The organism is Bradyrhizobium viridifuturi, assembly GCF_001238275.1.
Taxonomy (GTDB): Bacteria; Pseudomonadota; Alphaproteobacteria; order Rhizobiales; family Xanthobacteraceae; genus Bradyrhizobium; species Bradyrhizobium viridifuturi.
Window position 1 is genome coordinate 56,289 of the sequence record NZ_LGTB01000003.1, and the last position, 57,671, is coordinate 113,959.

45 protein-coding genes and 7 pseudogenes (2 of these 52 cut by a window edge) are annotated in these 57,671 nt (G+C 65.2%); 31 read left to right on the plus strand and 21 right to left on the minus strand.

Translation table 11 applies throughout. The features are described 5' to 3' along the window. The 5 genes and pseudogenes from ALC15_RS03925 to ALC15_RS03945 form a co-directional block, all read left to right on the plus strand. A protein-coding gene (locus tag ALC15_RS03925) for an ABC transporter substrate-binding protein (RefSeq protein ID WP_050626155.1) crosses the window boundary here: on the plus strand, positions 1-879 show its 3' portion. 369 nt of this gene lie to the left of the window's left edge; only the last 879 of its 1,248 coding nucleotides appear in the window; its start codon lies off the left edge, out of view; it ends in the stop codon at positions 877-879. Between the two features lie 220 nt (positions 880-1,099). After that, positions 1,100-1,932 (plus strand): annotated as a pseudogene (locus ALC15_RS03930) (branched-chain amino acid ABC transporter permease). After that, on the plus strand, positions 1,932-2,918 hold the full coding sequence (locus tag ALC15_RS03935) for a branched-chain amino acid ABC transporter permease (RefSeq protein WP_050626156.1): 987 nt from the start codon (positions 1,932-1,934) through the stop codon (positions 2,916-2,918). Before ALC15_RS03930 ends, ALC15_RS03935 begins: the two are co-directional and overlap by 1 nt. Continuing rightward, positions 2,915-3,646 carry an ABC transporter ATP-binding protein gene (locus tag ALC15_RS03940; protein WP_050626157.1) on the plus strand — a complete coding sequence of 244 codons (732 nt, stop codon included), beginning with the start codon at positions 2,915-2,917 and terminating at the stop codon, positions 3,644-3,646. Before ALC15_RS03935 ends, ALC15_RS03940 begins: the two co-directional genes overlap by 4 nt. Further along, positions 3,630-4,334, plus strand: coding sequence for an ABC transporter ATP-binding protein (locus ALC15_RS03945; protein ID WP_050626158.1), 705 nt, complete (start codon positions 3,630-3,632; stop codon positions 4,332-4,334). The genes ALC15_RS03940 and ALC15_RS03945 overlap by 17 nt, the downstream gene beginning before the upstream one ends. A gap of 165 nt (positions 4,335-4,499) precedes the next feature. On the opposite strand, the gene ALC15_RS41445 is transcribed toward ALC15_RS03945, so the two are convergent. The 3 genes from ALC15_RS41445 to otnC all read right to left on the minus strand — a co-directional run bounded on the left by ALC15_RS41445 (position 4,500) and on the right by otnC (position 5,764). Beyond that, on the minus strand, positions 4,500-4,718 hold the full coding sequence (locus ALC15_RS41445; RefSeq protein WP_094193662.1) for a hypothetical protein: 219 nt from the start codon (positions 4,716-4,718) through the stop codon (positions 4,500-4,502). A 68-nt stretch (positions 4,719-4,786) separates the two neighbouring features. Further along, positions 4,787-5,074, minus strand: a complete 288-nt coding sequence (locus ALC15_RS03950; RefSeq protein WP_050626159.1) for a hypothetical protein — start codon at positions 5,072-5,074, stop codon at positions 4,787-4,789. A gap of 33 nt (positions 5,075-5,107) precedes the next feature. After that, positions 5,108-5,764 carry a 3-oxo-tetronate 4-phosphate decarboxylase gene (otnC, locus tag ALC15_RS03955; protein WP_050626160.1) on the minus strand — a complete coding sequence of 219 codons (657 nt, stop codon included), beginning with the start codon at positions 5,762-5,764 and terminating at the stop codon, positions 5,108-5,110. Positions 5,765-5,949: 185 nt separating this feature from the next. Between otnC and ltnD the strand changes: the two are divergent. The 7 genes and pseudogenes from ltnD (at position 5,950) to ALC15_RS03990 (ending at position 17,454) form a co-directional block, all read left to right on the plus strand. Then, positions 5,950-6,860: pseudogene (gene ltnD, locus ALC15_RS03960) on the plus strand (L-threonate dehydrogenase). A gap of 12 nt (positions 6,861-6,872) precedes the next feature. Then, positions 6,873-7,655 (plus strand): 2-oxo-tetronate isomerase, encoded by a 783-nt coding sequence (gene otnI / locus ALC15_RS03965; protein ID WP_050626161.1) that lies wholly within the window; start codon positions 6,873-6,875, stop codon positions 7,653-7,655. Then, positions 7,652-8,929 carry a 3-oxo-tetronate kinase gene (gene otnK, locus ALC15_RS03970; protein WP_050626162.1) on the plus strand — a complete coding sequence of 426 codons (1,278 nt, stop codon included), beginning with the start codon at positions 7,652-7,654 and terminating at the stop codon, positions 8,927-8,929. Before otnI ends, otnK begins: the two co-directional genes overlap by 4 nt. A gap of 191 nt (positions 8,930-9,120) precedes the next feature. Continuing rightward, positions 9,121-10,812 carry a methyl-accepting chemotaxis protein gene (locus ALC15_RS03975; RefSeq protein WP_050626163.1) on the plus strand — a complete coding sequence of 564 codons (1,692 nt, stop codon included), beginning with the start codon at positions 9,121-9,123 and terminating at the stop codon, positions 10,810-10,812. Between the two features lie 185 nt (positions 10,813-10,997). Further along, positions 10,998-12,704, plus strand: a complete 1,707-nt coding sequence (locus tag ALC15_RS03980; RefSeq protein WP_050626164.1) for a methyl-accepting chemotaxis protein — start codon at positions 10,998-11,000, stop codon at positions 12,702-12,704. 376 nt (positions 12,705-13,080) lie between these two features. After that, positions 13,081-16,259, plus strand: a pseudogene (locus tag ALC15_RS03985) (efflux RND transporter permease subunit). Then, a complete protein-coding gene (locus tag ALC15_RS03990; protein WP_050626165.1) occupies positions 16,246-17,454 on the plus strand; it encodes an efflux RND transporter periplasmic adaptor subunit in 1,209 nt (402 codons plus the stop codon). Before ALC15_RS03985 ends, ALC15_RS03990 begins: the two are co-directional and overlap by 14 nt. A gap of 56 nt (positions 17,455-17,510) precedes the next feature. On the opposite strand, the pseudogene ALC15_RS03995 reads toward ALC15_RS03990, so the two are convergent. Beyond that, a pseudogene (locus ALC15_RS03995) lies at positions 17,511-19,020 on the minus strand (acetyl-CoA acetyltransferase). Positions 19,021-19,160: 140 nt separating this feature from the next. Further along, positions 19,161-20,294, minus strand: coding sequence for a nitronate monooxygenase (locus tag ALC15_RS04000; RefSeq protein WP_050626166.1), 1,134 nt, complete (start codon positions 20,292-20,294; stop codon positions 19,161-19,163). Between the two features lie 273 nt (positions 20,295-20,567). On the opposite strand from ALC15_RS04000, the gene yghU reads away from it, so the two are divergent. Then, positions 20,568-21,449 (plus strand): glutathione-dependent disulfide-bond oxidoreductase, encoded by an 882-nt coding sequence (gene yghU, locus ALC15_RS04005; protein ID WP_244485919.1) that lies wholly within the window; start codon positions 20,568-20,570, stop codon positions 21,447-21,449. A 181-nt stretch (positions 21,450-21,630) separates the two neighbouring features. On the opposite strand, the gene ALC15_RS04010 is transcribed toward yghU, so the two are convergent. The 5 genes and pseudogenes from ALC15_RS04010 to ALC15_RS04030 form a co-directional block, all read right to left on the minus strand. After that, the gene (locus tag ALC15_RS04010) at positions 21,631-21,906 is read right to left on the minus strand and encodes a GNAT family N-acetyltransferase (protein ID WP_050626168.1); all 276 of its coding nucleotides are present in this window, start codon (positions 21,904-21,906) and stop codon (positions 21,631-21,633) included. 11 nt (positions 21,907-21,917) lie between these two features. Next, positions 21,918-22,534, minus strand: a pseudogene (locus ALC15_RS04015) (flavin reductase family protein). 150 nt (positions 22,535-22,684) lie between these two features. Then, entirely contained in the window at positions 22,685-23,959 is a 1,275-nt protein-coding gene (locus ALC15_RS04020) for an acyl-CoA dehydrogenase family protein (RefSeq protein ID WP_050420072.1), read from the minus strand. Between the two features lie 176 nt (positions 23,960-24,135). Then, complete coding sequence (locus ALC15_RS04025; protein ID WP_050626169.1) at positions 24,136-24,513, minus strand: VOC family protein; 378 nt, start codon at positions 24,511-24,513, stop codon at positions 24,136-24,138. Positions 24,514-24,895: 382 nt separating this feature from the next. After that, positions 24,896-25,678 carry an SDR family NAD(P)-dependent oxidoreductase gene (locus ALC15_RS04030; RefSeq protein WP_050626170.1) on the minus strand — a complete coding sequence of 261 codons (783 nt, stop codon included), beginning with the start codon at positions 25,676-25,678 and terminating at the stop codon, positions 24,896-24,898. Positions 25,679-25,855: 177 nt separating this feature from the next. Between ALC15_RS04030 and ALC15_RS04035 the strand changes: the two genes are divergently transcribed. From ALC15_RS04035 to ALC15_RS04045, 3 genes and pseudogenes are all read left to right on the plus strand, one after another. Continuing rightward, entirely contained in the window at positions 25,856-26,650 is a 795-nt protein-coding gene (locus tag ALC15_RS04035; protein WP_050626171.1) for an enoyl-CoA hydratase/isomerase, read from the plus strand. Positions 26,651-26,763: 113 nt separating this feature from the next. Further along, positions 26,764-27,629: pseudogene (locus ALC15_RS04040) on the plus strand (phosphotransferase family protein). Positions 27,630-27,689: 60 nt separating this feature from the next. Next, positions 27,690-28,061, plus strand: coding sequence for a DUF6285 domain-containing protein (locus ALC15_RS04045; RefSeq protein WP_050626172.1), 372 nt, complete (start codon positions 27,690-27,692; stop codon positions 28,059-28,061). Between the two features lie 146 nt (positions 28,062-28,207). Here ALC15_RS04045 and ALC15_RS04050 read toward each other — a convergent pair whose 3' ends face one another. After that, positions 28,208-28,987, minus strand: coding sequence for an enoyl-CoA hydratase-related protein (locus ALC15_RS04050; protein WP_050420077.1), 780 nt, complete (start codon positions 28,985-28,987; stop codon positions 28,208-28,210). Between the two features lie 220 nt (positions 28,988-29,207). Here ALC15_RS04050 and ALC15_RS04055 point away from each other — a divergent pair, with 220 nt between their 5' ends. Both ALC15_RS04055 and ALC15_RS04060 read left to right on the plus strand, forming a co-directional pair. Continuing rightward, entirely contained in the window at positions 29,208-30,482 is a 1,275-nt protein-coding gene (locus tag ALC15_RS04055; protein ID WP_050626173.1) for an acyl-CoA dehydrogenase family protein, read from the plus strand. 24 nt (positions 30,483-30,506) lie between these two features. Then, positions 30,507-30,980: a GFA family protein gene (locus ALC15_RS04060; protein WP_050626174.1), complete on the plus strand. Its 474-nt coding sequence runs from the start codon at positions 30,507-30,509 to the stop codon at positions 30,978-30,980. Between the two features lie 159 nt (positions 30,981-31,139). Here the strand turns inward: ALC15_RS04060 and ALC15_RS04065 are convergent, their stop codons facing one another. Next, positions 31,140-32,720 (minus strand): fatty acid--CoA ligase, encoded by a 1,581-nt coding sequence (locus ALC15_RS04065; RefSeq protein WP_050626175.1) that lies wholly within the window; start codon positions 32,718-32,720, stop codon positions 31,140-31,142. Positions 32,721-32,973: 253 nt separating this feature from the next. Continuing rightward, complete coding sequence (locus ALC15_RS04070; RefSeq protein WP_050626176.1) at positions 32,974-33,849, minus strand: SDR family oxidoreductase; 876 nt, start codon at positions 33,847-33,849, stop codon at positions 32,974-32,976. 101 nt (positions 33,850-33,950) lie between these two features. On the opposite strand from ALC15_RS04070, the gene ALC15_RS04075 reads away from it, so the two are divergent. The 3 genes from ALC15_RS04075 to ppc all read left to right on the plus strand — a co-directional run bounded on the left by ALC15_RS04075 (position 33,951) and on the right by ppc (position 39,519). Continuing rightward, complete coding sequence (locus ALC15_RS04075) at positions 33,951-34,763, plus strand: crotonase/enoyl-CoA hydratase family protein (protein WP_050626326.1); 813 nt, start codon at positions 33,951-33,953, stop codon at positions 34,761-34,763. Between the two features lie 150 nt (positions 34,764-34,913). Further along, the gene (locus ALC15_RS04080; protein WP_050626177.1) at positions 34,914-36,458 is read left to right on the plus strand and encodes an acyl-CoA synthetase; all 1,545 of its coding nucleotides are present in this window, start codon (positions 34,914-34,916) and stop codon (positions 36,456-36,458) included. A 253-nt stretch (positions 36,459-36,711) separates the two neighbouring features. Next, positions 36,712-39,519, plus strand: a complete 2,808-nt coding sequence (ppc, locus tag ALC15_RS04085) for a phosphoenolpyruvate carboxylase (protein ID WP_094193663.1) — start codon at positions 36,712-36,714, stop codon at positions 39,517-39,519. 79 nt (positions 39,520-39,598) lie between these two features. Here ppc and ALC15_RS04090 read toward each other — a convergent pair whose 3' ends face one another. From ALC15_RS04090 to ALC15_RS04105, 4 genes are all read right to left on the minus strand, one after another. Beyond that, complete coding sequence (locus ALC15_RS04090; RefSeq protein WP_050626179.1) at positions 39,599-40,711, minus strand: SMP-30/gluconolactonase/LRE family protein; 1,113 nt, start codon at positions 40,709-40,711, stop codon at positions 39,599-39,601. Between the two features lie 163 nt (positions 40,712-40,874). Then, positions 40,875-41,789: an SDR family oxidoreductase gene (locus ALC15_RS04095; protein ID WP_028338734.1), complete on the minus strand. Its 915-nt coding sequence runs from the start codon at positions 41,787-41,789 to the stop codon at positions 40,875-40,877. 128 nt (positions 41,790-41,917) lie between these two features. Beyond that, on the minus strand, positions 41,918-43,057 hold the full coding sequence (locus ALC15_RS04100; protein WP_050626180.1) for a thiolase C-terminal domain-containing protein: 1,140 nt from the start codon (positions 43,055-43,057) through the stop codon (positions 41,918-41,920). Positions 43,058-43,061: 4 nt separating this feature from the next. Then, on the minus strand, positions 43,062-43,475 hold the full coding sequence (locus ALC15_RS04105) for a Zn-ribbon domain-containing OB-fold protein (RefSeq protein WP_021079894.1): 414 nt from the start codon (positions 43,473-43,475) through the stop codon (positions 43,062-43,064). 242 nt (positions 43,476-43,717) lie between these two features. On the opposite strand from ALC15_RS04105, the gene ALC15_RS04110 reads away from it, so the two are divergent. From ALC15_RS04110 to ALC15_RS04155, 10 genes are all read left to right on the plus strand, one after another. Beyond that, on the plus strand, positions 43,718-44,965 hold the full coding sequence (locus ALC15_RS04110) for an amino acid ABC transporter substrate-binding protein (RefSeq protein ID WP_050626181.1): 1,248 nt from the start codon (positions 43,718-43,720) through the stop codon (positions 44,963-44,965). Between the two features lie 45 nt (positions 44,966-45,010). Beyond that, positions 45,011-45,934, plus strand: a complete 924-nt coding sequence (locus ALC15_RS04115) for a branched-chain amino acid ABC transporter permease (RefSeq protein WP_050626182.1) — start codon at positions 45,011-45,013, stop codon at positions 45,932-45,934. After that, a complete protein-coding gene (locus tag ALC15_RS04120) occupies positions 45,927-46,847 on the plus strand; it encodes a branched-chain amino acid ABC transporter permease (RefSeq protein WP_050626183.1) in 921 nt (306 codons plus the stop codon). The genes ALC15_RS04115 and ALC15_RS04120 overlap by 8 nt, the downstream gene beginning before the upstream one ends. Further along, positions 46,837-47,565: an ABC transporter ATP-binding protein gene (locus ALC15_RS04125; RefSeq protein ID WP_050626184.1), complete on the plus strand. Its 729-nt coding sequence runs from the start codon at positions 46,837-46,839 to the stop codon at positions 47,563-47,565. Before ALC15_RS04120 ends, ALC15_RS04125 begins: the two co-directional genes overlap by 11 nt. Then, on the plus strand, positions 47,555-48,274 hold the full coding sequence (locus tag ALC15_RS04130; RefSeq protein WP_050626185.1) for an ABC transporter ATP-binding protein: 720 nt from the start codon (positions 47,555-47,557) through the stop codon (positions 48,272-48,274). The genes ALC15_RS04125 and ALC15_RS04130 overlap by 11 nt, the downstream gene beginning before the upstream one ends. Positions 48,275-48,371: 97 nt before the next feature. Next, entirely contained in the window at positions 48,372-49,721 is a 1,350-nt protein-coding gene (locus tag ALC15_RS04135) for an amidase (protein ID WP_050626186.1), read from the plus strand. Further along, positions 49,714-50,400 (plus strand): DUF2848 domain-containing protein, encoded by a 687-nt coding sequence (locus tag ALC15_RS04140; protein ID WP_050626187.1) that lies wholly within the window; start codon positions 49,714-49,716, stop codon positions 50,398-50,400. Before ALC15_RS04135 ends, ALC15_RS04140 begins: the two co-directional genes overlap by 8 nt. Before the next feature lie 252 nt (positions 50,401-50,652). Further along, a complete protein-coding gene (locus tag ALC15_RS04145; protein ID WP_050626188.1) occupies positions 50,653-51,396 on the plus strand; it encodes a 2OG-Fe(II) oxygenase in 744 nt (247 codons plus the stop codon). Positions 51,397-51,408: 12 nt separating this feature from the next. After that, positions 51,409-52,062 carry a DNA oxidative demethylase AlkB gene (alkB, locus tag ALC15_RS04150; RefSeq protein WP_050626189.1) on the plus strand — a complete coding sequence of 218 codons (654 nt, stop codon included), beginning with the start codon at positions 51,409-51,411 and terminating at the stop codon, positions 52,060-52,062. Between the two features lie 214 nt (positions 52,063-52,276). Next, positions 52,277-53,491, plus strand: coding sequence for an MFS transporter (locus tag ALC15_RS04155; RefSeq protein WP_050626190.1), 1,215 nt, complete (start codon positions 52,277-52,279; stop codon positions 53,489-53,491). 61 nt (positions 53,492-53,552) lie between these two features. On the opposite strand, the gene ALC15_RS04160 is transcribed toward ALC15_RS04155, so the two are convergent. From ALC15_RS04160 to hpaE, 4 genes and pseudogenes are all read right to left on the minus strand, one after another. Next, positions 53,553-55,181, minus strand: coding sequence for a thiamine pyrophosphate-dependent enzyme (locus ALC15_RS04160; protein WP_050626327.1), 1,629 nt, complete (start codon positions 55,179-55,181; stop codon positions 53,553-53,555). A 25-nt stretch (positions 55,182-55,206) separates the two neighbouring features. Next, the gene (locus tag ALC15_RS04165) at positions 55,207-56,079 is read right to left on the minus strand and encodes a fumarylacetoacetate hydrolase family protein (RefSeq protein ID WP_050626191.1); all 873 of its coding nucleotides are present in this window, start codon (positions 56,077-56,079) and stop codon (positions 55,207-55,209) included. Between the two features lie 164 nt (positions 56,080-56,243). Beyond that, on the minus strand, positions 56,244-57,227 hold the full coding sequence (hpaD, locus tag ALC15_RS04170; RefSeq protein ID WP_050626192.1) for a 3,4-dihydroxyphenylacetate 2,3-dioxygenase: 984 nt from the start codon (positions 57,225-57,227) through the stop codon (positions 56,244-56,246). A gap of 74 nt (positions 57,228-57,301) precedes the next feature. Continuing rightward, positions 57,302-57,671: pseudogene (gene hpaE, locus ALC15_RS04175) on the minus strand (5-carboxymethyl-2-hydroxymuconate semialdehyde dehydrogenase) (it continues 1,174 nt past the right edge of the window).

The window sequence follows — 57,671 nt, forward strand, 5'->3', positions numbered from 1 at the left end:
GTCACCGTCAGCCAGACCTGCGAGCGCTACGGCGTTCCGTTCATCTCGGCCGACAATTCCTCGCCGAGCCTGCACCGCCGCGGCCTGAAATACTATTTCCGGGCCTCGCCGCATGACGAGATGTTCTCGGCCGCGATGTTCGACTTCTTCGATGCGATGAAGAAGAAGGGCCAGAAGATCGAGACGCTCGCGCTGTTCCACGAGGACACCATCTTCGGCACCGATTCGGCGAACGCCCAGACCAAGCTCGCGGCCGAGCGCGGATACAAGATCGTGGCCGACATCAAGTATCGCGCCAACTCGCCGTCGCTGACCGCCGAGGTGCAACAGCTCAAGGCGGCCAATGCCGACGTGCTGATGCCGTCGAGCTACACCACCGACTCGATCCTGCTGGTCAAGACCATGGCCGAGCTCGGCTACAAGCCGAAGAACATCATGGCGCAGGATGCCGGCTTCTCGGAGAAGGCGACTTATGACGCGGTGGGCGACAAGCTAGAGGGCGTGATCTCGCGCGGCAGCTTCTCGCTCGACCTGGCGCAGAAGCGGCCGATGGTCGGTTTGATCAACGAGATGTACCGCGCCAAGTCGGGCAAGGACTTCAACGACTACACGTCGCGTCAGTTCATGGGCCTCATCATCATGGCCGATGCCGTCAACCGCGCCAAGTCGACCGACGGCGAAAAGATCCGCGAGGCGCTGGTCGCGACCGACATGCCCGGCGACGTCACCATCATGCCGTGGCGGCGGGTCAAGTTCGACGAGATGGGGCAGAACAACTTCGCCGATCCGGTGCTGTTGCAATATTCCGCGAAGAACTTCGTGACGATCTTCCCGGAACAGGCCGCCGTCTCCGAGGCGATCTGGCCGATGAACAGCTGATCGGTCGGACGCGTTCTCGTCGTCCCGGGCAAGCGAAGCGCGACCCGGGACCATTACCCCAGGCAGGCGTTTTTGCGATGATTGGTTGTTATCTCTCCTACCGATGCATTTGTGGTAATGGGTCCTGGCTTTCGCCAGGACGACGTTGGGGCCATACGTTGATCGGGGCGCAGCGGTGACAGCCGAGACCATTATCCAGAGTTTGGCGAGCGGCCTCCTGATGGGGCTGCTCTACGGACTGATCGCCGCCGGCCTCGCATTGATCTTCGGATTGATGGACGTCGTGAATTTCGCGCACGGCGAGTTCCTGATGATCGCGATGTACGCGACCTTCTTCCTGTTCGCGTTCTTCGCGATCGATCCCTTGCTGGCGGCGCCGCTGGTCGCCGCGGCATTGTTCGTGTTCGGCGCGGTGGTCTATCTGTTGGTGGTCCGCTTCGCGATGCGCGCCAAGGCCAATGCCGGCATGGTGCAGATCTTCTCCACCTTCGGCCTCGCGATCGTGATGCGGGGCCTCGCGCAGTTCTTCTTCACGCCGGACTACCGCAGCGTCACCAACTCCTGGCTCGGCGGCAAGACGGTGTCGATCGCCGGTATCTATCTGCCGGAGCCGCAGCTGATCGGCGCGATGCTGTCGATCGCGGCCTTCGTCGCGCTCTACTTCTTCATCAATCGCACCGATTTCGGCCGCGCGCTCGAAGCGACGCGTGAAGACGCCGGTGCGGTGGCCCTCGTCGGCATCGACAAGAACCGGGTGTTCGCGCTCGGCTGGGGGCTCGGCGCGGCCTTGGTCGGCCTCGCCGGTGCCATCATGGCGATCTTCTTCTACATCTACCCCGACGTCGCGCCTCTTTTGCCCTGATCGCCTACGTCACCGTCGCGCTCGGCGGCTTCGGCAGCGTGTTCGGCGCCTTTGCCGGCGGCATCATCGTCGGCCTGGTCGAGGCGACCACCGCGCTGATCCTGCCGCCGTCGCTGAAATCGGTCGGCATCTACGCCGTCTATCTGCTGGTCGTCTTCATTCGCCCGCGTGGCCTGTTCGGATCGATGTGATGGACACCCAGTTCGCCCAACGCCGCAGGCGTGACCTGATCATGGCGGCTTGCCTCGCGGTGGTCGCCGCGCTGGTGCCGCTGTTCGTCAAGGACGTCTACGTCCAGAACATCATGGTCTTGACCCTGATGTATGCCGCGCTGTCGCAGAGCTGGAACATCCTGTCCGGCTATTGCGGACAGATCTCGCTCGGCCATGCGCTGTATTTCGGGCTCGGGGCCTACACCACGGCGCTGCTGTTCACCAAATTCGGCGTGCTGCCGTGGTTCGGCATGGTGGCGGGCGGGGCGATCTCGGCCGTGATCGCGATGGCGCTGGGCTATCCCTGCTTCCGCCTGCGCGGGCACTACTTCGTGATCGCGACCATCGTGATCGCCGAGATTGCGCTGCTGCTGATCCAGAACTGGGATTGGGCGGGCGCGGCGCTCGGCATCGACATCCCGGTGCGCGGCGACAGCTGGCTTAAATTCCAGTTCACACGCTCGAAGCTGCCGTACTTCTATTTCGCGCTGGCGCTGGCCTGCATCGCCTGGCTCGTCACCTGGTGGCTGGAAGATTCCAAATGGGGCTATTGGTGGCGCGCGGTGAAGGACAATCCGGACGCGGCCGAAAGCCTCGGCGTGGTCGTGTTCAATTCCAAGATGGGCGCGGCCGCGGTCTCGGCCTTCCTGGTTGCGGTCGGCGGCAGCTTCTACGCCCAATTCGTCTCCTACATCGATCCTGAAAGCGTGATGGGCTTCCAGTTCTCGCTGCTGATGGCGCTGCCCGCGGTGCTCGGGGGCATCGGCACGCTGTGGGGCCCGGTGCTCGGCGCCGTCATCCTGATCCCGCTTACCGAGCTGACACGCTCTTTCGTCGGCGGCTCCGGTCGCGGCGTCGACCTGATCGTCTATGGCGCGCTGATCGTTGCGATCTCGCTGGCATTACCGAAGGGACTGGTCAGCGTGTTCAGCATGCTCACCGGGTGCAAGGAGGCGGCGCGATGACCGCACTCCTCGAAACCCGCGGCGTCTGGCAGCGCTTCGGCGGCCTCGTTGCCAACAGCGACGTCTCGATCTCGGTCGGGCGCGGCGAGATCGTCGGCCTGATCGGCCCCAACGGTGCCGGCAAGTCGACGCTGTTCAACCTGATCGCAGGCGTTCTGCCGCCGACCCAGGGCTCGATCATCTTCGACGGCGAGGACGTCACAAGGCTGCCGGCGGCGGAACGCTGCCAGCGCGGCGTCGGGCGCACCTTCCAGGTGGTCAAGAGTTTCGAGACCATGACCGTGATCGACAACGTCATCGTCGGCGCGCTGATCCGCAACACCAAGATGCGCATCGCGCGGCAGAAAGCCTATGAGGTGCTGGAGTTCTGCGGCCTTGCGGCGCGCGCCGACAAGCTTGCCGCCGATCTCGTGCCGTCGGAGAAGCGCCGACTCGAGGTCGCCCGGGCGCTGGCCACCGAGCCGAAGCTGCTGCTGCTCGACGAAGTCCTCACTGGCCTCATGCCGGTCGAGGCCCAGACCGGCGTCGAACTGGTGCGCAAGGTGCGCGCCACCGGCGTCACCGTGCTGATGGTCGAGCACGTGATGGAGATCGTGATGCCGCTGGTCGACCGCGCCATCGTGCTCAATCTCGGCAAGGTGCTGGTCGAGGGCAAGCCCGCGGAAGTCGTCCGCAATCCGGAAGTCATTTCCGCCTATCTCGGGGATCGTCATGCTGTCGGTGCGTGAAGTCACCACCGCCTATCAGGGCCTGGTCGCGATCTCCTCGGTGTCGATCGACGTCACCAAGGGCGAGATCGTCTGCGTCGCCGGCGCCAACGGCGCGGGCAAGTCGACGCTGTTGAAATCGATCGCCGGGGCCGAGCGTCCGCGCGCCGGCACCGTCACCTTCGACGGCAAGCGCATCGACGGCCAGCCGCAGCATGTCATCACGGCCGGCGGCATCGCCTTCGTGCCGGAGAACCGCCGGCTGTTTCCGCGGCTTTCGGTAAGCGACAATCTGCGGCTCGGCAGCTATCTCTATCGCAGCCAGTCCGACCGCGATGCGCCGCTCGACCTGGTCTTCAATCTGTTCCCGCGGCTTGGCGAACGGCTCGAGCAGCGTGCCGAGACCTTGTCCGGCGGCGAGCAGCAGATGCTCGCGATCGGCCGCGCGCTGATGACGCGGCCGCGCCTCCTGATGCTCGACGAGCCGTCGCAGGGCATCATGCCGAAGCTGGTGGACGAGATCTTCCAGGCCGTGAAGCGCATCCGCGACGCCGGCATGACGGTCCTGATCGTCGAGCAGCGCATGGCCGAATGTTTGGAGATCGCCGACCGCGCCTACATCCTGCAGACCGGCCGCGTGCTGATGCAAGGCACCGCAGCCGAGATCAGCGGCAATCCCGACGTGCGCAAGGCCTATCTGGGACTGTAACGTCTGCAACGCGTCCGCGCGTTCCGCCGTCATCCTGAGGTGCGCGCCCACTTTGGCGCCTCGAAGGATGGCCGCACACACCGCCGTAGACTCATCTTCGAGGCCCGCTCCGCTCGCACCTCCAGCGACAAAGGCTCCGCCTTTGCGCGGGCATGACGCCGGAGTTTATGGCGGACTGCGGTCTTGAGATCCTGCGTCGGCTGCGGCGATCAGCATCTGTTCGACGATCCCGTCGAACTCGCTCTTTCCGATGGGATCGTTTGCGGCAAGCTCATCGTGTGACTTTGTCGTAGTCGGCCACCAGCGGTAGTGCCGTCCAAACTTGTCAAGCACGCGTGCAGCCGCCTCGATTTCAACCAGTGTCGGTCGGGTCTGTCGGACCATCCCAAATTCCCATGCTTAGGCATGCGCATCGCTGCGCTCATGCAGGCTACGAAGTCAGCCCACGCAGCCTACTTGCCCTGTTCCTTGCTCTCTTCGACCTTCTCGACCTTGGCGGCGAGGTCGGGCACGCGGCTGACGCGGTAGGTCGCGTTGCTGCAGGTCAGCGTCCAGGCTTCATTGTCGGGCTTCGAGAGCTTGTCGTCCCGTTCGGCCTTGAGCGGCTTGTCGCAGGCATAACCCTGCGCGCGCAGCTGCACCGCCAGCAGGTCCTGCAAGCTCTGCTCGGCCCGTGCGGTTGAGCCCGCAAAGTGGCCGGCGAACAGGACGGCGAGTGCCAAGTTCGTGAACCTCATCATGACTGTCCTCCGCATGTCTCACCTTTGCTTGATCTAGTGAGGGTGATCCGGCAGCACGAGCCCGAACGTCCTGGTTAAATCCGCTACCTGTTCGGGCGAGAGATAGCGCGGGTTCAGCCCACGCAGCAGCAGATAGAGTTTTGCGGTCTCTTCCAGCTCCTCGGTCGCGAACACGGCCGCCTCCAGCGTGTCGCCGGAGACGACGGGGCCGTGATTGGCGAGCAGCACCGATGAATATTGCCCGGCGAGCCCCCTGATCGCGTCGGCTACGGCGGGATCGCCGGGGCGATAATAGGGCACCAGCGCGGTCTGGCCGCACTTCATGACGTAATAGGCCGTCATCACCGGCAGCACCGCGCGCGGATCGATCTCGGGCAGCATCGACAGTGCGACCGAATGTGTCGAGTGCAGGTGCACCACGGCGCCGGCGCTCGTGCGCGTCTGGTAGAGCGCGGTGTGCAACGGCACTTCCTTGGTCGGGGCATCGCCAGAGACGAGGCGGCCGTCACTGTCGAGCCGCGACATTTTCGCCGGATCGAGGAAGCCGAGTGAGGCATTGGTCGGCGTCACCAGCCAGCCGCCGTCGTCGAGCCGGACGCTGATATTGCCCGATGAGCCCGGCGTCAGCCCGCGCTCGAACAGCGAGCGGCCGAAGCGGCAGATGTCTTCACGAAGCTTTGTTTCGCACATCCGGGTTTCGCTCTTCCGGTCTCGCTCTTGGCGCCATCCTTGCCGCCATCCGTTTTCAGCTTTGTCTCATGCTTTGGCAGCGCGGCCAAGCCGTGATAGGCAAGCAGCAACGCGCATGATCGGGGAAGGTGAAAGCCGGTTTTCCGAAAATGCTCAAACAACCAAAAATGTTCAGGGATCGCCTTATGTCCAGTTCCGCAACACCGCACGTCGCCGTCATCGGGCTGGGCTCGATGGGATACGGCATGGCGACCTCGCTGAGGCGCGCCGGCTTCGTCGTGACCGGCTGCGACGTCTCGGCCGATGCCGTCGCGCGCTTCGTGGCCGATGGCGGCAAGGGTGCGAAAACGCCGGCCGAGGCGGCCAGGGATGCCGACATCGTCGTCAGCGTCGTCGTCAACGCGGCACAGACCGAGGCTATCCTGTTCGGCAAGGACGGCGCTTCCGAGACGCTGGCCAAGGACGCGGTCTTCATCTCCTCGGCGACGATGGATCCCGATATCGCGCGGCGCCTCGCAAAACAGCTTGAGGCGACCGGCCGGCACTATCTCGACGCACCGATCTCGGGCGGCGCGCAGCGCGCGGCGCAGGGCGAGCTGACCATTCTCGCCTCCGGCAGCGCGGCAGCGTTCGCGAAGGCGCGGCCGGCGCTGGATGCGATGGCGGCAAAGCTCTACGAGCTCGGCGATGCGGCCGGGCAGGGCGCCGCATTCAAGATGATCAACCAGCTGCTGGCCGGCGTGCACATCGCGGCCGCTTCCGAGGCGATTGCCTTTGCCGCCAAGCAGGGCCTGGATATCCGGAAGGTCTACGAGGTGATCACGGCCTCCGCCGGCAATTCCTGGATGTTCGAGAACCGCATGCCGCATGTGCTCGACGGCGACTATGCGCCGCGCAGCGCGGTCGAGATTTTCGTGAAAGACCTCGGCATCATCCAGGATATGGCGCGCAATGCGCGCTTCCCGGTGCCGGTCTCGGCCGCAGCGTTGCAGATGTTCCTGATGACGCGGCCGCCGGTATGGGCCGCGACGACGATGCGTCGGTGGCGCGGATGTATGCGCAGGTCACCGGCACCAAGCTTCCCGGCGCGAAATAAGAGGATCCTGCGATGCCCCGCTTTGCCGCCAATCTCACCATGATGTTCAACGAGGTCCCGTTCCTCGACCGCTTCGACGCCGCGGCAAAAGCGGGCTTCACCGCGGTCGAGTTCCTGTTTCCATACGACCATCCGGCCGAGGAGGTCGGCAAGCGGCTGAAAGGCGCAGGGCTGACGCAGGCGCTGTTCAATTTGCCGCCGGGCGACTGGAATGCCGGCGAGAAGGGATTTGCCGCGCTGCCGGATCGCTTCGCCGATTTGCAGGCGAGCCTGAAGACCGCACTGCCTTATGCAGAAGCGACCGGCGTCAAGCGGCTGCATCTGATGGCCGGGATCGCCGATCGCAATGATCGGCACGCCGTCGAAGCCTTCTACAAATCGGTCGCTTACGCTGCGGAATTCTTCGCGCCGCACGGCCTAGACGTCGTGATCGAGCCGATCAATCCGCGCAACGTGCCGGGCTATTTCCTCAACGACTTCAACTTTGCTTACGAGTTGATCCGTGAACTCAAGATCCCGAACCTGAAGCTGCAGTTCGACATCTATCACTGCCAGATCATCCATGGCGACGTCACGATGCGGCTGCGCGAGATGATGCCGATCATCGGCCACATCCAGATCGCCTCGATCCCCTCGCGCAACGAGCCCGATGGCGAGGAGCTGAATTATCCGTTCCTGTTCGGCGAGCTGGATCGGCTCGGCTATGGCGGCTTCGTCGGCTGCGAGTACAATCCGCGCGGCAAGACCACGGACGGCCTTGACTGGTTCAAGCCCTATGCCGGAGCAAAATCGTGACGCTGGCTCTTGGCTGCATCGCCGACGACTATACCGGCGCCTCCGACCTCGCCAACACGCTGACCCGCGCCGGCCTGCGCACGGTGCAGACCATCGGCGTGCCGGCGGACGATCTCGCGCTGCCCGAGGTCGACGCTGTCGTGGTGTCGCTGAAGAGCCGCTCGATCGAGGCCGGCCTGGCTGTGACGCGCTCTCGTGCGGCGGAGGCCTGGCTGCGCGGCCGCGGTGCCGGGCATGTCCTGTTCAAGATCTGCTCGACCTTCGATTCCACCGACGCGGGCAATATCGGCCCGGTGATGGATGCGCTGCGCGCCGACGCGAAGGACAGCATCGTGCTGGTGACGCCGGCGTTTCCGGAAACCGGCCGCACCGTCTACCAGGGCAATCTGTTCGTAGGCTCCGTGCCGCTGAACGAGAGCCCGCTCAAGGACCATCCGCTCAACCCGATGCATGATTCCAACCTGGTCCGTGTGCTGGCGCGCCAGAGCAAGACCAGGGTCGGCCTGGTCGATCTCGCGACGCTCGCCCGCGGCGCGGAGGCGATGCGCGCCAGGCTGGGCGAACTCGCGCAGGGCGGCATCGGCGCTGCGATCGTCGACGCGGTGTTCGACCGCGACCTCGAGACGATCGGGCAGGTGGCGCTGGATCACCGTCTGTCGGTCGGCGCCTCCGGCATCGGGCTTGGACTGGCGCGAGCGCTGGTCGCCGTCGGCAAGTCCGGATCGGCTGCCGGAAATGCGATCTCCACGGCCGCGATCGGCGGGCCGGCGGCCTGCCTCGCCGGCAGCTGCTCGCAGGCGACCCTGCGCCAGATCGCCAGCGCCGAGAAGGCGATGCCGGTGCTGCACCTCGACCCCGAGCGGGTGATCGCGGGCAAGGACGAGGCGCAGCGCGCGCTCGCCTGGGCCAAGGAGCGGCTTGCGGCGGGGCCGGTCCTGATCGCAAGCAGCTCGACTCCGGATCAGGTCGCAGCCCTGCAATCACGTCATGGCCGCGATGCAGCCGGACATGCCATCGAGCAGGCCATGGCCGACCTCGCGGAGGGGTTGGTGCAGTCCGGCGTTCACAGGCTGGTGGTCGCCGGTGGTGAAACGTCGGGCGCCGTGGTCGATCGCCTGCGCATTCCGGGATTCCTGGTCGGGGCGGAAATCGCGGCGGGCGTGCCGGTTCTGCGCGCGGTCGGTGCCGACGCAGGCGAGATGGTGCTTGCCCTGAAATCGGGCAATTTCGGCGGGCCGGAGTTCTTCTCGGATGCGCTGGCGTTAATGCCGTGACGCGCCGCTTGCGCATCCTGATGGGGTTCTCGCGCATCATGTCGCGGGAATGGCGGGTATCTCCGTAGTTCAACGGGTATGCAAATTAACCCTACTTAAGGAGGGGGGCTGGCTTTGATGCCTTTGGCGCACCGCAGCGCCCCCAGCCATTCGATTGGGCTTCGCGAGCCCGATATCCAAGAGACCCCAAGATGTTCGCCAAATTCTCGATCCGCGCCAAGATCATTGCCGCGGTTGCGTTCCTGCTTGTCGCCCTGACGGGTATGGGTCTGCTTGCGGTTTGGAATATGCGGGCGATCAATGCCAACACGGTCGACATCACGACCAACTGGTTGCCGAGCGTGCGCGTGCTCGGCGAGCTGCGCGCCGGGGTCATCACCTATCGCAACGTGATCCGCGAGCACATGCTGTCCGAGACGGCCGAAACCAAGCTGGCCCAGGAAAAGACGCTGGCCACCGTGATCGAGATGATCGCCAAGGCGCGCACGACCTACGAGCCGATGATTACCTCTCCGGGGGAGCGGGCGCTTTACAATCAATGGGTCGAGACCTGGGACAAGTACCGCAAGGGGACTGAACAGGTGATGGAGCTGTCGCGCAAGGACGTCGGCAAGATTCCCCACGACGCGCATGAGCTCAACGCCCAGGTCGTGAACAAGATCGGCCTTGAGGCGGACGAAATCCTCAACAAGGACATCGCCTACAACAACACCGGTGCCGACAAGGCCGCGGCGGATGCCACCGACAGCTACAATTCGGCCCTCATGCTGCTCGCGGTGATCCTCGGCGGCGCCGTCCTGATCGGCGTTGCTGTCAGCTTCTACCTGGTTCGCGACGTCACCACCGGCATTGCCTCGATCGTCAGCCCGATGCAGGCGCTGGGCCGCGGCGATCTCACCGCCGTCGTGCCGCACCAGGGCGAGAAGACCGAGATCGGCGCCATGGCCGATACGTTGCAGGTGTTCAAGGAAGCCCTGGTCGCCAAGAAGGCGGCCGACGAAGCCGCGGCTGCCGATGCCGAAGCCAAGATCGAGCGCGGCCGCCGGGTCGACACCATCACCCGCAATTTCGAACAGATGATCGGCGAGATCGTGCAGACCGTGTCGTCGGCCTCGACTCAGCTCGAAGCTTCCGCCTCGACGCTGTCGTCGACCGCGCGGCGTTCGCAGGAACTGACCACCTCGGTTGCCGCGGCGTCCGAGGAGGCTTCGACCAACGTGCAGTCGGTGGCGTCGGCGACCGAAGAGCTATCGTCGTCGGTCACCGAGATCAGCCGCCAGGTGCAGGAATCGGCGCGGATGGCGGGCGACGCCGTCGGCCAGGCGCGCACCACCAACGATCGCGTCAGCGAGCTGTCGAAGGCCGCCGCGCGGATCGGCGACGTCGTCGAGCTGATCAACACCATCGCCGGGCAGACCAACCTGCTGGCGCTGAACGCCACCATCGAGGCGGCGCGCGCCGGCGAGGCCGGCCGCGGCTTCGCGGTCGTGGCGTCCGAGGTGAAGGCGCTGGCCGAGCAGACCGCCAAGGCGACCGGCGAGATCGGCCAGCAGATCGCCGGCATCCAGACCGCGACCCAGGAGTCGGTCGGCGCGATCAAGGAGATCTCCTCGACCATCGAGAAGCTGTCGGAGATCTCGTCCACCATCGCTGCTGCTGTCGAAGAGCAGGGCGCGGCGACGCAGGAAATATCCCGCAACGTGCAGCAGGCGGCGCAGGGCACCCAGCAGGTCTCGGCCAACATCACCGACGTCCAGCACGGCGCCAACGAGACCGGCTCGGCCTCGAGCCAGGTGCTGTCGGCGGCACAGTCGCTTTCGGGTGACAGCAACCGCCTCAAGCTCGAGGTCGGCAAGTTCCTCGACGCCGTCCGCGCGGCCTGACGCCAGTCAACATCTGACATCGAACAATGCCCGGTCGACAGACCGGGCATTTTTCTTTGTGTGGCGCTCAGTAGTTCAACGGAAGCCATGATTAACGAACCGTAGTTTCACGCGAGGTAACTTGTCGCAGAGCGATGCGGCTCCCCGCACAGAATCGCGAAATCCAATCCAAACGAGGCACCCGGATGATGTTCCTGGCGAGATTCCGCATTCTCACGAAGATACTGGCGATTGTGGGCGGTCTCTCGATCATCGCCGGTGCGCTCGCCTATCTCGGGATTTCCTCGCTAAAGTCGCTCAGCGAGCGCGGCGTCGTCACGGCGCGGGCCGCGGAACGTGCCTTGCTGTCGGCGCGCGCCAACCAGAACGTGCTCGCGATCAATCGCGCCGAGTTTCGCAGCGCGCTCGACCCTCGCGACGAGAACCGGCTCGCGGCGCGCAGTGTGATCGACGAACAGCTCAAATTGCTCGACGAGCGCCTCGTCGAGATCGGCAAGACGCAGGATCCGCAGACCATCGCGCTGCTGGCCGGCGTACGCTCCGCGCAGTCCGCCTACCAGGCGCAGCTGAAGCAGACGCTCGATGCGGTCGATGGCGCCCGGACCGCCGATCTCACTCACTCGGCCGCGACGTTGCGGGATGCCGCGATGAAGAGCCGCGCGGCAGCGGAAGAGCTGCAGGCCAAGGTTCGGGCCGTCGCGGATCGCCAGGATCAGCGGGTCAGGGACAACGTGAAGGCCAACGAGCAGGAGTACGTGTCGACCTCGGAGCTGCTGATCCTGCTCGCCGCTTCCGGCGTCCTGCTCGGGCTGCTGTTTGGCTTCGTGGTCGGACAATACGGCGTCGCGAAGCCGATCCGTGCCGTCGTCGAGCTGTTGCAGCAGCTTGCCAACGGCAATTACGACATCGCGGTGCACGGCACCGATCGCCGCGACGAGGTTGGCGACGTCGCCAGGACCGCGCTCGTCTTCAAGGACAATGGCCTTGCCAAGGTCAGGATGGAGCGCGAGCAGAAGGAAATGGAGGCGCGCGCCGCAGCCCAGCGCCGCACCGACATGCTTCAGCTTGCCGATGGTTTCGAGCGCGCGGTCGGCGAGATCGTCGAAACCGTCGCCTCGGCCTCGCACGAGCTCGAAGCGTCCGCGACCACGCTGACCTCGACCGCCGAGCGCTCGCAGAATCTTGCGACGACAGTCGCTGCCGCGTCGGAGGAAGCCACCACCAACGTCCAGTCGGTGGCGTCCGCAACCGAGGAACTGTCATCTTCGGTCAACGAGATCAGCCGCCAGGTCCAGGAGTCGGCGCGGATGGCGGGCGATGCCGTCAGCCAGGCCCGTGCCACCAATGACCGGGTCGGGGAGCTGTCGAAGGCCGCCGCCCGGATCGGCGACGTGGTCGAGCTGATCAACACCATCGCCGGCCAGACCAATCTGCTGGCGCTGAATGCGACCATCGAGGCGGCGCGTGCCGGTGACGCCGGCCGCGGCTTCGCGGTCGTCGCATCCGAGGTGAAGGCGCTCGCGGAGCAGACCGCAAAGGCGACCGGCGAGATCGGCCAGCAGATTTCCGGCATCCAGGCCGCGACCGAGGACTCCGTGAGCGCGATCCGCGCCATCGGCTCGACCATCGAGCGGCTGTCGGAGATCTCGTCGGCGATCGCTGCCGCGATCGAGGAGCAGGGCGCGGCGACGCAGGAAATATCCCGCAACGTGCAGCAGGCCGCGCAGGGCACCCAGCAGGTCTCGGCCAACATCACCGACGTGCAGCACGGCGCCAACGAAACCGGCTCGGCATCGACCCAGGTGCTGTCGGCGGCACAGTCGCTCTCCGGCGACAGCAGCCGCCTCAAGCTCGAGGTCGGCAAGTTCCTCAACGCCGTCCGAGCGGCCTGACCGGCCGCCGGGGACCTCCGGTCCGCACGGGCTGACCGATCCAAGCGTGGTGGGCCGACCGGCTCGCCACGTTTTGCATTTTTGCAGGGCAGCGATGCGTTAGCCGTGCGGCGGCCGAAACCGCATCCTCAGCCCGCTCGCTTTTGAAGCAGGGCTGTCTCTTTTTGATGACGATGCGATCGCGATTGGCCGCACAGCATCCCGGCGCGCCCGGACCGGGCACAGAGCCTCACAAAGGATGCCAAGGAAGTGAAGGCCGCCGCGGCTCCGCAGGTTGGCGTTTTGCCCGGCATCGGGTAAATCGGCCGCTGCGGAATGGCTTTTGCAATGTCGATTCCTCTGCCTGGGCGGGCTTCATTTCGGGAATGCTGCTTTTATGATCGCACTGGTCCGTATCGCGCTGAGCCGGCCGTATACTTTCGTCGTGCTCGCGATCCTGCTGTTGATTATCGGACCGCTGGCGGCGCTGCGCACGCCGACCGACATCTTTCCCGAGATCCGTATTCCCGTGATCGGGGTGGCCTGGCAGTACACCGGCCTGCCGCCGGACCAGATGTCGGGACGTATCACAAGTCCGTTCGAGCGTGTGTTGACCACGACGGTCAACGACATCGAGCACATCGTTGCGAACTCCTATAACGGCATCGGCATCGTCAAGATCTTCTTCCAGCCGACCGTCGACATCCGCACCGCCAACGCGCAGGTCACGGCGATCGCCCAGACCCTGCTCAAGCAGCTGCCGCCGGGCGCGACGCCGCCGCTGATCCTCAACTACAGCGCCTCGACGGTTCCGATCATCCAGGTCGCGCTGTCGGGCGACGGCCTGACCGAGCAGAACCTCGCCGACATCGGCATCAACCAATTGCGCACGCCGCTGGTCACGGTGCCCGGCGCCGCGATCCCCTATCCGTATGGCGGCAAGCAGCGCCAGATCCAGATCGACCTCAATTCGACCGCGCTGCAGGCGCGCGGCCTGTCGGGCCAGGACGTCGCCAATGCGCTCGCTGCGCAGAACCTGATCACGCCGGTCGGCACCCAGAAGATCGGCAATTTCGAATACACCATCAACCTGAACAACTCGCCGCTCAAGATCGAGGAGCTCGGCGACCTGCCGATCAAGACCGTCAACGGCGCCATGGTCTATATACGCGACGTCGCCACGGTCCGCGACGGCAACCCGCCGCAGACCAACATCGTCCACGTCGACGGCAATCGCTCGGTGCTGATGATGGTGCTGAAGGCCGGCGCGGTTTCGACGCTCGATATCATCGCCGGCATCAAGCAGAAGGTGATCGACGTCAAGGACCAGATGCCGGACGCGCTCAAGATCGGCTTCGTCGGCGACCAGTCGGTGTTCGTCCGTGGCGCCATCACCGGCGTCGCCTTCGAGGGCGTGATTGCGGCGCTCCTGACCAGCGTGATGATCCTCCTGTTCCTCGGCAGCTGGCGCTCGACCGTGATCATCGCGGTGTCGATCCCGCTGTCGGTGCTGGGCGCCATCATCATGCTGTCGCTGATCGGCGAGACGCTCAACATCATGACGCTCGGCGGCCTTGCGCTCGCGGTCGGCATCCTGGTCGACGACGCCACGGTGACGATCGAGAACATCAACTACCATCTCGAGCAGGGCAAGCCGGTCGAGCAGTCGATCCTCGACGGCGCCAACCAGATCGTGACGCCGGCCTTCGTCTCGCTGCTCTGTATCTGCATCGTGTTCGTGCCGATGTTCTTCCTCACCGGCGTCGCGCGCTTCCTGTTCGTGCCGATGGCCGAAGCGGTCATGTTCGCGATGATCTGGTCGTTCATCCTGTCGCGCACTTTGGTGCCGACGATGGCGAACTATCTGTTGCAGCCGCATGTGCATCACGAAGGTGCGCCGCCAAAGTCGCGCAATCCCTTCGTCTGGTTCCAGCGCGGCTTCGAAGCGCGGTTCGAGCGCATCCGCGGCGGCTACCATGGCCTGCTCGCGATGGCGCTCGGCCACCGCAAGGTGTTCGTCGGCGGATTTCTCGCCGTGGTCGCCGTGTCGTTCCTGCTGGTGCCGTTCCTCGGCCGCAACTTCTTCCCGGCTGTCGACGCCGGCAACATCCTGATGCATGTCCGCACCCAGGTCGCACCCGCGTCGAGGAGACCGCCAACCAGATGGCGGATGTGCAGAAGGCGATCCGCAAGCTGATCCCGGGCGAGATCGAGACCATGACCGACAATATCGGCATGCCGATCTCCAGCATCAACCTGACCTACAACAACACCGGCGTGATCGGGCCGCAGGATGCCGACATCCAGATCAAGCTCAGGGAAGGTCACAAGCCGACCGAGCAGCACGTCCGCACGCTGCGTGAGCAGTTGCCGCGGCTGTTCCCGGGCACCAGCTTCTCCTTCCTGCCGGCCGACATCGTCAGCCAGATCCTGAACTTCGGCGCGCCGGCGCCGATCGATCTGCAGATCCGCGGCGCCAATCTCGAGGCCAACTACGCCTATGCCAACAAGCTGCTGGCGAAGATCAAGCGCATTCCCGGCATCGCCGACGCGCGGATCCAGCAGTCGCCGAACAACCCGACCTTCAACATCGATGTCGACCGCACCCGTGCGCAATATGTCGGCCTGACCGAGCGCGACGTCACCAATTCGCTGGTGGTCAACCTCGCCGGCTCGTCGCAGGTGGCGCCGACCTATTTTCTCAACCCCGACAACGGCGTGTCGTACTCGATCGTGATGCAGACGCCGCAATACCAGATCGACTCGCTGAGCGCGCTGCAGACGCTGCCGATCACCGCGACCGGCAACACCCAGGCGCCGATCCTCGGCGGCATCGCCGACATCAAGCGCGCGACCTCGAGCGCGGTGGTCTCGCAGTATGACATCCAGTCGCTGGTGCAGATCTACGCCACGACGCAGGGCCGCGATCTCGGCGGCGTCGCCACCAACGTGCGCCAGCTGATCGCGGATACCGCCAAGGAGGTGCCGAAGGGCTCGTCCGTGGTGCTGCTCGGCCAGGTCCAGACCATGAACTCGGCCTTCACCGGCCTGTTGTTCGGCCTGCTCGGCGCCGTCGTCTTGATCTACTTCCTGATCGTGGTGAACTTCCAGTCCTGGTCGGACCCGTTCGTGATCATCACGGCGCTGCCCGCCGCGCTCGCCGGCATCGTCTGGATGCTGTTCACGACGGAGACCACGCTGTCGGTTCCGGCGCTCACCGGCGCGATCATGTGCATGGGCGTCGCGACGGCCAACAGCGTGCTGGTGATCAGCTTCGCCCGCGAGCGCTACGAGGAGCTCGGCGACCCCATCGCGGCGGCGCTGGAAGCCGGTTTCGTCCGGTTCCGCCCGGTGCTGATGACCGCGCTCGCCATGATCATCGGCATGGCGCCGATGGCGCTGGGGCTCGGCGAGGGCGGCGAGCAGAACGCCCCGCTGGGCCGCGCCGTGATCGGCGGCCTGATCTTCGCCACCTTCGCGACCCTGATGTTTGTTCCCGTGGTATTCAGTATGGTACACAAGAAGCAAGGCGCCAAAGCCGCCGCCTCATCGGAGATTCCGCATGCAGCCCACTGAACAGCGCCCACCGGTGTCCGGCCGGAGATTGGGCATATTCGGCGTGGTTGCATTGGTCGGCGCGGGGCTGATCGTCGGCACCGGGATTCGCGCCCGCGAGGAGCAGGACAATCGGCTGAAGGAATGGACCGACGACCAGGCCATTCCGACCGTCGCGGTGGCGCTGCCCAACGCCAAGGCGCTGAGCCCCACGATCGACCTGCCGGGCCGGCTCGAGGCCTATTCCCGCGCGCCGATCTATGCCCGGGTGTCCGGCTATCTGAAGAACTGGGACGCCGACATCGGCGCCCGGGTCAAGGCCGGCCAGGTGATCGCCGAGATCGAGGCGCCCGACCTCGACCAGCAATTGCTGCAGGCGCGCGCCGATCTGGCCAGCGCCCAGGCCTCGGCAAAGCTCTCCGAGGCGACGCTCGCCCGGCGCAAGACGCTGGTGGCCTCGAACTTCGTCTCGGCGCAGGAGATCGACGAGCGTACCGCCGACCTCTCCAACAAGAACGGCGCGGTCAAGGCCGGCCAGGCCAATGTCGAACGGCTGGAAGCGCTCGCCGGCTACAAGAAGATCACGGCGCCGTTCGACGGCGTGGTGACCTCGCGCGACACCGATGTCGGCGCGCTGATCAATGCCGGCGGCAACTCCGGTCCGGCGATGTTCACGGTCTCCGACATCACCAAGCTGCGCGTCTATGTCAACGTGCCGCAGAACTACGTTCCGGCGATCAAGATCGGCGCCAAGGCCACGCTGAGCTTGCCGGATTACCCGAACCGCGCCTTCCAGGCGACGGTGGAAGCCTCCTCGCAGGCGGTCGATGTCGCCTCCGGAACGACGCGGATGCAGCTCGGGCTCGACAATTCCTCCGGCGAGCTGATGCCGGGGAGCTATGCCAGCGTGAAGCTGAACCTGCAGCGGGAGTCCACGCCGCTCAGCATTCCCGCCAGCGCGCTGATCTTCAACAGCAGCGGCCTGCGGGTCGCGACCGTCAGCCCTGACGACAAGGTGCTGTTCAAGACCGTGAAGATCGGCCGCGACCTCGGCAAGGAGATCGAGATCGCCTCGGGCCTCGCGCCCGACGACCGCATCATCACCGCCCCGCCGGACGGTCTTGCCGACGGCGATCATGTCCGCGTCACCGGCGCCGGCGCCGGCGCCAAGGGCAAGCCGACGACGGCATCCGAAAAGCAGGACGTGAAGGGGTAAGGCGCGCAGCTTCCTCTTACCTCGCCCCGCAAGAGCGGGCGAGTGAGCTCAGAGCCTCAGCCCACCCGCCATTCCAGCATGCCGTCAGCGGCGGTGACGATGTTGCCGGTGCTGCCGACCGGCGTGCGATCCAGATTCTGCAAATACGCCAGCGTCGCCGTGTCGCTTGCCGGGATGCGGCCGAGCGTGCGGCGGCCGTCTTCGGTGCGCAGCATGGTGACGCCGTGCTCGACCTCGCCATTGGCGCGATAGATCACGGTGAAGGCCTCGACCTTGCCCTTGCCACCGGCCTTGTCGGTGAACTCGGGCACATCGCGCCTGTTGCGATCGGCCTCCGCCTGCACGGAGTCTCCTGCTTCAGTGCCGCCGTCGACGCCGCGCGCGACAGCACGAGGCCATGGTGCTTGGTGACGAAGCCGCCCTGGCCGTAGAGCAGGCCGAGCGTGCCGCCATTGCGCAGTTTGCGCACCATCGCGCAGGCCGAATGCGTCATGTAGGTGTTGAGCGGTGCACCGAAGAACGTCAGGCCACCGGTCACCGTGGGCTGCACGTCGCACCGAGGCCGAGCGTCCGGCGCGCCATCTTCGGCACGCAAGGGAAGCAGCTATAGAGCTCGATGGCGTCGAACTTTTTGCCGTCGCCGCCGACGAGATCCATCACCGCCCTCAGCACCGCATTCTGCGCGTGGCTTTCGACGAACTGGTCGCGGGTCAGGTAGTCGCGCGGCTCTTCCGCCGAGGCGCCGCCGAGCGGATAGATCAGTTTCTCCTCCGGCACGCCCGCCGCGCGCGCTTTCGCCAGGCTGGTCAGGATCAGCGCGCCGCCCATGTTCACCGTCGGGTTCGCCACCATCAGTTTCGTATAGGGCCAGGCGATCATCCGGTTGTCCGGCGTCGCGGTCGTGATCTCGTCGCCGGTGAACTTCTTCTTCAGCCAGGAGCTCGGATTGTCGGCGGCAACCCGCGCGTAGGTCGACCACAGCTCGCCGGATTCCTTCAGCGCCTCGCGCGGCGTCTGGCCCCAATGCGCCGAGGTCGCGCTCTCATAGAGCGGATAGACGGTGATCGGCCGGAACACGCCGAGCGTCACGGCCATCGGTTTCTGGAATGCGGCGCCGCGCTTTGGCTCCTCGACGTCATGCGCGAACGGCGTCCATGGCAACTCGACGCCGGCGCGCTGCGCCTTGGTCGCGGTCGACTGGGCCTCCGCGCCGCACACCGCGGCAACGCTGCATTCGCCGCGCGCGATGCGCTGCGCCGCCTCGTGCAGATAGCGGATCGGGCTCTCGCCGCCGACCGGGCCGTAATAGAGGTGCGCAGGTGCAATGCCGAGCCGTGCGGCGAGCTGCTTCTCGGGATCGCGGTAGCGCCAGCTCAGGAAGTTGACGACGTCGAGCGACTGCACGTCGGCGAGCAGTTTTGCGCCGCTGTCTGTCTCGGCGCGCTTCAGCGCCTCTTCCAGCAAGGTAAGCGGTTCAAGGCCGGCGGCGATGTCCTTCGGACGATCGACGATCTCGCCGACGCCGACGATGACGGGAATGCGATCTTCGGGGATGCTGTTCGACATTCTTGTTGGTTCACTCTGCGATATTGGACTCGATGGTTGTTCTGGGCGTCATTGCGAGCGAAGCGAAGCAATCCATATCTCGACCCGGCGATGGATGGATTGCTTCGTCGCTTCGCTCCTCGCAATGACGGAAGAGCACGTCACTCCGCCACCAGCGCGTTCATGTGCTCGACGGCCTCGACGAAATCTTCCTTGAACTCCTGCACCACGGCGCCGGCGGACTTCACGCTGTCGACCAGGCCGACGCCCTGGCCGACGAAATAGCTGACGAGGTCGCGCGCCTTCTCGTTGCCGGCCGCAGCGGCGCGGTCGATGGCGTTGAAGGCGTCGCGGCTGATGATGCTCTGCAGCGGCATCGGCAGCGCGCCGGGGCTGTCCGGCGAGCGGTCCCAGGCATCGGTCCAGACCGAACGGAGTTGCCGCGCCGGCTTGCCGGTCCGGCCCTTGGAGCGGATCGCGTCGCGCGAGGAGGCCGCGATCATCTTCTCGCGAAAGATCTCCGAGGTCTCCGACTCCACCGTCGCAAGCCACACCGAGCCGGTCCAGGCACCGGCCGCGCCCATCGCCATGCACGCCGCCATCTGGCTGCCGGTCATGATGCCGCCGGCGGCGAGCACCGGCACGTCGCGGATCTTTCTGACCGCCTTGATCACCTCCGGCACCAGCACCATGGTCGAGACCTCGCCGCAATGGCCGCCGGCCTCGGTGCCCTGCGCGACCAGGATGTCGACGCCGGCCGCGACCTGGCGCAGTGCGTGCTCCTTGGAGCCGACCAGCGCTGCCACCGGCACGCCGTGCTGACGGCCCATCTCGATCATCGCCTTCGGCGGCACGCCGAGCGCGTTTGCGATCAGGCGGATCGGGTGGCGAAACGAGACCTCGAGCAATTGCAGCGCGGTCTCGGCATCGAACGGCTGGGGCTGGTTGTCGGCGACATTCCGGCCGGTCAGCTCGATGTCGTATTTCTTCAAGAGATTGCGGGTGAAGTCGCGATGCTCCTGCGAAACGCGCGCCTCGAGGCTCTTCCAGGTGACGTTCTTCTCGCCGGCAGTCGAGATGTTTTCCGGGATGAGCACGTCGATGCCGTAGGGCTTGCCATCAACATGCGCGTCGATCCATTTCAGCTCCTGCTCCAGCGTCTCCGGCGAATGCGCGGTCGCGCCGAGCACGCCGAAGCCGCCGGCGCGGCTGACTGCCGCCACCACGTCGCGGCAATGGCTGAAAGCGAGCAGGGGAAATTCGATCCCCAGCATGTCGCAGATCGGTGATTTCATGGGTTGGTTTTCTCCCGGCGGCCGCTTCTTGTGCTTGTTGGCATCAGCCCTGCAACGCTAGCGCATCACGGTCAGCGAAGCCAAGCGGGTTTCGGCCGCGGCGACTTGCGTGCAGGCGCCGCTTGGCTGCATCGCTCGCAGCGCATTCCGCTGGATAGAAAATGCGATCTGCCGGGGTGGGCAAAGCGAAGTTTGCCCACCATCTAGTGCGGATATGCGGATGGGCACGGCGGTCGCCGTGCCATGGAAAAACGTAAACCGGGAGCCAACGACGTGACTGACGACACCTCTGCCTACGAGCCGCCGAAAGTCTGGACCTGGAACAAGGAGAGCGGCGGGCGCTTCGCCGGCATCAACCGGCCGATCGCGGGTCCCACCCATGACAAGGAATTACCGGTCGGCCGTCATCCACTGCAGCTCTATTCATTGGCGACGCCGAACGGCGTCAAGGTCACCGTGATGCTGGAAGAGCTGCTCGCCGCGGGTCACAAGGGCGCCGAATACGACGCCTGGCTGATCAAAATCGACGGCAACCAGTTCGGCAGCGGCTTCGTCGCGGTCAACCCGAACTCCAAGATCCCGGCGCTGATGGACCGTAGCGGGCCTGAGCCGATCAGGGTGTTCGAGTCGGGCTCGATCCTGGTCTACCTGGCGGAAAAATTCGGCGCGTTCCTGCCGACCGACGTCAAGACCCGCGCCGAAACCTTCTCGTGGCTGTTCTGGCAGATGGGCTCGGCGCCCTATCTCGGCGGCGGCTTCGGGCATTTCTACGCCTATGCGCCGACCAAGATCGAATACGCCATCGACCGCTTTGCGATGGAGGTGAAGCGCCAGCTCGACGTGCTCGACCGCCGGCTTGCCGACAACGAATATCTCGCGGGCGACGTCTACACTATCGCCGACATGGCGGTGTGGCCCTGGTACGGCAGCCTGGCCAAGGGCCTGCTCTACGGCGGCGGCGAATTCCTCTCGGTGCAGGACTACAAGAACGTGCAGCGCTGGACCGACGCGATCGCGGCCCGGCCCGCCGTGAAGCGCGGCCGTATGGTCAACCGCACCTGGGGCGAGCCGTCGAGCCAGCTCCACGAGCGCCATGATGCCAGCGATTTCGAGACCAGGACGCAGGACAAGATCGGCGAGCCGGCGGCGTCGTAGTCTGCGCGATCAATTTGACCCGCGTCATCCCGAGAGGTTTCTGAACCGTCGTCATTGCGAGAAGCGAAGCGACCAAGCAATCCATGCTTCCGCCTATGCGGCGCGATGGATTGCTTCGCTTCGCTCGCAATGCCGATGATAGATCCGTCATGAGGAACGCGTTCCGCGCTCCTCGCCAGCATCATGCCAGCAGATCGTCATACTCCGGGTTCTTCTTCATGAAGCCCTGGATGAACTCGCATTTCACGACGAGCTTGATCTTCTGTGCGCGCACCGCGTCGAGCGTGGCGCGGGCGAGCTTGGAGCCGATGCCGCGGCCGCCGAGCTCCGGCGGCACTTCGGTGTGAACCAGCGTGATCGTATCCGGCGTCTTGCGGTAGACCACGAAGGCGGTGTGGCCGTCGACGGTGAGCTCGAACCGGCTCTGTGCCGCGTTGTCGCGGAATGCTTCAGTCATCGTGAGCTCTCCTATTTCGTCTTTGCGCCCTCTGCCGCGGGAAACACCACGCGGTCGTCGGTGCGGCAGTAGCGGTCGGCGAACATGCGGCCGATCGGGTGGTAGCGATCCATGTGGACACGCATCGCCTCGCGGTCCCACAATTCGTCGCGGATGTGGAAGTGAATGCCTTCGCCCATGATGAGCTGGCGGTCGCCGTTGACGTCGATCAGCTTCCAGGTCTTGCACTCCATCGCGAACGGCGCGTCCGCGAGCCTGGGCACTGCGATCTTGCGGGATGGCGCGAGTTTTAAGCGAGATAGTCAGGCTCGCCTATCTCGGGCGGGAAGTCGCCCGAACTCTCGTGCATGGCGCGCGCCAGCGGCTCGTCGGTCAGGTGGACCACGAACTCGCCCGTACGCTGGATGTTGGCCAGCGTGTCTTTTTCGCGGCCGTCTGGCCTTCGGTTCACCGCGAACATGCAGAGCGGCGGGTCCTCGCAGAACGCGTTGAAGAACGAGAACGGCGCGGCATTGACCACGCCCTCGGGCCCGATGCTGGTCACCCAGGCGATCGGCCGCGGCAACACGAACGAGGTCAGCACCTTGTAGCGTTCGCGCTGTGTGAGGTCGCTTGGTGTATATTCCATGGGATGATCCGAAATCGCGGGGCGGGTTGGCGGAGCGTAACCCGCCGTCGCCCGGCCGCAAAGCAAAAGGCGGGCTAGCTTGCGCTAACCCGCCTTGCGGTTCTGCTGTTCGCCCCTCTGCGTGATGAGCGGGAGAGGGAGGAGCGATGCCTACGGCATGCTCAGTTCATGCCGGCCGACCACCATCCAGTGCACCTCGTCCGGACCGTCGGCGAAGCGGAGGTGGCGGACGTCCTGGTACATCTCGCCGAGCGGCGACCACTGCGAGATGCCGGTGGCGCCGTGCATCTGGATCGCCTGGTCGATCACCTTGCAGGCGCGCTCGGGCACCATGGCCTTGACCATCGAGACCCAGACGCGGGCTTCCTTGTTGCCGAGCACGTCCATCGCCTTGGCCGCCTTCAGCACCATCAGCCGCATCGCCTCGATCTCGCAGCGCGCCTGGGCGATGATCTGCATGTTGCCGCCGAGATGGGCGATCTTCTTGCCGAACGCCTCGCGGGTCAGGCCACGCTGCACCATCATGTCGAGCGCCTTCTCGGCCTTGCCGATGGTGCGCATGCAGTGATGGATGCGGCCCGGTCCGAGGCGGACCTGCGAGATCTCGAAGCCGCGGCCTTCGCCGAGCAGCATGTTCTCCTTCGGCACCTTGCAATTGTTGAAGCGCAGATGCATGTGGCCGCGCGGCGCATGGTCATGGCCGAACACGTGCATGGGCCCGAGGATCTCGACGCCGGGGGTGTCGATCGGCACCAGGATCTGCGACTGCTGCTTGCTCGGCGCCGCGTCCGGATTGGTCTTCACCATCACGATCATGATCTTGCAGCGCGGATCGCCGGCGCCGGAGATGTAGTACTTCTCGCCGTTGATCACCCATTCGTCGCCGACCAGCTTGGCAGTGGTCGAGATGTTCTTTGCGTCGGAGGAGGCGACGTTCGGCTCGGTCATCGCATAGGCCGAACGGATCTCGCCGTTGAGCAGCGGCTTCAGCCACTTCTCCTTCTGCGCCTTGGTGCCGACGCGTTCCAGCACTTCCATGTTGCCGGTGTCGGGCGCCGAGCAGTTCATGGTCTCCGAGGCCAGCGGGCTCTTGCCGAGCTCGGCGGCGATATAGGCGTAGTCGAGGTTGTTGAGGCCGTCGCCGGTTTCGGCGTCGGGCAGGAAGAAGTTCCAGAGACCGACTTCCTTGGCCTTGTCCTTGGCCTTCTGCAGGATCGCGAGCTGCTCGTCGGTGAAGCTCCAGCGGTTGGTCTTCTTCTCGCCGGCGCGATAGAACTCGACCGACATCGGGTCGACGGTGTCGCGGATGAACTGCTTCACATGGTCGTAGAGCGGGCGGACCTTGTCCGACATCCTGAGGTCGTTGAGCTCGTCGCCCGGATTGAGCGTGTAGTTCGTGGTGCGCGGCACATAGGCATGTTTCATTGTCTTTTCTCCCTCGCGAAGGCGCGTTTCGCGGCGGACAATAGACGCGTGCGGCGCGAAGCGCGAGCACCGATTTTTGCTACGTTGCTACCGCATCGCGGAATATCGCGACGGCGTTTCAAACGTTGTTTGAACGCCGCCGCGCGCGACGCTTCGTGGATTGCTTGGCCGGATCGTCAGGGCAACCGGTGCATCGCGCAGATCTTGTTGCCGTCGAGATCGCGCAGATAGGCAAGATAGAGCTTGATGCCGTTGCCTTCGCGCACGCCCGGTGGGTCCTCGCAGGGCTTGCCGCCATTGGCGACGCCTGCCGCGTGCCAGGCCTCGACCTGCTCCGGCGAAGAGCAGGCAAAGCCGATCGTGCCGCCATTGGCGTGCGTCGCCGGCTCGCCGTTGATCGGCTTGGAAACCATGAAGATGCCGGCCTTGGTGAGGTACATGATGCGGTGACCGTCGACCCGGGCCGGCCGGACGTCGAGCGTGCCAAGCAGCGCATCATAGAATGCCTTGGCCTTGTCCAGATCGTTGGTGCCAACCATCACGTGTGAAAACATCTGAAATATCCTCCCTCTTGGTTATGAAAGCCGCCGTGCGCGTCCTTACAGCCCGACGCTTAGCAGCAGTTTCGGCGCGACGGAAGCGACGCTGCGTCGCGCGGCTACTCTCCCTTCGTCATTCCGGGGCTCGCGAAGCGAGAGCCCGGAATCCATTCCAACGCTGGTGTTGCGGCCCAATGGATTCCGGGCTCAGCCCTTCGGGCTGCCCCGGAATGACAAGAGGACTGACCTGCGCCTTCTTTTCAATCAGAGGAGCAGGTCAACGCAAGACTCGGGCGCAGCGTCGCGAGAATGCGGATGTATGACTCAATCTCGCGCAGCAAGCTCGGTGTCGTCCCGGCCTTCGCCGGGACGACAGTTGAAGATGCAGCCGCGACAATCAGAACGCGGTGTAGCCGCCGTCGATCACAAAGCAGTCCGCCGTATGATAGGACGACGCCTTGCTCATCAGATACACGGCGATGCCGCCGAAATCGCTCGGTTCGCCGAAGCGGCGCACCGGGATGCGCGGCATCACGTTGGCGACGAACTTGTCGTTGGCCATGATGCCGGCGGTCATGTCGCTCTTGATCCAGCCGGGCAGGATCGCGTTCGCGGTGACGCCGTGGCGGGCGAGCTCGACGGCGAGCGCGCGGCACAGCGCGTTCAGCGCGGCCTTGGTGCCGGCATAGTGCTCGTTGCGCGCGGTGCCGAACAGCGAGGCGAGGCTTGAGGTCGCGACCAGCCGGCCGAACTTGTCACCGGCTTCGGAGCGCTCGGTCATGTGGCGTGCCGCAGCCTGGAATACGTGGAACACACCGTCGAGATTGGTCGCGAACATCCGTCGCCATTCCTCCTCGGTGCGGTCGATGAAGGAGCGGCGTCCGCCGCCGCCGATGCCGGCATTGGCGAAGCAGCCGTCGACGCGGCCGAAGGTGTCGAGCGTCGCCTTCATCGCGGTCTTGACCGAGCCGGGATCGCTGACGTCGCAGAATTGGGTGGCGACCTTGCCGGGGCCGGCCTTCATCGAGGCGGCGGCGTTGGCGTTTTTTTCCGCGTTGCGGCCCCAGATCGCGACGTTGCAGCCGGCAGCGTTGAGCGCCTGCGCGATGCCGAGGCCGATGCCGCCATTGCCGCCGGTGATGACAGCGACGCGGCCGGTGAGATCGAAGATGCCACTCATTGGGGTTTCCATTTGGTTTGGTGCGCGCTAATCACGCGTTCACGGATGGGCTTGCCGTCGACCATGGACAAGCCCGGCACAAAAATCAAATATGGGTCCAAATACAGGTCGACCCATCGGCCTACCGCGGTACCAACCGCCAAGACAACGTAAGCAAGACAACGTAAAGGGGAAACCATGCAGTTCAAGCACGTCACGCTCGACTTCGACGGATCGGTCGCGATCCTTAAACTCGACCATCAGGAAGTCATGAACGCGGTCTCGATCGACATGCTCGGCGGCCTTGCCGAGGCGCTCGATGCGATCGACGACAAGCTCGACGAGGTGCGCTGCCTGGTGATCACGGGCGCGGGCCGCGCCTTCTGCACCGGCGCCAATCTGCAGGGCCGCAACCAGCAGGCTAAGCCCGGCAGGAGCAACGCCGGCGCGGCGCTGGAGACCGCGTTCCATCCGTTCCTGCGCCGATTGCGTAAGCTGCACTGTCCGATCGTCACGGCGGTGAACGGTCCGGCCGCCGGCGCCGGGATGAGTTTTGCATTGATGGGCGACCTGATCCTGTGCGCGCGTTCGTCCTATTTCCTGCAGGCGTTCCGCCGCATCGGCCTGGTGCCGGATTGCGGTTCGACCTGGCTGTTGCCGCGGCTGATCGGCAAGGCGCGCTCGGTCGAGCTGTCGCTGCTCGGCGAGCGGCTGCCGGCCGAGAAGGCGCTGGAATGGGGCCTCGTCAACCGCGTCTATGACGACGCCGCGCTGATGGAGGAAACCATGAAGCTTGCGCACGACCTCGCCAACGGACCGACGATCGCGCTGTCGCTGATCCGCAAGCTCTATTGGGACAGCCCGGAAAACACCCTCGAAGATCAGCTCAACCTGGAATGCGAGTCGCAGCGGATCGCGGGCCGCGCCGAGGATTTCAAGGAAGGCGTCACCGCATTCCTCGAGAAGCGGCCGGCGAAGTTCAAGGGCAAATGATCGAGACCGAACTCAGGCGCTGCGTCGCCGCGTTTCATCCGGGCGCGACCGGCGTCACCGGTGCGGCAAAGCTCTCCGGCGGCGCCAGCCAGGAGACCTGGACGTTCGACATCATGCATCCGGACGGCAATGTCGGCGCGATCCTGCGCCGCGCGCCGCCCGGCTACGGTGCCGCGCCCGGCCGCGCCGCCGGCCTCGATGCCGAGGCCACGCTGATGCAGCTCGCGCATGACGCGGGTCTACCGTCGCCGAAGGTGATGCGTGTGCTGGTGCCGGAAGACGGCCTTGGCCGCGGCTTCATCATGGCGCGGGTCGAAGGCGAGACCATCGCGCGGAAAATTTTGCGCGACGAGGAATATGCGACCGCGCGTCCGATGCTGGCCCGCCAGCTCGGCCGCGTCATCGCCGGCATCCATGGCCTGCCGCAGGCCAAGCTGCCGAGCTGCGCAGCCTGACGGCGACCAAGGAGATCGAGGATCTCTCCCGCGAGTATCACAGCTTCAACTGGCCGCGGCCGGTGTTCGAGCTGGCGCTGCGCTGGCTGCGCGATCACGATCCCGGGCCGTCGTCCGAGGTGACGCTGGTGCATGGCGATTTCCGCCACGGCAACCTGATCATCGGTCCCGACGGTGTGCGCGCGGTGCTCGACTGGGAGCTCGCGCATTTCGGCGATCCCATGGAGGACCTCGGCTGGATCTGCGTCAACTCCTGGCGCTTCGGCGAGATCGACAAGCCGGTCGGCGGTTTCGGTACCCGCGAAGATCTGTTCGCGGGTTATGAGGAAGCCGGCCGCAAGGCCGACCCCGACCGCGTGATGTTCTGGGAAGTGATGGGCACGCTGCGCTGGGGCGTGATGTGCTGCGGCATGATGCAGCGCTTCCGCGCCGGCCCCGATCATTCGATGGAGCGGGCGATGATCGGCCGCCGCGCATCGGAGACCGAGATCGATCTGTTGCGGTTGCTGGCTCCGCGCGCATGATCCCGAAAAGCGGCATCCGGTTTTCGGAATCGATCATGCGCAAAAAAGAGAGCAAATGACATGCAGGACGAACCGACACCCACCGAACTGATCAAGGCCGTCGCCGATTTCCTGCGCAACGAGATCGCGCCTGTGATCAAGGGTCACAACGGCTTCAAGCTGCGCGTCGGCATCAACGCGCTCGACCTGGTGACCCGGCAGCTCGCGCTCGCGGAAGCAGGCGATGCCACGGAGGCCGCGCGGCTGAAGGCGCTGCTCGGCGCCGACGGCTCGCTGATGGAGCTGAACCGCGCGCTGTCGGAGAAGATCGCAAGCGGCGAGGTCGATCTGAACACTCCGGGCCTGCCGGAGCATCTCTGGCAGACCACGATGGACAAGCTCGCTGTCGATCAGCCGAACTACGCGTCCTACAAGAGGGAGTCGGGAAAGTAGGATAGGCATAGCGCAAGCATACCCATCACGACGCACGGATGACGCTGATGGGTATCGCTGCGCTCAATTGGCCGCAATGCATCCAACGCCGTCCCGGCCGAGTGTGCAATTGCGCACTCGGCCGGGACGAGGAGTGGAGAGAGCAGCTACCGCCCCAGCCACTTCGGCGGGCGCTTCTCTGAAAACGCCTTCGGGCCCTCGATGTAATCCTGCGAGGCAGCCATCGCCTTCACCGCGGGATATTCGCGCTGCTCGGTCATCGCCTGCTCGAGCGAGACTTCGAGGCCCTTCTGGATCGCCTGCTTGGAGGCGCGGATCGACATCGGCGAGTTCTTGGTGATGGTCTCGGCCCAGCGCTCGGCGGCAGCCAGCGCCTCGCCCTGCGGCACCACCTCGTTGACGAAGCCGAGCTCGAGGCCTTCCTTGGCGCTGACGTGGCGCGCGGTCAGGATCATGCCCATGGCGCGCTTCAGCCCGATCTGGCGCGGCAGCCGCTGCAGGCCGCCGGCGAGCGCGGCGAGGCCGACGCGCGGCTCGGGCAAGGCAAAGGTCGCATTCTCCGCGGCGATGATCAGGTCGCAGGCCAGCGCGACCTCGAACCCGCCGCCCATCGCGACGCCGTTGACGGCGGCGATGATCGGCTTGTCGCAGTCGAAGCGGGTGGTGAGGCCGGCAAAGCCGCCCTTGTCCCAGCCGCGCTTGCCGCCGGCGGCCTGCCATTTCAGGTCGTTGCCGGCGCAGAACGCCTTGTCGCCGGCGCCGGTGACGATCGCGACCCACTGCTCGGGATCGGCGGAGAAGTCGTCGAACACCTTGTTGAGCTCGAAATGCGCGTCGATGTGCAGCGCGTTGTAGACCTCGGGCCGCGACAGCGTCACGATGGTGATGGGACCCTTGCGCGTCACCTTGGAGAATTTCAGATCCATGTTTGCTCCCGTCGATTTTCTGCGGCGAAGAATATTGTCGATATCCTAGCGCCTGCGCGCCGTTCCGTGCCATCCAATTACGCAACGCGACCGCGCGTGCAAGCCTCACCGGCCTGCTTGACTTGGCCGCGTGCTTCTCACCTTAATCGGTCCGAATGCGGATGCGCGATAGCGTCTAGACGCAAATCCAGAATCAACAAGATCATCGGGAGAGACCGCCTTGGATTTCAACCTGCCGGCTGACCTGACAGCCTATCTCGCCGAGCTCGACCAATTCATCGAACGCGAGATCAAGCCGCTGGAAGCGGCTGACGACAACATCCGCTTCTTCGATCATCGCCGCGAATGGGCGCGCACCGATTTCGACAAGGGCGGCCTGCCGCGCCATGAATGGGAGCTCCTGCTGCGCAAGGCCAAGAACCTGGCTGATGCTGCCGGCCATCTGCGCTTTGCGATCCCGAAGCGCTATGGCGGCAAGGACGGCTCCAATCTCTGGATGGCCGTGATCCGCGAGCATTTCGCCTCGAAGGGGCTCGGCCTGCACAACGATCTGCAGAACGAGCATTCGATTGTCGGCAATCTGCCGATCGTGACGATGCTCGACCGCTACGGAACCGACGAGCAGAAGGCGATGATCGACGGCTCGATCACCGGCAAGTACCGCATCACGTTCGGCCTGACCGAGCCGGAGCACGGCTCCGACGCCACGCATATGGAGACCAAAGCGGTGCAGGCGACCCGCGACAACGTCAAGGGCTGGATCATCAACGGCGAGAAGATGTGGACGACAGGCATGCACGTCGCGACGCACTGCGCGCTGTTTGCCCGCACCTCGGGCAATGACGGCGACGCGCGTGGCATCAGCTGCTTCCTGGTGCCGGCGAAATCGCCGGGCGTGAAGGTCGAGGAGTACATGTGGACCTTCAACATGCCGACCGATCATCCGCGGGTCAGCTTCACTGACGTGTTCGTGCCCGAAGACGCGCAGTTCGGCGAGGTCGGCCGCGGCCTGTCGCTGGCGCAATGCTTCGTGCACGAGAACCGCATCCGCCAGGCGGCCAGCTCGCTCGGCGCCGCCGTCTACTGCATCAACGAGAGCGTGAAGTATGCGCGCGAGCGCAAGCCGTTCGGCAAGGCCCTGGCCGAGAACCAGGCGATCCAGTGGCCGCTGGTCGAACTCGCGACCCAGGCCGAGATGCTGCGGCTGTTGATCCGCAAGACCGCCTGGGAGATGGATCAACTGACCCAGGCCCAGGTCGAGCACACGCTGTCGGACCGGGTCTCGATGTGCAATTTCTGGGCAAACCGGCTGTGCTGCGAAGCCGCCGACCGCGCGATGCAGGTGCACGGCGGCATGGGCTATTCGCGCCACAAGCCGTTCGAGCACATCTATCGCCATCACCGCCGCTATCGCATCACCGAGGGCAGCGAGGAGATCCAGAAGCGCAAGGTGGCGGGCTTCCTGTTCGGCTACATGGGAGCCGGCAAGCACTAGCACTTCGGCACGAGGAGGCCGAGCATGGAAGGCGGATGCACCTGCAGAAACGTCCGCTACCGCCTCGACGGCAGGCCGATGATCGTGCACGCCTGCCACTGCACCTGGTGCCAGCGCGAGACCGGCACCGTGCACGCGCTCAACGCGATGTACGAGGCCGAGCGGGTCGCGCACATCGCAGCCGAGCCGGAGATCGTCGACACGCCGTCGGCGAGCGGCAAGGGGCAGAAGATCGCCCGCTGCCCGGTCTGCAAGGTCGCGGTGTGGAGCAATTATCCGGGCTCGGGACCTGCCGTGCGCTTCGTCCGCGTCGGCACGCAGGATGATCCGAGCCAATGCCCGCCCGATGTCCACATCTTCACCTCGTCGAAGCAGCCCTGGGTGACGTTCCCGCCGGGCGCAAAGGTGTTCGCCGAATATTACGATCGAAGGGAAGTCTGGCCGCAGGAGGCGCAAGAGCGCTGGCGGGTGTTGCGGGAGAGGATGAAGAAGGCTTGATGCAGGCCACTCTCTCTGTGATCGTCCCTGCGAAAGCAGGGACCCATAACCACAAGAGGTCGTTGATGCGGTAGGCTGCGGCCCCAGCGTGTTGCCACCTCGAACGACGGTGGTTATGGTCCCGGCTCGCGCTTTGCTTGGCCGGGACGACGGAGGGAGCTAATTCACCTGCCGGTCCTTGCCCGCCCAATACGGCTCGCGCAGGCTGCGCCGCAGGATCTTGCCCGACGGGTTGCGCGGCAGCGCCGGGATGAAGTCGACCGATTTCGGCGTCTTGTAGCCGGCGATGCGCTCGCGGGTGAAGTTGATGATGTCGGTCGCGGTCGCGTTCTTGCCCGGCTTCATCACCACCACGGCCTTCACGGCCTCGCCCCATTTGTCGTCGGGAATGCCGATCACGGCGGCTTCCGCCACATCAGGGTGATCGCACAGCGCGCTCTCGACCTCGGCCGGATAGATGTTCTCGCCGCCGGAGATGATCATGTCCTTGATGCGGTCGTGGATGTAGAGATAGCCATTCTCGTCCATGTAGCCGGCATCGCCGGTGCGCAGCCAGCCGTCGCCGTCGATCGTCTTTGCGGTGGCTTCGGGCAGATTCCAGTAGCCGGTCATGTTGGAGCCGGAGCGGGTGGCGATCTCACCGACTTCGCGCGGCGGCAGCGGCTTGCCGTTCTCGTCGAGAATCGCGAGCTCGACGCCGGCCAGCGCCTTGCCGGCTGAACGCATCCGCTCGAGCCCTTCGACGTGATCTTCCGGCGGCAGTGCGACGATGGTGCCGGTGGTCTCGGTCATGCCGTACATCTGCACGAAGCCGCATTTGAAGACCTCGATGCATTCCTTCAGCAGCGCCGCCGGGATCGGCGAAGCGCCGTAGAGCATGTATTTCAGGCGGGAGAAGTCGACCTGCCGCGCGCGCGGCTGCCGCACGACGAACTGCATCGCCGCCGGCACCATGAACAGCTTGGTGATGCCGGACTGCTCGAAGAAGTCGAGCACCTTGGTCGGGTCGAACTCGCGCGCGATCACGCCGCGGGCGCCGTGATAGAGCCCCATCACGCCCCAGCCGGAGCCGCCGATGTGGAAGATCGGCATCGCGACCAGCGAGACGTCGTCGGTGGTCCACCGGTTCCATTCCGGCTTGTCGGCCTCGTTGCCACTCTGCACGAGGTTGAGGAAGTTGGCGTGCGACAGCATCGCGCCCTTCGGCTTGCCGGTCGTGCCGGAGGTGTAGAGCTGGATCGCGATGTCCTTCGGTTCGATCGCAACGCGCGGGTCGTCGCCGCTCTGCGCGTCGCGCCAGGCGACGAAGTCGGGCCACTCCGGCGCGCCGCCCTCGGTCGTGATGATGCTGCGGACGCTGGGCAGCTTGTCCTTGATATTGCGCGCCTGGGTGATGAATTCGGGGCCGACGAACAGCACGGGCGCCTTGCAGTCGTCGACGATGAAGGCGACCTCGGGGCCGGCGAGACGCCAGTTCACCGGCGCCATCACCACGCCGGCCTTCATCGCGCCCATCAGCAATTCGAAGTAGAAATCGCTGTTCTTGCCGAGATAGGCGATGCGCTCGCCCTTCCTGACGCCCATCGCGATCAGCGCGTTGGCGACGCGGTTGGTCTTGACGTCGAATTCCGCGAAAGAGGTTTGCCGGCCCTCGAACTCATAGGCCAGCGCATCGCCGCGGCTCGTGGCGCGCTCGCGCACCATGTCGGCAAGATTGCTCAGTTTCGGCGCGTCGGACATGTTTCCCCCGTGACGTCTTGTTTTGTTTGCGCGGAGTGTGGCTGCATCGCGCGGGAAAAACAATACGGGGGATGGTGCAGGACGCGTCCACGCCGTCGTCCCGGGCAAGCGAAGCGCGACCCGAGACCCATAACCACAGGATTGAGTCGTGGGGCGCGCTGTGGCCCCAGCGTGCTCGACGTTTTCGAGGCGGTGGTTATGGGTCCCTGCTTTCGCAGGGACGACAGCTGAGGGTGAGGCGCAGGCGCGGGCTTTAGCCCCGCGCCGCGCGATCCTTCTCGTTCTGGGCCTTGATCGACTCGCGCGCCTTGGTCCAGTCGTCGTCGCTCCAGTCGCGCAGCTGGTAGAAATTGCCGCCCATGGCGAGCGCCTGCGCGCCGTCCATGGCGATGGTCTCGCCGTTGATCCAGTCGCAGCCGCCGGAGATCAGGAACACCGCGAGGTTCTGCAGTTCCTCCATGGTGCCGACGCGGCCCATCGGGTTCATTGCCTTGGTGCGTGCACCGGCCTCGTCGCCGGGCTTGATGCGCTTGCTCATGCCTTCGGTCGGAATCTCGCCAGGCGCGATGGTGTTGAGGCGGATGCCGTGACGACCCCATTCGACCGCGAGCGACATGGTCATGGCGTGGATCGCCGACTTGCTCATCGCCGACGGCACCACATAGGGCGAGCCGTTGCGCACCCAGGTCACCGTGATCGACACCACGTTGCCGCGATGGCCGCCGGCGATCCAGCGCCGACCCACCGCGTGCGTCACGTAGAAGGTGCCGTGCATCACGATGTTGGCCACGGCATCAAAACCTCGCGCGGACAGCTCTTCCGAGCGCGAGATGAAATTGCCGGCGGCGTTGTTGATCAGATCGGTGAGGGGACCGCTAGTGGTCCAGATCGCGTCGATCATCTCGTCGACCGCCATGGCATTGCGGATATCGACGCCGTGGCTGACCACGCGTCCGCCATACTCGGCCATCAGCTCGGTGGCGGTCTCGTCGCACACGCTCTTGCGCCGGCCGCAGATATGCACCTCGGCGCCGAGCTGGAGGAACCGCGAGGCCATAGCCTTGCCAAGGCCGGTGCCGCCACCGGTTACCAGGATGCGCCGCCCGGCAAGAAGCTGATCGCTAAACATCGTTTCCTCCACGGGGGTTGTCAGTTAATTGGTCGATTGACTAAAAGCGGACAACGGCCTTTCTGTAAAGCGCCAACTCAAGGAACAAAGCGGAGGGAATGATGGAAGATCGCGTTTCGATATCGATTTCAGACGGTATCGCCGATGTCCGCCTGGTGCGGGCCGACAAGATGAACGCGCTCGATGCCGCGATGTTCGAGGCATTGGTCGCCGCAACCGACCGGCTTTCCAAGGAAAAAGGCGTTCGGGTCGTTGTGCTGTCCGGCGAGGGCCGAGCCTTTTGCGCCGGCCTCGACATGGGCCGGTTCGCCGCCATGAAGGATGGTGGTAACGGAGTGCCGGGTGGCGAGAAGCGCGATCTCACGATCCGCACCCACGGCAAGGCCAATTTTCCGCAGCAGGCAGTCTGGGGCTGGCGCCAGCTCCCGGTGCCCGTGATCGCTGCGGTCCATGGCGTCGCGTTCGGCGGCGGCTTCCAGCTCGCGCTCGGTGCCGACATGCGCTTCCTCTCAACCGATGCGCGGATGTCGATCATGGAGATCAAGTGGGGCCTCGTCCCCGACATGGCGGGTACGCCGATCCTCGCGAGCCTGGTGCGCGACGATATCCTGCGCGAACTCACCTATACCGGCCGCATCTTCTCGGCGCAGGAAGCCCAGAGCTATGGCCTCGCCACCCGCGTCTGCGACGATCCGCGTGCCGCCGCGCTCGAGGTCGCGCGCGAGATCGCCGGCAAGAGCCCGGATGCGATCCGCGCCGCGAAGCGCATGCTGAACAATCTGTCGGTCGATCCGGCGGCTGCGCTGCTTGCCGAATCCGTCGAGCAGCAGAAGCTGCTCGGCAGCCCGAACCAGACCGAATCCGTGCGCGCCAATCTGGAGAAGCGCGCGCCGAAATTCGCGGATGCTGGGTAGTGGCTCCAGCGTCATTCCGGGGCGATGCGCAGCATCGAACCACAGATGCGCGATTGCGCATCGGGGAATCTCGAGATTCCGGGTCTGGTCCTTCGGACCATCCCGGAATGACGACCTAACTCCGAACCGACGAAAGATCGGAAAACGACAATGGAAACGTCCAAACCCTTCCTCGGCGTCATCAGCGGCGAGCGCCGGCGCGATCACGCTGCGGTCGCCGAGCGCACCGAGCGCATCGCCAGCGGCCTGAACAAGCTCGGCGTCAAGCCGGGCGACAGCGTCTGCATGCTGATGCGCAACGACATCGCGTTCATCGAGGCGGCCTATGCCGCGATGCGGCTCGGCGCCTACGGCGTGCCGGTCAACTGGCACTTCAAGCCGGAGGAGATAAATTACGTGCTGACGGATTCCGGCACGCGCGTCCTGATCGGCCATGCCGATATGCTGCATCCGCTGCGCGGCGCGATCCCCGATGACGTCACCGTGTTCAGCGTGCCGACGCCGCCGGAAATCCTTAGCCATTACAAGATCAATCCCGATCATCTCGCGACGCCCGACTTCGCGATCGATTTCGAATCCTGGCTGGCGCAATTCCCGCGCTATGATGGCCCTGTCGTGCCGCAGCCGCAGAACATGATCTACACCTCGGGCACGACGGGCCACCCGAAGGGCGTGCGCCGCTTCGCGCCGACGCCGGAGCAGACCGCGAACGCGGAAGCGATGCGGGCGATGATCTACGGCCTGAAGCCCGGCGCGCGCGCGATCCTGCCCGGACCGCTCTATCATTCGGCACCGAATTCCTTCGGACTTCGCTCCGGCAAGCTCGGCGGCGCGCTGGTGCTGATGCCGCGCTTCGACGCGGAGGAATTTCTGGCGCTGATCGAGCGCGAGAGGATCGACACCATCTTCATGGTGCCGACGATGTTCATCCGCCTGATGAAGCTGCCGGAAGAGGTGCGGAAGAAGTATGATGTGTCGTCGCTGCGCCACATCATCCACGCCGCCGCGCCGTGCCCGGCCGACGTCAAGCGCGCCATGATCGATTGGTGGGGGCCGGTGATCTACGAATTCTACGGCTCGACCGAGTCGGGCGCGGTGACGTTTGCGACATCGGAGGACGCGCTGAAGAAGCCGGGAACGGTCGGAAAGATCTCGCCCGGCGCCGAGCTTCGCTTCATCGGCGATGACGGCAAGGAGGTGGCGCAGGGCGAGATCGGCGAGATCTATTCGCGGATCGCCGGCAATCCCGATTTCACCTATCACAACAAGTCCGAGAAGCGCGCCGAGATCGACCGGCAGGGATTCATCACGTCGGGCGACGTCGGCTATATCGACGCGGATGGCTACGTCTTCATCTGCGACCGCAAGCGCGACATGGTGATCTCGGGCGGTGTCAACATCTATCCGGCCGAGATCGAGGCCGTGCTGCATGCGGTGCCGGGCGTGCACGACTGCGCGGTATTCGGCATCCCCGACGCCGAGTTCGGCGAGGCGCTGATGGCGGTGGTCGAGCCGCAGCCGGGCGTCACGCTCGACATCGCCTCGGTCCGCGCCCAGCTCAAGACCGCGCTTGCCGACTACAAGGTGCCCAAGCACATCGAGATCCAGACCAACCTGCCGCGCGAGGACTCCGGAAAGATCTTCAAGCGCCGGCTGCGCGACCCGTATTGGGAGCGGGCAGGGCGCAGGATCTAGCGCCGCACGGGCCCGTCGTCCCGGGCAAGCGAAGCGCGACCCGGGACCCATAACCACAGGACGTGGGGGTGAAGCGAGCTGGGGCCACCGCCTTGTTCAATAACAGGGCCCTGTGGTTATGGGTCCCTGCTTCCGCAGGGACGACAGCGGTGGTGCACCGCCACCAAGTTCATCTTGCGCTGCGGCAAAAAAAGCGCACACTCGGGAGGAGCCGGGCAGCCTCTGGAGTAGCCACGCCATGTCTCCCCAGACCTTGCCTCCCCAAACCATGCCTTCCGAGACCGAAATCCGTGCCAGGCGCGCCGCAGAGGCCAGCCTTCTCGAAGCAACTGCACAGGAGGAGGACGCACGGCTCCGGAACGACATCCGCCTGCTGGGGCGCGTGCTGGGCGACACCGTGCGTGACCAGGAAGGGGCCGATGTGTTCGACCTAGTCGAGCGCATCCGCCAGACCTCGGTCCGGTTCCATCGCGATGAGGACAAGCTGGCGCGGCGCGAGCTCGAGGGCATCCTCGACAGCATGTCGATCGCCGAGACGCTCCGGATCGTCCGCGCCTTCAGCTATTTCTCCCACCTCGCCAACATTGCCGAGGACCAGAACAACATCCGCCAGATGCGCAGCCGCGGCCCGAGCGGGGCGCCGCGGCCGAGCACGCTGGAGCAGACGCTGGTGCATGCCCGCCAGGCCGGCATCGGCCCGGCCGATTTGCGCAGCTTCTTCAAGAGCGCGCTGGTCAGCCCGGTCTTGACCGCGCATCCGACCGAGGTCCGACGCAAGAGCACGATGGACCGCGAGATGGAGATCGCGGACCTGCTCGACCGCCGCGAGCGGCTGCAGATGACGCCGGACGAGAGCGAAGCCAGCGACGAGCAGCTTCGCCGCGCCGTCGTGACGCTATGGCAGACCAATCTCTTGCGCCGGACCAAGCTAACCGTGCTCGACGAGGTCGCCAACGGCCTGTCGTTCTATGACTACACCTTCCTGCAGGAGGTGCCGCGGCTGCACTGCGCGCTGGAGGACCGGCTGAACAAGGAGGGCGGTGAGGCCGGCGATCTCGCCTCGTTCCTGACGATGGGAAGCTGGATCGGCGGGGATCGCGACGGCAATCCGTTCGTCACCGCAGAGGTGATGCGCGGCACGCTTCGGCTGCAATCGAGCCGGGTGCTCAGCTTCTATCTCGAGGAGCTGCATGCGCTCGGCGCCGAGCTGTCGCTCGCGGCGCATCTCGCCGACGTCTCGGACGAGCTGCGGATCCTTGCCGAGCGTTCGCCCGACACGTCGCCGCATCGCAGCGGCGAGCCGTATCGCCTGGCGGTCTCCGGCATCTATGCGCGGCTCGCCGCCACCGCGATGCGGCTCGAGGTCGAGACCACCCGGCCGCCGGTCGGCAAGGCCGAGCCCTATGCGACCGTCAGGGAGTTCCAGGCCGACCTCGATGTGCTCAACCGCTCGCTGATCGCGAACAATTCCGGCGTGATCGCGCGCGGCCGGCTGCGGCAGTTGCGGCGCGCGGTGGATTGCTTCGGCTTCCATCTGGCGCGGCTCGACATCCGCCAGAACTCGGCGGTGCACGAGCGCACCATCGCCGAGCTGTTCGATACCGCCAATCCCGGCATGTCGTATCTGGCACTCGGCGAGGACGCGCGCGTCAGTTTGCTGCTCGGGGAGCTGCGCAACGCGCGGCCGCTGGCCTCGCCCTTCGTCAAATATTCCGAGGAGACCCAAAGCGAGCTCGCGGTGTTCCACGCCGCGGCCGAAGCGCATGCCAAATTCGGCCCCGAGGTGATCTCCCAGTGCATCATCTCGATGTGCAAGGGCATGTCCGACATGCTCGAGGTCGCGGTGCTCTTGAAGGAAGTCGGGCTGGTCAATCCGTCCGGCCGCAGCGCCGTCAACATCGTGCCGCTGTTCGAGACCATCGAGGACCTGCAGGCCTCGAGCGGGATCATGGACCGCATGCTGGTGCTGCACGACTATCGCAAGCTGGTCGACAGTCTCGGCAGCGTGCAGGAAGTGATGCTCGGCTATTCCGACAGCAACAAGGATGGCGGCTTCGTCACCTCGGGCTGGGAGCTCTACAAGGCCGAGATCGGCCTCGTCGAGGTGTTCGAGCGCCACGGCGTGCGGCTGCGCCTGTTCCACGGTCGCGGCGGCTCGGTCGGCCGCGGCGGCGGCCCGAGCTATGATGCGATCATCGCGCAGCCCGGCGGCGCGGTGAACGGCCAGATCCGCATCACCGAGCAGGGCGAGATCATCTCCTCGAAATACTCCAATGCGGAGGTCGGCCGCAGCAATCTGGAGATCCTCGCCGCGGCGACGCTGGAAACCAGCCTGTTGCAGCCGCGGCGGAGCGCGCCGCGCCCCGAATATCTCAAGGCGATGGAGGAGATTTCCGCGCTCGCCTTCAAGGCCTATCGCGGCCTTGTCTACGAGACACCCGGTTTTGCCGACTACTTCTGGGGCTCGACCGTGATCAACGAGATCGCGACCTTGAACATCGGCAGCCGTCCGGCCTCGCGCAAGAAGACCCGCGAGATCGAAGACCTGCGCGCCATTCCCTGGGTGTTCTCGTGGGCGCAATGCCGGCTGATGCTGCCCGGCTGGTACGGCTTCGGCGCTGCGGTCGAGACCTGGATCGCTGAGCATCCGGAGCAGGGCATGCCGCTGCTGCAGGAGCTCTACCGGGAATGGCCGTTCTTCCGCACGCTATTGTCCAACATGGACATGGTGCTGGCGAAGAGCTCGATCGCGATCGCCTCGCGTTATGCCGAGCTGGTGCCCGACGTCGCGCTGCGCGAGAAAATCTTCGGCGAGATCCGCCGCGAGTGGCATCTGTCGATCGAAACGCTGCTCGACATCATGGGCCATGACCGGCTGCTGCAGGGCAACCCGCTGCTGGAGCGCGGCATCCGCAACCGCTTCCCCTACATGGATCCGCTCAACCACGTGCAGGTCGAGCTGCTGAAGGAGCATCGCGCGCAGAACCCGGACGAGCAGGTGCTGCGCGGGATCCAGATCACGATCAACGGCATCTCGGCGGGGCTGAGGAATAGCGGTTAGTTATCGGGGAATAGCGGCCAGCCACAGTGTCGTCCCGGCCTAGTGCGCAATTGCGCACTAGGCCGGGACGACGGTGATCTCAGCAGTTGTGCGCGCCTCGCGTCTCCACATAGACCGCGTAGAGCGACTGGCTCGCGGTCATGAACAGACGGTTGCGCTTCTTGCCGCCGAAGGTGAGGTTGGCGCAAGTCTCCGGCAGCAGGATCTGGCCGATGCGCGCGCCGTCGGGTGCGAACACCTGGACGCCGTCATAGCCCGGTCCGACCCAGCCGGCGCCGACCCAGATGTTGCCGTCGATGTCGACGCGCATGCCGTCCGGGAAGCCCGACTTGCCGTCCAGCGTCATGTCGATCAGCGTGCGCGGGTTGGAGAGCTTGTCGCCGTTGAGATCGTACTGCCAGACGATGTTCTTCGCGTTCGGATAATGCGTGATGCCGGTGTCGCAGACATAGACCTTCTTGTAGTCGTGGCTGAAGGCGATGCCGTTCGGTTTGAACGGTTCGTCGCAGACCTTGGTGATCTGGCCGGTGGACGCATCGATGCGGTAGACGGCCTCCTTCTGGTAGGGCTGGTTCGAGCCGGTGTTGGCACGTTGGCCCTCATAGATCGAGATCGCGCCGTAGCCGGGATCGGTGAACCAGATCGACTTGTCGTTGGGGTGCACGACCATGTCGTTCGGGCCGTTGAGCTGCTTGCCGTTGGCCTGCTCCGCCAATGACGTGACGGTTCCGTCGTGCTCGTAGCGCACCAGCCGCGTGCGTTCCGCCGTGATCTGCCGGCCCTCGAAATCGAAGGTCGAGCCGTTGGCCTCGTTCGACGGTTTGTGGAACTGCTCGGAGATGTGGCCGTCATCGTCGAGATAGCGCAACTGCCGGTTGGCCGGAATGTCGCTCCACACCAGATACTGGCCCTGTGCGTTCCAGGCCGGGCCTTCCGCCCACAGGCAGCCGGTGTAGAGCCGCTTGATCGCGGTGTTGCCGACCTTGGCCTTGAAGCGCTTGTCGTCGATCACGACGATGTCGGGATCGGGATAACGCTGCGGCTCCGCATTGCGGCCGTAGTCGCGAGCGGATGCATCTGACGCCGCCATCGCGGTTGCAGCAAGCGCGGTTGCGCCGCGCAAAATGGTTCGACGGTCGAACGCCTTCGTTCCGTCGGCCTCGTGTTGCTCTGTGTTGTTTGGATTTGTCACGAAGTCCTCCCAGGCTTTTTTGTTATGGGGAGGACGATCATGCGCCCGCAATTCTGGCACAATGCGGGCGCGCCATGAAGAAACAACCAAAGAGTGTGTCGCCCCCGTGGCTTCGCGGAGGCGACTTTTTCATAAAACTGTCAGATCGGATCAGATCGCAGGATCAGATCGGATCCCAGGTGAAGACGTCGGCCGAGCGGTCGAGCTTGGCGAACGATCCCTTCAGCGCCGGCATGCCGTGCTCGGCAATGGTCTCCGGCGTCCAGCCTTCGCCGCGATGTACCGAGCGCACCGGACGATGCTGGCCGAACAGGAAGATCTCGTTCATGCGCACGCCGAAGATCTGCCCGGTGACGTCCTTGGCGGCGTCCGAGAGCAGATAGGCGCAGACCGGCGCGATCTTCTCCGGGCCCATCTGCTTGATCTTCTCGACGCGCGCCTTCTCGGCATCGGTCTCGGTCGGGATGGTGCCGATCATGCGGGTCCAGGCGAATGGCGACACGCAGTTCGAGCGCACGTTGAAGCGGCCCATGTCGAGCGCGATCGACTTCGACAGGCCGACGATGCCGAGCTTGGCGGCGGCGTAGTTGGCCTGGCCGTAATTGCCGATCAGGCCGGAGGTCGAGGTGAAGTGCACGAACGAGCCCGACTCCTGCTCGCGATAGATGCGCGCCGCGGCGTGGCTGACATAGAACGAGCCCATCAGATGCACCTTGATGACGGCCTCGAAGGCTTCCACGCTCATCTTGTGGAAGATCATGTCGCGCAGGATGCCGGCATTGTTGACGACGCCGTCGAGCCGGCCGAAATGATCGGTCGCGGTCTTGACGATCTTGCTGGCCGGAATGGCTTCCGCCACCGACTCGAAATTGGCAACGGCCGTGCCGCCGCGCTTCTTGATCTCCTCGACCACCTCCTCGGCGGGCGCCGCGCTCGAGCCGCCGCCGTCGGCCGCGCCGCCGGGATCGTTGACCACGACCTTGGCGCCTTCCGCAGCGCAAAGCAGCGCGATCTCGCGGCCGATGCCGCGGCCCGCACCGGTGACGATGATGACTTTATCCTGCAGTGATTTTGCCATGTGGGTTCTCCTGTCTATTCCGTCATTCCGGGGCGCATGAGGTGCGAACTATGGTGCGCAATTGCGCACCTGAGAATCTCGCGATTCCGGGTCTGGTCCTTCGGACCATCCCGGAATCACGGAGGTTGTTACCTCTCGTTCGTAAAGATGATCGTGCCACTTGCGGCGAACATGCCGCCGACGCCGTGGCAGACCGAGATCTTCGCATTCGGCACCTGCGCCGGCGCGATGCCGCGCATCTGCCGCACGCTCTCCTGCAACGCATACATGCCGTACATGCCGGAGTGCATGTAGCTCAGGCCGCCGCCATTGGTGTTGAGCGGCAGCTTGCCGCCGGGGCGGGTGTTGCCGTCGGCGATGAACTTGCCGGTCTCCTCATGTGGCATGAAGCCGAGGTCGCCGAGGCCGTAGAGCGGCAGATGCGCGAAGGCGTCGTAGATCATCAGATGATCGACGTCCTTGTGGGTGATGCCGGCTTCCTTGAAGGCCAGCGGGCCCGCCACCTTGAAGGCGCGCGACGAGTCGAACGTCTTCATCTGGCTGACCATCGGGGTTTCGACGCTCTCGCCGGTGCCGAGGATGTAGACCGGCTTCTGCGGAAAATCCTTGGCGCGGTCGGCCGAGGTGAGGATCAGCGCGCCGCCGCCGTCGGTGACGAGGCAGCATTGCAGCAGCCGGAACGGATAGGCGATCATCCGCGAATTCAGCACGTCGGCGACCGTGATCGGATCCTTCATGGTGGCGCGCGGGTTCTTCGCCGCCCATTCGCGCTGCACCACGGCGACCATCGCCAGCTGCTCATGCGTGATGCCGTGGGTCTTCATGAAACGCAGCACCGGAATCGGGAACATGCTCGGCGGGCCGTAGACGCCGAACGGCGATTCGAACTGGCCGTTCAAGCTGTCGGGCGCGGTGAAGCGCGGCTGCTTGCCGATCATCGACTTGCCGCTCTCGGCATGGGTGATCAGCACGGTCTTGCACAGGCCGGCCTCGATCGCCGCGGCGGCGTGGCGGACATGCAGCATGAAGGAGCAGCCGCCGACCGAGGTGCCGTCGACCCAGGTCGGCGTGATGCCGAGATAATGCGCCATCTGCTGCGGGGTCTCGACCGCGGTGGCGAAGCCGTCGATGTCGGACAGCTTCAGACCGGCGTCCGCGATCGCATTCAGCGCCGCGTCCGCGTGCAGCTGGATCTGCGACATGTTCGGGATGACGCCGAGCTCGGTGGTTTCGGCCGCACCGACGACGGCAACCTGGTTCCTGCGCATCGTGTTAGCCCTTTGCCGGACGGAACAAGGGAAGGGTGATCTTGTCGTCGAGCGCCTCGAAGGCGACCTCGAGCGGCATGTCGAGCTCGAGCGCTTCCGGCGTCTGCGGGCAATCGATGATGTTGCTCATCATGCGCGGGCCCTCGTCGAGTTCGACGATGGCGATCGCGTAAGGCGGCGTGAAGCCGGGTGCGGCGGGGCGATGGTTGATGACGTAGCTGTACAGCTTGCCCTTGCCGCTGGCCTTGAACACCGAGACCTTGCGCGAGGCGCAGGAGGGGCAGAACGGCCGCGGCGGAAAGTAGACATTGGCGCAGGCGTCGCAGCGCTGCAGGCGCAGCTCGCCGGCCTTGGTGCCATCCCAGAAATGCTGGGTTTCCGGTGTCGGTTTTGGTTTCGCGCGCGCGGGCTCGGCCATGTCTGATGTCTCCTCCCGAAATCGTTACAGTCTTGATGCGCCATCGGACCAAGGCCCGTCAACGGTCCATCCATGCCGCGCGCAGCGGCCTGTGTCCGGCGCATGCCGCATATTCCGCCCCTCGCACAATTGCTAAGGCCGCGATGCTTGTGTCGCTTCGATCCGGCGCGTAGAAGGGCCGCGTCCAAGACAGGCTCAGGACACGTCCAAGACACGTCCAAGATACCGGGAGGAATAACATCATGCTGAGGATCATCGGCGCGGCACTCGCTGCCAGCCTCGCATTTGCCACGCAGGTGATGGCCGCCGACGCACCGTCGGAGATCAAGATCGGCACGCTGTACGCGTCCTCGGGGCGCTACGCCTCGATCTCGATGCCGGTCTACAGCTCGCTGAAATTGTGGGTCGAGCAGAAGAACGCCGAGGGCGGCGTCTTCGTGAAGGCGTTCGACAAGAAGATCCCGATCAAGCTCGTGTCCTATGACGACCAGAGCAACACCGCGACCGCCTCGACGCTTTATAACCAGCTCATCACCCAGGATAAGGTCGATCTCCTGGTCGCCGACTCCGGATCGGTGCTGACGGCGCCTGCGGTCGCGATCGCGCGCGACCACAAGATGTTCCTGTTCGACCAGACCGGCACCGGCGCGAGCTTCTTCTCCAAGGACAATCCCTATATCGCGCTGATGGCCGACCCGGTGTCGACGATCTGGCCGAAGCCGGTCGCCGACTTCATCAGCCATGACGGACCTGGCCTCGGCATCAAGAAGGTCGCGATCCTCTATGCCACCAACGAGTTCACCGGCACCCAGGCCAACGCGTTCCGCAAGTTCGTCAAGGAGTCCGGCGCGCCGATCGAGATCGTCTACGACCAGGGCGTTCCGACCGAGACCACCAACTACAACGTCATCATCAACAACATCAGCAACGCCAATCCCGACGCGGTGATTCATTTCGGCTATGCGCCGAACGACATCGCCTTCCTGCGCAACGTCCAGGACGTCGGCACCAAGTTCAAGATGCTGTTCGCGATCTATGCCGGTCTCGAGACCGAGCTGCTGGAGAAGAATGTCGGCGCCAAGGGCCTCGAACACGTCTGGACCTATGTGCCGCCGTCCGAGCTGGATTATCCCGTCAATTTCGGGATGAACATGAAGGATTTCCGCGCCGCCTGGACCAAGAAGTACAACGACGGCAAGATGGAGTTCGGCTTCAACGCGGTCGCCGGCTACACCACGGCGCTGGTGATCGAGAAGACGCTGTCGGTCGCGACCAGCCTCGAGCAGATGGAGCTGCGCCGTGCCGTGTTCTCGCTCAGCGGCCAGCTCAAGACGCTGGACGGCACCTTCGCGCTGGATGAGACCGGCGGCCAGATCGGCGAGCTGACGCCGCTCGGCCAGCTCACGGTCGACGAGCACGATCACATCAAGTTCGTCTCGATCTACCCGCACGAGACCGCCACCGGCAAGCCGGTCTATCCGGCGCCGTGATGCAGGTGAGGGCGGCAGGCGCAACCTTCGGCGGCGAGCGATAGCATGACCTATGCGCTCGTTGCCGGCGTGCTGTTCGGGCTGTATTTCAGCCTGGTCGGCATCGGCCTCAATCTCGTGTTCGGCGTCATGCGCATCGTCAATCTTGCGCATGGCGACATCCTGATGCTCGGCGCCTTCATCGCGCTCGGCGTGGTCGGCATTGCCGGCATCGATCCGCTGTTCGCGGTGCCGCTGGCCTTCATGGTCTTCGTGCTGGCAGGCGTGCTGCTGTACTGGGTGCTGGTACCGCGGCTGCAGGGCTCGGCCAATCCGGAAATGCTGTCGATCATCCTGTTTTTCGGCCTGTCGCAGGTGATCGAAGCCGTCACCACGATCTTCGCCGGCACCAGCGAGCGCTCGATCCAGAGCCGACTGCTCGGCACCGTGTTCTCGACCATCAAGGTCAAGCTGTTCGGCGGCAAGCCCGGTGGGGCAGGGCCGATCCAGATCTTCGGCCAGGGCTTTCCCGCGCCCTGGGTGATCGCGGCCATCACCAGCCTGATCGCGATCGGGCTGGTCTACCTCTATCTCTACCACACGCGGCTCGGCACCCTGACGCGTGCGGTGATGTCACGCCGTGACGAGGCCCTGGCGACCGGCATCGATGTCGACCGCGTCTCGGCGGCGGCGTTCGGCATCGGGCTCGGAATCGCGGCGGTTGCCGGTGTGTTCGCCCCCTTCATGTTCGGCTCCGTGACGCCCGCCTTCGGCGCCGATGCGACCGTGACGTCGTTTGCGATCGTCGTGCTGGGTTCGCTCGGCAATCCTTTGGGCACCGCGCTCGGCGGTGTCGTCTACGGCCTGTGCTACATGCTGGTGCAGACCTATCTCAGTTCCTGGGCCGACTTGCTGCCCTATGTGTTGTTGATCGTGATCCTGTTGTTGCGCCCGAGCGGTCTGCTCGGAAGGCGGGTGCGCGTTGCATAACGCCTCGAAACACCTGCTGTTCATCCTGGCGCCGCTGGTGGTGGTGTTCGCACTGCTGCCCGGCGTCTATCAAAACCATCTGCTGCTGTTCAACTTCGTGATCTTCCTGATCCTCGCGCAGGGCGTGAACATCATCTACGGCTTCACCGGCTATCTGCCGTTCGGCTATGTCGGCTTCTTCGGTGCCGGCGCCTACGGCTTCGCGATCATGGTGATGCATTTGCAGACGCCGGCGCCGCTCGCGGTGCTGGTCGGCGGCGCCGTCGCGGTCGTGCTCGGCCTGCTGCTGACGCCGCTGTTGCGGTTGTCGGGCGCGTATTTCGCGATCGCGAACCTCGCGGCTTCGCTCGCGGTGCTGCATTTCGTCGCCAACCCGGCGCTGGAGGGGATCACCAAGGGTCCCTACGGCGTGTCGCTCACCGGCACGTTCAACCCGACCCATGCCTATTACGCGGCTGTCGTCGTGATGGCGCTGACGGTCGGGGCGGTGGTGTATCTGAAGAACTCGCCGTTCGGCCTTGCGTTGCAGGCCGTGCGCGAGGATGCGGTGTCGGCCTCGATGGCCGGTGTCAACATCATCAAGATGCGGGTGATCGCCTGGCTCGCCTCGGCGCTGGTCGCGGGCCTCGCCGGCGGTATCTACGCCTGGTACGTCTCGGTGTTCTATCCGGACAACGTGTTCTCCGGCGAGTTCTCGATCTTCGCGATCGTGTTCGCGCTGTTCGGCGGCGTCGCCACCATTACCGGACCGATCGTCGGCGTGCTGATCCTCTATGGCATCTACAATCTGATCGGCTTCACCACGCCGCAATATTTCCAGCTGATCTACGGGCTGTTGATCATGGGCCTGGTGTTGTTCCTGCCCGCAGGGCTGGTGTCGCTGGCAACGCGCAGGGGTTGGCATGTCCCCTGAGAAAGCCCCCATCCTCGAGGTCTCGAAGCTGGTCAAGCGCTTCGGCGGTTTCCATGCGCTCGACGGCCTGAGCTTCCACGTCGTGCCGGGCGAAATCCTCGGCCTTGTCGGCCCGAACGGTTCCGGCAAGACCACTGCGATCAACGTCATCTCCGGCCTCTATGCCCCCGATGGCGGCGAGGTCGTGTTCGACAATGTATCGTCCGGCGGCATCGCCTCGCACAAGCTGGTCCATCGCGGCATCAACCGCACCTTCCAGGTGCCGAAGCCGTTCCTGTCGCTCAGCGTGCGCGAGAACATCCAGGTGGCGTTGGCCTATGGCGGCGCGACCGATGCGCCGTCGATTGCTGAACTGCTTGAAGAGTACCGGCTGAAGGAGGTCGCCGACCGTCCGGCCGCCGATCTCAACAGCGCGCAGCAGAAGATGCTCGACCTCACCCGTGCGCTCGCGACGCGGCCGCGGCTATTGCTGCTCGACGAACTCGCCGCGGGTCTCAACCCGGCGGAGCTCGACTGGATTGCGGGCCGCATCAAGGCGCTGGCTGCGACCGGCATGGCGATCATCGTGGTCGAGCATCTGATGGGCTTCATCGAACAGATCACCGACCGCGTGATCGTGCTCAACGCGGGCAAGGAGATCTTTGAAGGCACGCTCGCCACCGCGGTGCGCGAGCCGCAGGTGATCGAAGTGTTCCTGGGAGGCGAGCATGCCCACTGATGCAGCCCCGCTTCTCGACGCCAGCGGCGTCGATGCCGGCTACGGCACCATGCAGGTGTTGTGGGGCGTTGATCTCGACGTCCGTCCCGGCGAGACCGTGCTGTTGCTCGGCGCCAATGGGGCGGGCAAGACCACCTTCCTGAAATCGCTGGTCGGCCTGATCGAAGCCCGCAGCGGCCACATCAAGCTCGGCGGCGAGGATATCACCAGGATGCGATCCTCGGATCGCATGAAGCGCGGCATGACCTACATGTCGGAGCTTGCGGTGTTCCCCGATCTGTCGATCGAGGAGAACATCCGCGTCGGCGCGCAGGCGCTGGGCCATGCCAATCCCGGCGCCCGGGTCGACGAGCTCTACGGCCTGTTTCCGGTGTTGCGCGACAAGCGCCGCGACCCGGCCTCCAGCCTGTCCGGCGGCCAGCGCAAGATGCTCGGCATCGCCAAGGCGCTGTCGGCCGAGCCGAAGCTGCTGGTCATGGACGAGCCCTCGGCCGGGCTGTCGCCGTTGTTCGTCAAGGAAGTGCTGCGCGCCCTGTCGAGCCTGCAGGGCCGCGGATTGGCGCTCTTGATCGCCGAGCAAAATATCGGTTTTCTTGAGATCGCCACCCGCGTCTTCGTGCTGGAAGGTGGGCGCATCCGCTTCTCCGGCACGGTTGCCGAGATGAGCGGCAATGAAGAGCTGCACCGGGCTTATTTCGGGCTGAAGTGATAGTGATGCGAGGCTGGGGGCCGACGCACTGGAAATCAGCCCCGGTTCGCGCGACAATCAGCTGAAGCCATCAAGTGCCAGCCGTGAAGTGAAAGCCATGCCGAACAATCCGACACTCGCCTCCCTTGCCGCCGATCTCGCCAGCGGCGCGACCTCTGCCCGCAAGCTCGTCGAGCAATGCATCGCCAGGATCGCCGATCCGGCGGGCGAGGGTCAGCGCACCTTCATCCATGTCGATCGCGACGCGGCGCTGGAAGCCGCCGATGCGATGGATCGGCTGCGCAAGGCCAACGCTGCGCCGTCGCCGTTTGCCGGCATTCCGGTGTCGATCAAGGACCTGTTCGACATCAAGGGGCAGGTGACGCGCGCCGGCTCGCGGGCGCTGGAGGATTCCGCGCCGGCGGATGCCGATGCGCCCGCCGTAGCGCGGCTCAAGCGCGCCGGCTTCATTGTGATCGGCCGCACCAACATGACCGAGTTCGCCTATTCGGGCATCGGCATCAATCCGCATTACGGCACGCCGAAGAGTGCCTGGAACCGGAGTGTGGGCCATGTGCCCGGCGGCTCGTCCTCGGGGGCTGCGGTCTCGATCGCCGACGGCATGGCGTTCGGCGCGCTCGGCACCGACACCGGCGGCTCCTGCCGGATCCCGGCCGCCTTCAACGGCATCGTCGGCTACAAGCCGACGCAGCGCCGGATTCCGCTTGCCGGCGGCGTTCCGCTGTCGTTTACCCTGGACAGCTACGGCCCGCTCGCCAATTCAGTGGCCTGCTGCGCGGTGCTCGACGCCGTGCTGGCCGACGAGCCGGTGACGCCGATCGCGCCGCGCCCGGTCAAGGGCATGCGGCTCGCGGTGCCGACCACGGTCGCGCTCGATGATCTCGACGATGCCGTTGCAAAGACCTTCGAGCGCGCGCTGGCGTCGTTGTCGCGCGCCGGCGCCTTGATCGAGCGGATCGAGGTGCCTGAGTTTCTTGATGTCGGCGTGATGAACACCAAGGGCGGGTTCTCCGCGGCCGAGAGCTATGCCTGGCACCGCTTCCTGCTCGCGAGCAAGGGCGACATCTACGATCCGCGCGTCGCCGTGCGCATCCAGCGCGGCGAAGGGTTCCTGGCGGCCGACTATATCGACATCGTCAATGCGCGCCGCTCCTTCATCGCGCGCACCGAGGCACGGATCGCGCCCTATGACGCGCTGGTGCTGCCGACCACCGCAAACCTGCCGCCGAGCATCGCAAGCCTCGCCGACGACAAGGCATTCGCCACCGAGAATTTGCGTGCGCTGCGCAATCCTTCGCTGATTAACGTGCTCGATGGCTGCGCCATCTCGTTGCCCGCGCATCGCGAGGGCGAGGCGCCGGTCGGCCTGATGCTCGCCGCCGCGGGCGGTTCGGATCGCCGCATCTTCGAGCTTGCGGCCGGAATGGAGACCGTCATCCGTGTTTGATCTCACCTTCAAGGTCGACGACAAGGGCGCCGCGACGCCGCTGACGCTCGAAATCCGGCAGGCGGTGATCGCCGGCTGGACCGGGCGCGACCCGGTGGCCCGCGACAAGCACATCGCCGAGCTCGAAGCACTCGGCATCGCGCGGCCCGCGACGACGCCGATCTATTATCGCTGCTCGGCGCGCCGGATCACCTTCGCCGATACCATCGAGGTCTGCGGCGAGGACTCCAGCGGCGAAGTGGAGTTCGTCCTGATCGGCTGGCAGGGCCGCATCTTCGTCGGCTGCGGCTCGGACCATACCGACCGCAAGGTCGAGAGCTACAGCGTCACCGTCTCGAAGCAGATGTGCGACAAGCCGATGGCTTCCGAGCTCTGGGAGCTCGAAGATGTCATTGGCCACTGGGACCAGCTCGTCCTGCGCTCCTGGGCCACAATCGGCGGCCAGCGCGTGCTCTACCAGGAGGGCACGCTCGATCACATGCTGCCGGTCAGGGACCTGATCGCGCGCGGTTTCGATGGCGGCAAGCTGCCCGACGGCTGCGCCATGTTCGGCGGCACCTTCGCCGCCAAGGGCGGCATCCGCCCGGCCAGCCGGTTCGAGTTCGAGCTGGAAGACCCGGTGCTGAAGCGCAAGATCAGCCACGGCTACGACGTGGTGACGCTGCCGGTGCGGGGCTAAGATCTTTCCGTGCGTCGTTCCTTCGACGGGCGACCGACACTCTCCACAGGTCGTCCCTGCGAAAGCAGGGACCCATAACCACAGGATTTTGTGGTCGGCACGCTGTGGCCCCAGCCCTCTCGTACAACTGATGACAGTGGCTATGGGTCCCTGCTTTCGCAGGGACGACAGCGTGACTGGGGTGGCGTTCTCGACATATCCGGATCGGAAATCGGGTGGCGCCGACCGCCATCATGGGCCAGATTCCGCCTCATGACAGCGACAGCCAAAACTCTCCCCCGCCCATCCACTAGCAGCCTCGCCCGCGTCGACGCACTCCCTTGGGACCAGATCACGGCCGACCTCGACGGGCAGGGATGCGCCGTCCTTAGCGGCCTGCTGACACCAGAGGAATGCGACACTATCGCCGCGCTCTATCCCGACGACAGCCGGTTCCGCAGCCGGGTCGTGATGGGCCGCCACGGCTTCGGCCGCGGCGAGTACAAGTATTTCTCCTATCCGCTGCCGGACCTGATCGCGGAACTGCGGCCGGCGTTGTATGCGAGGCTGACCGCGACCGCCAATCGCTGGAACCAGACGATGGGAATCGAGATCAGCTATCCCTCGTCGCACGCGGCATTCCTGAAGCGCTGCCATGACGCCGGGCAGACCCGGCCGACGCCGCTGCTGCTGCAATATGGCGAGGGCGACTACAACTGCCTGCATCAGGATCTCTATGGCGAGCACGTGTTTCCGATCCAGGTTGCGATCCTGCTGTCGCAGCCGGGGCGCGATTTCACCGGCGGCGAGTTCGTGCTGACCGAGCAGCGGCCGCGGATGCAGTCGCGGCCCGAGGTGGTGCCGCTCGCCAAGGGCGATGCTGTGGCCTTTGCCGTGCATCATCGTCCAGTGCAGGGGACACGCGGGCCGTATCGTGTCAATCTGCGCCACGGCGTCAGCCGGATCAGGTCCGGCCATCGCCACACCGTTGGTGTGATCTTCCACGACGCGAAGTGAGTGTGCAGAGGCGTGGCCGCTGATCTGTTCGAGGCAATTGGCGACGCTCGGCCACCGCGCGAGACGATCGCAGACGGTGCGGTGCTGCTGCGCGGCTTTGTCCGGCCGTTCGAGGCCGAGCTGATCCCGGCCTTGCGCGTGATCGTCAAGCAGGCGCCGTTCCGGCATCTGATCACGCCGGGCGGACACCGGATGTCGGTCGCGATGACCAATTGCGGCAGTGTCGGCTGGGTCTCCGATCCCAACGGCTATCGCTATGATCCGATCGACCCTGATACCGGACTGAATTGGCCTGTTATGCCGGAGGTGCTGCGCGGGCTGGCCGCCGATGCCGCGGCCGCAGCCGGCTTCAACGACTTCGCCCCGCAGGCCTGCCTGATCAATCGCTATGTCCCCGGTGCAAGACTGTCGCTGCATCAGGACAAGGACGAGCTCGATTACGGCGCGCCGATCGTCTCGATCTCGCTCGGGCTGCCGGCGGTCTTCCTGTTCGGCGGCCTGAAGCGCAGCGACACGCCGCGCCGCTACCGGCTCGAACATGGCGATGTTGCGGTGTGGGGTGGGCCGTCACGGTTATTTTATCACGGTGTGGCGCCGCTAGCCGATGGCGAGCACGGCGTGCTCGGCCGCCAGCGCGTCAATCTGACCTTCCGCAAGGTGCGCTAGCTATTGCGCGGCGGCGGGTGGCCGTATTTCGGAATAATGGAAGTATGCGACTGAGTTGCCCGACGGGTCAAGCGCTTTTCCGAGTGCCGGCGGAACGCCTGCTCCTTTGCATGGGGTTGTTTTCGATATTTTGGGCTGCTCGTACCTCTGCTTCGTCGCTTCAGTCAGGCCAAAGGACCTCCCGCAAATGGGAGAGCTGGTCTAAACTGAGCTGATGACCATCAAGGCCGACCGCGCCGTCAATCGCACCGGCGTCTATCTCGCCGTGCTGCAGCTTGTCTTCACGCTGGGCTGGACCACTTACTTGATCTACCTGCCCAAGCTGTGCGCCGAAGTCGGCATCGCGCCATCAACTGTCATCCTGATCCTGATGATGGACCAGGCCATCTTCACCATCACGGATACGGCGATGGGCATGGCGGCCGACAGGATCTCGATCCTGGTCGGCCGTCTCGGCGTGTTCGTCGGCATCCTTGCCGCGATCTCCTGCGCCGCCTTCGTCGCGCTGCCCTACGTGGCGGGCACTGGGCCAGGTGCAAAGATGTGGCTGATCGCCCTGATCGTGATCTGGGCCGTCACGTCGTCGGCGTTGCGCGCGCCGCCGTTGACGCTGCTCGGCAAGTATCGCGCACAACCGTCGGTCCCGTTCCTCGCCGCGCTGGCGATGCTCGGCTACGGCATCGCGGGCGCGGTCTCGCCCTATCTCGCCGTCGTACTGCGCGACCAGGACGCGCGGCTGCCGTTCGTGCTGTCCGGCGCGGTGCTGCTGCTGACCGCGCTGGCCCTCTCGGGGATCGAGCGCCGCGTCGCCGAGGAGGTGCAGCCCGAGCGGCTTGCACCGCCGGCAAAGCGGCTCGGCGCGGTGCCGATGTTCCTGATCGGGTCGATGGTGCTGCTCTCGCTCGGCTACCAACTGCACTTCAACATCAACAGCGCCCCGTTCTATTTGCGCTTTGCGAGGCCGGACAATCTGCAATGGCTGATGCCGGTGTTCTGGATCGGCTTCAACATCGCGATGTTTCCGGCCAGCATCGTCGTCAAGCATCGCGGCGGGCTGATCGTGATGGGCGCGGCGGGGCTGCTCGGCGCCTTCGCCATCATTGCCGCGGAGATCGCCGGCAGCCTCAATGTCCTGGTCGCAGCGCAGTTCATGGCAGGCGCTGCCTGGGGCTGCATGCTGATGAGCGCGGTGTCCGCAGCGCTTGCGATCGGGGAGACCGGTGCCGAGGGCAAGGTCACCGGCCTCGTGTTCTCGGCGCTCGCGCTTGCGACCTTCGCGCGGATGGCCGCGGTCGCAGGCGGCTTGCAGAAGATGCCGGACTACGCGCCGCTGGTGCACTGGGCGCCGGTCGCCTGCTGGTCGGTCGCCGGCGCCGGCCTGCTCGTGATCGCCGCGTCGCGGCTGCAACGTGGCGCGAAGGCAGCCTAGGGCTTCTTATTTTGACGCGTTTTCTTCACGCGAACCGGTACCCAGTTCGCTTGAAAACGCTCTAGTTGTTTCTCGCCGGATGGATGAATGCCCAGGGGCTGACTTCCGAATCCGTCGGCACTTCCACCGAGATCACATAGGGCCCGCCGTCGGCCAGCGCCTTCTCCAGCACCGGGCGGAAGTGATCGGGCGAGGTGACGCGCGCGGCGCCGGCGCCGAAGGACTCCGCGAGCTTGACGAAATCAGGATTGACCAGGTCGGAGGCGACGACACGGCCGTCGAAGCGCTCGCGCTGGTCGCGGCGGACATTGCCATAGGCGTTGTTGTTGAACACCAGCGTCACCACGCCGATCTTGAACTGCACCGCGGTGGCGAGCTCCTGCACGCCGAACATGAAGCCGCCGTCGCCTGTGATCGCGACCACCGGCTTGTTCGGGTTGGCGACCTTGGCGCCGAGCGCGGTCGGGAAGCCTGAGCCGAGCGTACCTTGATAGCCCGAGGTGACGAAGGTCCGCGGCTCGTAGATCGGAAAGCCGTACCAGGAGGCGAAGCCGACCTGCGACAGCTCGTCGGTGACGATGGCGTTGGCCGGCAGCACCTCGCGCAGGATCTTAAGGTACGCCATCTGCGGCTGGACGCGCTGGATCTCCTGCTCGGTGGCCGCGGTCGCCTCGCGGATCGCGGCGCGGCGGCCGGATGTCTTGCTGTAACCCACCTTGCGGACGGCGGCGACGAGGTCGAAGGTCGCGGCCTTGGCGTCGGCGATCACGCCGGCGTCGGCCGGCCAGCGCCGCAGCTCGACCGGATCGATGTCGATGCGCACGCATTTCAGGCCGGCCGGCTGATAGGGCCAGCGCGACATCGTCGGCAGCTCCATGCGGGTGCCGATGCCGATCATCAAATCGGTCTTCGGCCAGAGCTTGTAGGCGGAGGCCATGGTGAGCCCGAGCTCATGCGCGTTGGAGACGATGCCCCGGCCGCTGCGGAAGGCGACGACAGGCGCGTCGATCATCTCGGCCAACTCGAGGATTTCCTCGCGCGCCTCGATCGCGCCGCTGCCGACGAAGATCATCGGCGCCTTGCTGCCGGCGATCAGGTCGGCGGCAGCCTTGATGCGGTCGGGATCTGGCTGCGGCGCGGGCAGCGGATCGAACGGCTTGACGGCTGCGACCTGGGTGCGCTGGGTGAACACGTCCCACGGCATTTCCAGCGAGGCGGGGCCACGCCGGCCCGACAACATCTCCTGGAACGCGCGCGACACCATCGCGGGCGCGTTGTCGGGGTATTCGATCCGCTCGGCCCATTTGACGAAGGTGCGCAGCGTCGCGAGCTGATCCGGCATCTCGTGCAGGTGGCCGCGGCCCTTGCCGAGGAATTGCGTCGGCACCTGGCCGGTCAGGCACAGCACCGGCTCGTTGCAGCCGAAGGCGGTGAGCAGCGCCGCCGAGGCGTTCAACACGCCGGGGCCGGGCACCACGCTGAACACGCCGGGCCTGCCCGAGGAGCGGGCATAGCCGAACGCCATGTAGCCGCAGGCCTGCTCGTGGCGAGCGCCGATCACCTTGAGCTGCGCCTGGTGGAAAGCATCGAACAGGCCGTAGATCTGCGCGCCGGGCAAGCCGAACACGGTGTCGACGCCGTGGGCGACGAGGCCGTTGACGATCGCTTCGCCGCCGGATGTTGAGGTCATGGCACTGTCCACTTGCTTGTTGAGTCTAGTTGGCTTCGTCGATGACGCTGTTGCGCAGGATGCCGACGCCTTCGGCCTCGACTTCAACGACATCGCCAGGCTTCAGATAGCGCGGCGGATCGAACCGCGCACCCGCGCCGGTCGGCGTCCCCGTGACGATGATGTCGCCGGGAACCAGCGTCGTGAAGGTCGAGATGTAGTTGATGAGGTAGCGGAAGCCGAAGATCAAGCGCGAGGTGCGGTCGTCCTGCCTGACTTCGCCGTTGACCCGCGTGGTCAGCCTGACATCGGCGATCTGCGCTTCGCTGGTGTAGGGCACGATCCACGGGCCGAGACTGCCGGTGGAATCGAAGTTTTTGCCCTGGGTGACGTTGAACTTGGCGTGGCGCACCCAGTCGCGGATGGTGCCCTCGTTGCACAGCGTGATCGCGGCGATGTGATCGAGCGCGGTGCTTTCCGGGATGTGCCGTCCGGCCTTGCCGATCACCAGCACCAGCTCGCCTTCATAGTCGAGCTGCGGCGAGACCCGCGGTCGCACCACCGGCGTGTTGTGGCCGACGAAGGAGCGCGGCACCCGCAGGAACATGCTGGGGTACTTCGGCGCATCCGAGCCGTCCTTGTACTCGGCGTTGCGGTCCGGGTAGTTGACGCCGATGCAGATGATCTTGTCCGGCGTTGGGATCGGCGGCTGCCAGGTGACCGCGTCGAGCGCGTGGTCGGGCGATCGCTTGGCGGCGTCCTCCACGAGCCCGCTCAGCGCGCCGGCGGCGATCGCCTCGCGCAGGGTCGGATAATCCTTCGCGAAACGCGACGAGAGGTCGACGATACCGGTGTCGGTGACGGCGCCATAGTGCGTGACGCCGTTGACGGAATAAGTGGCGAGGCGAGGGGTGGGCATGAGCAATCCAATTGGTGGTGTCGTCCCGGCCAAGCGAAGCGCGAGCCGGGACCATAACCACAGGCTTCACATTATGGCACGCGGGGTGACGATCTTCGCAACAGCGCGGCCGGTGGTTATGGGTCCCTGCTTTCGCAGGGACGACAGGTGAACAGTATCTCGTATCAGTCCGCAACCAGCACGTCGGCGACGAAGCGCGGCTCGCGGACCGCCTGGCCTGCGAAGGTTGAGCCCTCCTCGAACCAGGAGCGCGGCGCCGGCGCGCCCCACAAGGTCTGACGGCGCGGATCGCGCAGCGACCAGCGCAGCGGCTCATGGTCGTGGTCGCCGGTGAAATAATCGCTGGTGTAGAGCTCGATGCGGTGGCCGTCGGGATCGCGGATGTAGAGGAAGAAGGCGTTGGAGATGCCGTGCCGGCCGGGGCCGCGCTCGATGTTCTTCAGGAAGCCGGAGGAGGCCATCACGTCGCAGAGATGCACGATGTTCATCGCAGTCGGCACCCAATAGGCGATGTGGTGCAGGCGCGGACCACGGCCGTTGGTGATGGCGAAGTCGTGGACATTGCCCTTGCGGTGCATCCAGGCGGCGGCGATGCGGCCGTTGTCGCCGTCCTCCTCGGCATATTCGGTGAGGCGGAAGCCGAGCCGGGCGTAGAAATCGACGGTGTCCTGCACTTCGGCGGCGAACACGTTGAAATGGTCGAGCCGCTGTGGGTGGCAACCCTTGTAGAGATCATAGCGTCGCAGCAGGTGCGGACGCTTCTCCATCGTGGCGTAGAGCTCGATCTGGAAGCCGAACGGATCGGTGAACTGCAGCGTGCGGCCCTGGAACGGCTGGTCGACGAAGGCGTAGCTGATGCCGTTCTCGGAGCAGAAGGCTGCGGCCTTGTCGAGATCGCCGTCATTGCCGACCTTGAAGCCGAGCCGGTTGCAGGCGGCCTTCGCCGCCTTGCGCAGCACGACCGAGTGATGCTGGTGCTCTTCGCTGGCGCGCAGATACACCGACTTGTCGTCGCGGTCCTCGATGTGGAGGCCGACCGTCTTCTCGTAGAAGGCGGCGCTCTTGTCGAGGTCCGTGACGTCGAGCACCGCGTGGCTGCAGCGGATGATGTTGAACGGCGGATCGAAGACGTGGGTCGGAGCGGGCATCGGTGTTTCCTCTCAAATCTTGGTGCGTCATTCCGGGCTCGCGGCTAAGCGTCGCCCCGCAATGACAGTGCTGGTTAAGTTCCCAGTTTCTGGATCTTGTGCGTCCCGCGCGCGAGCGAGACGTGCTTGGTTTCCATGTAGAAGTCGAACGAGTAGTCGCCGCCGTCGCGGCCGATGCCGGACGACTTCATGCCGCCGAACGGGGTCGGCAGATGGCGGACGTTTTCCGAGTTGAGCCAGATCATGCCGGCTTCCAGCGCATCGGCGACGCGCAGCGCGCGGCCCATCTCGCCGGTCCAGACATAGCCGGTCAGGCCGTATTGCACGCCGTTGGCGATCTCGATGGCCTCTTGCTCGTCCTTGAACGGGATCACGGTCAGGAACGGGCCGAACACCTCTTCCTGCGCGACGCGCATCTTGGCATTCGCGCCGGTGACCAGCGTC

What these genes read in the sequence shown, in the direction of transcription:
- ALC15_RS03935 (WP_050626156.1), top strand. Translation starts at nt 1,932, where the DNA reads ATGGACACCCAGTTCGCCCAACGCCGCAGGCGTGACCTGATCATGGCG.
- ALC15_RS03940 (WP_050626157.1), top strand. Translation starts at nt 2,915, where the DNA reads ATGACCGCACTCCTCGAAACCCGCGGCGTCTGGCAGCGCTTCGGCGGC.
- ALC15_RS03945 (WP_050626158.1), top strand. Translation starts at nt 3,630, where the DNA reads ATGCTGTCGGTGCGTGAAGTCACCACCGCCTATCAGGGCCTGGTCGCG.
- ALC15_RS41445 (WP_094193662.1), bottom strand. Translation starts at nt 4,718, where the DNA reads ATGGTCCGACAGACCCGACCGACACTGGTTGAAATCGAGGCGGCTGCA.
- ALC15_RS03950 (WP_050626159.1), bottom strand. Translation starts at nt 5,074, where the DNA reads ATGATGAGGTTCACGAACTTGGCACTCGCCGTCCTGTTCGCCGGCCAC.
- otnC (WP_050626160.1), bottom strand. Translation starts at nt 5,764, where the DNA reads ATGTGCGAAACAAAGCTTCGTGAAGACATCTGCCGCTTCGGCCGCTCG.
- otnI (WP_050626161.1), top strand. Translation starts at nt 6,873, where the DNA reads ATGCCCCGCTTTGCCGCCAATCTCACCATGATGTTCAACGAGGTCCCG.
- ALC15_RS03975 (WP_050626163.1), top strand. Translation starts at nt 9,121, where the DNA reads ATGTTCGCCAAATTCTCGATCCGCGCCAAGATCATTGCCGCGGTTGCG.
- ALC15_RS03980 (WP_050626164.1), top strand. Translation starts at nt 10,998, where the DNA reads ATGATGTTCCTGGCGAGATTCCGCATTCTCACGAAGATACTGGCGATT.
- ALC15_RS03990 (WP_050626165.1), top strand. Translation starts at nt 16,246, where the DNA reads ATGCAGCCCACTGAACAGCGCCCACCGGTGTCCGGCCGGAGATTGGGC.
- ALC15_RS04000 (WP_050626166.1), bottom strand. Translation starts at nt 20,294, where the DNA reads ATGAAATCACCGATCTGCGACATGCTGGGGATCGAATTTCCCCTGCTC.
- ALC15_RS04010 (WP_050626168.1), bottom strand. Translation starts at nt 21,906, where the DNA reads ATGACTGAAGCATTCCGCGACAACGCGGCACAGAGCCGGTTCGAGCTC.
- ALC15_RS04020 (WP_050420072.1), bottom strand. Translation starts at nt 23,959, where the DNA reads ATGAAACATGCCTATGTGCCGCGCACCACGAACTACACGCTCAATCCG.
- ALC15_RS04025 (WP_050626169.1), bottom strand. Translation starts at nt 24,513, where the DNA reads ATGTTTTCACACGTGATGGTTGGCACCAACGATCTGGACAAGGCCAAG.
- ALC15_RS04030 (WP_050626170.1), bottom strand. Translation starts at nt 25,678, where the DNA reads ATGAGTGGCATCTTCGATCTCACCGGCCGCGTCGCTGTCATCACCGGC.
- ALC15_RS04035 (WP_050626171.1), top strand. Translation starts at nt 25,856, where the DNA reads ATGCAGTTCAAGCACGTCACGCTCGACTTCGACGGATCGGTCGCGATC.
- ALC15_RS04045 (WP_050626172.1), top strand. Translation starts at nt 27,690, where the DNA reads ATGCAGGACGAACCGACACCCACCGAACTGATCAAGGCCGTCGCCGAT.
- ALC15_RS04050 (WP_050420077.1), bottom strand. Translation starts at nt 28,987, where the DNA reads ATGGATCTGAAATTCTCCAAGGTGACGCGCAAGGGTCCCATCACCATC.
- ALC15_RS04060 (WP_050626174.1), top strand. Translation starts at nt 30,507, where the DNA reads ATGGAAGGCGGATGCACCTGCAGAAACGTCCGCTACCGCCTCGACGGC.
- ALC15_RS04065 (WP_050626175.1), bottom strand. Translation starts at nt 32,720, where the DNA reads ATGTCCGACGCGCCGAAACTGAGCAATCTTGCCGACATGGTGCGCGAG.
- ALC15_RS04070 (WP_050626176.1), bottom strand. Translation starts at nt 33,849, where the DNA reads ATGTTTAGCGATCAGCTTCTTGCCGGGCGGCGCATCCTGGTAACCGGT.
- ALC15_RS04075 (WP_050626326.1), top strand. Translation starts at nt 33,951, where the DNA reads ATGGAAGATCGCGTTTCGATATCGATTTCAGACGGTATCGCCGATGTC.
- ALC15_RS04080 (WP_050626177.1), top strand. Translation starts at nt 34,914, where the DNA reads ATGGAAACGTCCAAACCCTTCCTCGGCGTCATCAGCGGCGAGCGCCGG.
- ALC15_RS04095 (WP_028338734.1), bottom strand. Translation starts at nt 41,789, where the DNA reads ATGGCAAAATCACTGCAGGATAAAGTCATCATCGTCACCGGTGCGGGC.
- ALC15_RS04100 (WP_050626180.1), bottom strand. Translation starts at nt 43,057, where the DNA reads ATGCGCAGGAACCAGGTTGCCGTCGTCGGTGCGGCCGAAACCACCGAG.
- ALC15_RS04105 (WP_021079894.1), bottom strand. Translation starts at nt 43,475, where the DNA reads ATGGCCGAGCCCGCGCGCGCGAAACCAAAACCGACACCGGAAACCCAG.
- ALC15_RS04110 (WP_050626181.1), top strand. Translation starts at nt 43,718, where the DNA reads ATGCTGAGGATCATCGGCGCGGCACTCGCTGCCAGCCTCGCATTTGCC.
- ALC15_RS04115 (WP_050626182.1), top strand. Translation starts at nt 45,011, where the DNA reads ATGACCTATGCGCTCGTTGCCGGCGTGCTGTTCGGGCTGTATTTCAGC.
- ALC15_RS04125 (WP_050626184.1), top strand. Translation starts at nt 46,837, where the DNA reads ATGTCCCCTGAGAAAGCCCCCATCCTCGAGGTCTCGAAGCTGGTCAAG.
- ALC15_RS04130 (WP_050626185.1), top strand. Translation starts at nt 47,555, where the DNA reads ATGCCCACTGATGCAGCCCCGCTTCTCGACGCCAGCGGCGTCGATGCC.
- ALC15_RS04135 (WP_050626186.1), top strand. Translation starts at nt 48,372, where the DNA reads ATGCCGAACAATCCGACACTCGCCTCCCTTGCCGCCGATCTCGCCAGC.
- ALC15_RS04145 (WP_050626188.1), top strand. Translation starts at nt 50,653, where the DNA reads ATGACAGCGACAGCCAAAACTCTCCCCCGCCCATCCACTAGCAGCCTC.
- ALC15_RS04155 (WP_050626190.1), top strand. Translation starts at nt 52,277, where the DNA reads ATGACCATCAAGGCCGACCGCGCCGTCAATCGCACCGGCGTCTATCTC.
- ALC15_RS04160 (WP_050626327.1), bottom strand. Translation starts at nt 55,181, where the DNA reads ATGACCTCAACATCCGGCGGCGAAGCGATCGTCAACGGCCTCGTCGCC.
- ALC15_RS04165 (WP_050626191.1), bottom strand. Translation starts at nt 56,079, where the DNA reads ATGCCCACCCCTCGCCTCGCCACTTATTCCGTCAACGGCGTCACGCAC.
- hpaD (WP_050626192.1), bottom strand. Translation starts at nt 57,227, where the DNA reads ATGCCCGCTCCGACCCACGTCTTCGATCCGCCGTTCAACATCATCCGC.